60 protein-coding genes and 1 tRNA gene (2 of these 61 cut by a window edge) are annotated in these 56,850 nt (G+C 60.3%); 20 read left to right on the top strand and 41 right to left on the bottom strand.

Translation table 11 applies throughout. The features are described 5' to 3' along the window. The 5 genes in view from V473_RS13810 to V473_RS13790 are tightly spaced (at most 38 nt apart) and all read right to left on the bottom strand, a layout consistent with a single transcriptional unit that may run on beyond the window. On the bottom strand, window positions 1-1,641 hold the 5' portion of the coding sequence (locus V473_RS13810) for a hypothetical protein (protein WP_066606083.1). Its footprint begins 606 nt before the window's first position; 1,641 of the gene's 2,247 nt are visible here — the first part of the coding sequence; its start codon is at window positions 1,639-1,641; its stop codon lies off the left edge, out of view. Next, on the bottom strand, window positions 1,638-2,039 hold the full coding sequence (locus V473_RS13805) for a hypothetical protein (RefSeq protein ID WP_066606080.1): 402 nt from the start codon (window positions 2,037-2,039) through the stop codon (window positions 1,638-1,640). Before V473_RS13805 ends, V473_RS13810 begins: the two co-directional genes overlap by 4 nt. A gap of 38 nt (window positions 2,040-2,077) precedes the next feature. Beyond that, entirely contained in the window at window positions 2,078-4,813 is a 2,736-nt protein-coding gene (locus tag V473_RS13800) for a phage tail protein (protein ID WP_066606077.1), read from the bottom strand. Next, complete coding sequence (locus V473_RS13795; RefSeq protein ID WP_066606075.1) at window positions 4,813-5,226, bottom strand: DUF6950 family protein; 414 nt, start codon at window positions 5,224-5,226, stop codon at window positions 4,813-4,815. Before V473_RS13795 ends, V473_RS13800 begins: the two co-directional genes overlap by 1 nt. Window position 5,227: 1 nt before the next feature. After that, the gene (locus V473_RS13790) at window positions 5,228-5,881 is read right to left on the bottom strand and encodes a hypothetical protein (RefSeq protein WP_066606072.1); all 654 of its coding nucleotides are present in this window, start codon (window positions 5,879-5,881) and stop codon (window positions 5,228-5,230) included. Window positions 5,882-5,967: 86 nt separating this feature from the next. Between V473_RS13790 and V473_RS13785 the strand changes: the two genes are divergently transcribed. Beyond that, window positions 5,968-6,186 (top strand): hypothetical protein, encoded by a 219-nt coding sequence (locus tag V473_RS13785; protein WP_066606069.1) that lies wholly within the window; start codon window positions 5,968-5,970, stop codon window positions 6,184-6,186. A gap of 122 nt (window positions 6,187-6,308) precedes the next feature. On the opposite strand, the gene V473_RS13780 is transcribed toward V473_RS13785, so the two are convergent. Continuing rightward, complete coding sequence (locus V473_RS13780; RefSeq protein WP_066606066.1) at window positions 6,309-6,908, bottom strand: hypothetical protein; 600 nt, start codon at window positions 6,906-6,908, stop codon at window positions 6,309-6,311. A gap of 3 nt (window positions 6,909-6,911) precedes the next feature. After that, on the bottom strand, window positions 6,912-10,139 hold the full coding sequence (locus V473_RS13775) for a phage tail tape measure protein (protein ID WP_066606064.1): 3,228 nt from the start codon (window positions 10,137-10,139) through the stop codon (window positions 6,912-6,914). A gap of 32 nt (window positions 10,140-10,171) precedes the next feature. On the opposite strand from V473_RS13775, the gene V473_RS23630 reads away from it, so the two are divergent. Continuing rightward, on the top strand, window positions 10,172-10,504 hold the full coding sequence (locus tag V473_RS23630) for a hypothetical protein (RefSeq protein WP_148648411.1): 333 nt from the start codon (window positions 10,172-10,174) through the stop codon (window positions 10,502-10,504). 295 nt (window positions 10,505-10,799) lie between these two features. Here the strand turns inward: V473_RS23630 and V473_RS13770 are convergent, their stop codons facing one another. The 7 genes from V473_RS13770 to V473_RS13745 are packed head-to-tail and all read right to left on the bottom strand — an operon-like array spanning window position 10,800 to window position 13,658. Beyond that, window positions 10,800-11,177: a hypothetical protein gene (locus V473_RS13770; RefSeq protein ID WP_066606062.1), complete on the bottom strand. Its 378-nt coding sequence runs from the start codon at window positions 11,175-11,177 to the stop codon at window positions 10,800-10,802. Next, complete coding sequence (locus V473_RS13765; RefSeq protein ID WP_066606060.1) at window positions 11,170-11,607, bottom strand: phage tail protein; 438 nt, start codon at window positions 11,605-11,607, stop codon at window positions 11,170-11,172. The genes V473_RS13770 and V473_RS13765 overlap by 8 nt, the downstream gene beginning before the upstream one ends. Window positions 11,608-11,621: 14 nt before the next feature. Next, window positions 11,622-12,032 (bottom strand): DUF3168 domain-containing protein, encoded by a 411-nt coding sequence (locus V473_RS13760; protein WP_066606058.1) that lies wholly within the window; start codon window positions 12,030-12,032, stop codon window positions 11,622-11,624. Between the two features lie 2 nt (window positions 12,033-12,034). Further along, window positions 12,035-12,433, bottom strand: a complete 399-nt coding sequence (locus V473_RS13755) for an HK97-gp10 family putative phage morphogenesis protein (RefSeq protein ID WP_066606055.1) — start codon at window positions 12,431-12,433, stop codon at window positions 12,035-12,037. Next, window positions 12,430-12,804 (bottom strand): phage head completion protein, encoded by a 375-nt coding sequence (locus tag V473_RS22980; RefSeq protein WP_169793946.1) that lies wholly within the window; start codon window positions 12,802-12,804, stop codon window positions 12,430-12,432. Before V473_RS22980 ends, V473_RS13755 begins: the two co-directional genes overlap by 4 nt. Then, window positions 12,804-13,328 carry a head-tail connector protein gene (locus V473_RS13750; RefSeq protein ID WP_066606047.1) on the bottom strand — a complete coding sequence of 175 codons (525 nt, stop codon included), beginning with the start codon at window positions 13,326-13,328 and terminating at the stop codon, window positions 12,804-12,806. Before V473_RS13750 ends, V473_RS22980 begins: the two co-directional genes overlap by 1 nt. 12 nt (window positions 13,329-13,340) lie before the next feature. After that, window positions 13,341-13,658: a hypothetical protein gene (locus V473_RS13745; protein WP_066606043.1), complete on the bottom strand. Its 318-nt coding sequence runs from the start codon at window positions 13,656-13,658 to the stop codon at window positions 13,341-13,343. Window positions 13,659-13,802: 144 nt separating this feature from the next. Between V473_RS13745 and V473_RS13740 the strand changes: the two genes are divergently transcribed. After that, window positions 13,803-15,173, top strand: coding sequence for an IS1380 family transposase (locus V473_RS13740; protein ID WP_019052503.1), 1,371 nt, complete (start codon window positions 13,803-13,805; stop codon window positions 15,171-15,173). Between the two features lie 343 nt (window positions 15,174-15,516). On the opposite strand, the gene V473_RS13735 is transcribed toward V473_RS13740, so the two are convergent. The 18 genes from V473_RS13735 to V473_RS13655 form a co-directional block, all read right to left on the bottom strand. Further along, window positions 15,517-16,905 (bottom strand): phage major capsid protein, encoded by a 1,389-nt coding sequence (locus V473_RS13735; protein WP_082679144.1) that lies wholly within the window; start codon window positions 16,903-16,905, stop codon window positions 15,517-15,519. A gap of 13 nt (window positions 16,906-16,918) precedes the next feature. Further along, window positions 16,919-17,917 carry a head maturation protease, ClpP-related gene (locus tag V473_RS13730; protein WP_082679143.1) on the bottom strand — a complete coding sequence of 333 codons (999 nt, stop codon included), beginning with the start codon at window positions 17,915-17,917 and terminating at the stop codon, window positions 16,919-16,921. Then, on the bottom strand, window positions 17,910-19,160 hold the full coding sequence (locus V473_RS13725) for a phage portal protein (RefSeq protein ID WP_216628556.1): 1,251 nt from the start codon (window positions 19,158-19,160) through the stop codon (window positions 17,910-17,912). Before V473_RS13725 ends, V473_RS13730 begins: the two co-directional genes overlap by 8 nt. A 66-nt stretch (window positions 19,161-19,226) precedes the next feature. After that, a complete protein-coding gene (locus tag V473_RS13720) occupies window positions 19,227-20,981 on the bottom strand; it encodes a terminase large subunit (RefSeq protein ID WP_066606038.1) in 1,755 nt (584 codons plus the stop codon). Between the two features lie 5 nt (window positions 20,982-20,986). After that, on the bottom strand, window positions 20,987-21,469 hold the full coding sequence (locus V473_RS13715) for a hypothetical protein (RefSeq protein WP_082679165.1): 483 nt from the start codon (window positions 21,467-21,469) through the stop codon (window positions 20,987-20,989). A gap of 50 nt (window positions 21,470-21,519) precedes the next feature. Then, window positions 21,520-21,816 (bottom strand): HNH endonuclease signature motif containing protein, encoded by a 297-nt coding sequence (locus V473_RS13710; protein WP_148648410.1) that lies wholly within the window; start codon window positions 21,814-21,816, stop codon window positions 21,520-21,522. A gap of 361 nt (window positions 21,817-22,177) precedes the next feature. Beyond that, complete coding sequence (locus V473_RS13705) at window positions 22,178-22,630, bottom strand: DUF6362 family protein (RefSeq protein WP_066606033.1); 453 nt, start codon at window positions 22,628-22,630, stop codon at window positions 22,178-22,180. A gap of 260 nt (window positions 22,631-22,890) precedes the next feature. Then, entirely contained in the window at window positions 22,891-25,914 is a 3,024-nt protein-coding gene (locus tag V473_RS13700; protein WP_148648409.1) for a phage/plasmid primase, P4 family, read from the bottom strand. A 94-nt stretch (window positions 25,915-26,008) separates the two neighbouring features. Continuing rightward, the gene (ssb, locus tag V473_RS13695; protein ID WP_066606029.1) at window positions 26,009-26,443 is read right to left on the bottom strand and encodes a single-stranded DNA-binding protein; all 435 of its coding nucleotides are present in this window, start codon (window positions 26,441-26,443) and stop codon (window positions 26,009-26,011) included. Continuing rightward, a complete protein-coding gene (locus tag V473_RS13690) occupies window positions 26,440-26,802 on the bottom strand; it encodes a hypothetical protein (protein WP_066606027.1) in 363 nt (120 codons plus the stop codon). The genes ssb and V473_RS13690 overlap by 4 nt, the downstream gene beginning before the upstream one ends. Continuing rightward, entirely contained in the window at window positions 26,799-26,999 is a 201-nt protein-coding gene (locus V473_RS23625) for a hypothetical protein (protein ID WP_148648408.1), read from the bottom strand. The genes V473_RS13690 and V473_RS23625 overlap by 4 nt, the downstream gene beginning before the upstream one ends. Beyond that, window positions 26,996-27,691 carry a DNA-methyltransferase gene (locus V473_RS13685; RefSeq protein ID WP_066606024.1) on the bottom strand — a complete coding sequence of 232 codons (696 nt, stop codon included), beginning with the start codon at window positions 27,689-27,691 and terminating at the stop codon, window positions 26,996-26,998. Before V473_RS13685 ends, V473_RS23625 begins: the two co-directional genes overlap by 4 nt. Then, the gene (locus V473_RS13680) at window positions 27,688-28,659 is read right to left on the bottom strand and encodes a phage Gp37/Gp68 family protein (RefSeq protein ID WP_066606021.1); all 972 of its coding nucleotides are present in this window, start codon (window positions 28,657-28,659) and stop codon (window positions 27,688-27,690) included. The genes V473_RS13685 and V473_RS13680 overlap by 4 nt, the downstream gene beginning before the upstream one ends. Beyond that, complete coding sequence (locus V473_RS13675; protein WP_066606013.1) at window positions 28,656-29,237, bottom strand: hypothetical protein; 582 nt, start codon at window positions 29,235-29,237, stop codon at window positions 28,656-28,658. The genes V473_RS13680 and V473_RS13675 overlap by 4 nt, the downstream gene beginning before the upstream one ends. Continuing rightward, window positions 29,234-29,686 (bottom strand): hypothetical protein, encoded by a 453-nt coding sequence (locus V473_RS13670; RefSeq protein ID WP_066606010.1) that lies wholly within the window; start codon window positions 29,684-29,686, stop codon window positions 29,234-29,236. The genes V473_RS13675 and V473_RS13670 overlap by 4 nt, the downstream gene beginning before the upstream one ends. Next, complete coding sequence (locus V473_RS13665) at window positions 29,683-30,360, bottom strand: hypothetical protein (RefSeq protein ID WP_066606008.1); 678 nt, start codon at window positions 30,358-30,360, stop codon at window positions 29,683-29,685. The genes V473_RS13670 and V473_RS13665 overlap by 4 nt, the downstream gene beginning before the upstream one ends. Further along, on the bottom strand, window positions 30,357-30,863 hold the full coding sequence (locus tag V473_RS13660; RefSeq protein WP_148648407.1) for a phage regulatory CII family protein: 507 nt from the start codon (window positions 30,861-30,863) through the stop codon (window positions 30,357-30,359). The genes V473_RS13665 and V473_RS13660 overlap by 4 nt, the downstream gene beginning before the upstream one ends. Then, window positions 30,860-31,141, bottom strand: coding sequence for a hypothetical protein (locus V473_RS13655; protein WP_066606004.1), 282 nt, complete (start codon window positions 31,139-31,141; stop codon window positions 30,860-30,862). Before V473_RS13655 ends, V473_RS13660 begins: the two co-directional genes overlap by 4 nt. Before the next feature lie 11 nt (window positions 31,142-31,152). On the opposite strand from V473_RS13655, the gene V473_RS13650 reads away from it, so the two are divergent. The 11 genes from V473_RS13650 (at window position 31,153) to V473_RS13610 (ending at window position 37,631) form a co-directional block, all read left to right on the top strand. Continuing rightward, window positions 31,153-31,926, top strand: coding sequence for an XRE family transcriptional regulator (locus V473_RS13650; protein ID WP_148648406.1), 774 nt, complete (start codon window positions 31,153-31,155; stop codon window positions 31,924-31,926). A 12-nt stretch (window positions 31,927-31,938) separates the two neighbouring features. After that, on the top strand, window positions 31,939-32,571 hold the full coding sequence (locus V473_RS23620; protein ID WP_148648405.1) for a hypothetical protein: 633 nt from the start codon (window positions 31,939-31,941) through the stop codon (window positions 32,569-32,571). Between the two features lie 7 nt (window positions 32,572-32,578). Beyond that, window positions 32,579-32,983, top strand: a complete 405-nt coding sequence (locus V473_RS13645; protein ID WP_148648404.1) for an HIRAN domain-containing protein — start codon at window positions 32,579-32,581, stop codon at window positions 32,981-32,983. Between the two features lie 71 nt (window positions 32,984-33,054). Next, entirely contained in the window at window positions 33,055-33,201 is a 147-nt protein-coding gene (locus tag V473_RS24125) for a hypothetical protein (protein WP_169793945.1), read from the top strand. Further along, entirely contained in the window at window positions 33,198-33,422 is a 225-nt protein-coding gene (locus tag V473_RS13640; RefSeq protein ID WP_066605998.1) for a hypothetical protein, read from the top strand. Before V473_RS24125 ends, V473_RS13640 begins: the two co-directional genes overlap by 4 nt. Further along, entirely contained in the window at window positions 33,419-33,814 is a 396-nt protein-coding gene (locus V473_RS13635; RefSeq protein WP_066605996.1) for a hypothetical protein, read from the top strand. Before V473_RS13640 ends, V473_RS13635 begins: the two co-directional genes overlap by 4 nt. Continuing rightward, entirely contained in the window at window positions 33,811-35,547 is a 1,737-nt protein-coding gene (locus tag V473_RS13630) for a DNA cytosine methyltransferase (RefSeq protein ID WP_066605994.1), read from the top strand. The genes V473_RS13635 and V473_RS13630 overlap by 4 nt, the downstream gene beginning before the upstream one ends. After that, entirely contained in the window at window positions 35,544-35,828 is a 285-nt protein-coding gene (locus V473_RS13625) for a hypothetical protein (RefSeq protein ID WP_148648403.1), read from the top strand. The genes V473_RS13630 and V473_RS13625 overlap by 4 nt, the downstream gene beginning before the upstream one ends. Beyond that, entirely contained in the window at window positions 35,825-36,334 is a 510-nt protein-coding gene (locus V473_RS13620) for a hypothetical protein (protein ID WP_066605988.1), read from the top strand. The genes V473_RS13625 and V473_RS13620 overlap by 4 nt, the downstream gene beginning before the upstream one ends. After that, window positions 36,331-36,549: a hypothetical protein gene (locus V473_RS23615; protein WP_066605986.1), complete on the top strand. Its 219-nt coding sequence runs from the start codon at window positions 36,331-36,333 to the stop codon at window positions 36,547-36,549. The genes V473_RS13620 and V473_RS23615 overlap by 4 nt, the downstream gene beginning before the upstream one ends. After that, complete coding sequence (locus V473_RS13610; protein WP_082679140.1) at window positions 36,522-37,631, top strand: site-specific integrase; 1,110 nt, start codon at window positions 36,522-36,524, stop codon at window positions 37,629-37,631. Before V473_RS23615 ends, V473_RS13610 begins: the two co-directional genes overlap by 28 nt. Before the next feature lie 465 nt (window positions 37,632-38,096). Here the strand turns inward: V473_RS13610 and V473_RS23610 are convergent, their stop codons facing one another. Together V473_RS23610 and V473_RS22975 are read right to left on the bottom strand one after the other, a co-directional pair. Further along, on the bottom strand, window positions 38,097-38,612 hold the full coding sequence (locus V473_RS23610; RefSeq protein ID WP_148648402.1) for a hypothetical protein: 516 nt from the start codon (window positions 38,610-38,612) through the stop codon (window positions 38,097-38,099). Beyond that, on the bottom strand, window positions 38,605-39,402 hold the full coding sequence (locus V473_RS22975) for a TIGR04255 family protein (RefSeq protein WP_082679139.1): 798 nt from the start codon (window positions 39,400-39,402) through the stop codon (window positions 38,605-38,607). The genes V473_RS23610 and V473_RS22975 overlap by 8 nt, the downstream gene beginning before the upstream one ends. Before the next feature lie 216 nt (window positions 39,403-39,618). On the opposite strand from V473_RS22975, the gene V473_RS13600 reads away from it, so the two are divergent. Both V473_RS13600 and V473_RS23605 read left to right on the top strand, forming a co-directional pair. Continuing rightward, a tRNA-Gly gene (locus V473_RS13600) sits at window positions 39,619-39,692 on the top strand. A 140-nt stretch (window positions 39,693-39,832) separates the two neighbouring features. After that, entirely contained in the window at window positions 39,833-41,380 is a 1,548-nt protein-coding gene (locus tag V473_RS23605) for a site-specific integrase (RefSeq protein WP_330219423.1), read from the top strand. Window positions 41,381-41,572: 192 nt separating this feature from the next. Here V473_RS23605 and V473_RS23600 read toward each other — a convergent pair whose 3' ends face one another. The 3 genes from V473_RS23600 to V473_RS13595 form a co-directional block, all read right to left on the bottom strand. After that, on the bottom strand, window positions 41,573-42,406 hold the full coding sequence (locus tag V473_RS23600) for a hypothetical protein (protein ID WP_148648400.1): 834 nt from the start codon (window positions 42,404-42,406) through the stop codon (window positions 41,573-41,575). Further along, window positions 42,403-44,127 (bottom strand): zinc ribbon domain-containing protein, encoded by a 1,725-nt coding sequence (locus V473_RS23595; protein WP_148648399.1) that lies wholly within the window; start codon window positions 44,125-44,127, stop codon window positions 42,403-42,405. Before V473_RS23595 ends, V473_RS23600 begins: the two co-directional genes overlap by 4 nt. An 852-nt stretch (window positions 44,128-44,979) precedes the next feature. Next, window positions 44,980-45,540 (bottom strand): recombinase family protein, encoded by a 561-nt coding sequence (locus tag V473_RS13595; RefSeq protein WP_066605950.1) that lies wholly within the window; start codon window positions 45,538-45,540, stop codon window positions 44,980-44,982. A 226-nt stretch (window positions 45,541-45,766) separates the two neighbouring features. Between V473_RS13595 and V473_RS13590 the strand changes: the two genes are divergently transcribed. The 4 genes from V473_RS13590 to V473_RS13580 all read left to right on the top strand — a co-directional run bounded on the left by V473_RS13590 (window position 45,767) and on the right by V473_RS13580 (window position 51,897). Continuing rightward, on the top strand, window positions 45,767-46,054 hold the full coding sequence (locus V473_RS13590; RefSeq protein WP_066605953.1) for a hypothetical protein: 288 nt from the start codon (window positions 45,767-45,769) through the stop codon (window positions 46,052-46,054). A gap of 16 nt (window positions 46,055-46,070) precedes the next feature. Then, window positions 46,071-46,223 carry a hypothetical protein gene (locus tag V473_RS24120; RefSeq protein WP_216628555.1) on the top strand — a complete coding sequence of 51 codons (153 nt, stop codon included), beginning with the start codon at window positions 46,071-46,073 and terminating at the stop codon, window positions 46,221-46,223. Window positions 46,224-47,236: 1,013 nt separating this feature from the next. Next, window positions 47,237-49,033 (top strand): DUF5131 family protein, encoded by a 1,797-nt coding sequence (locus V473_RS13585; protein ID WP_082679138.1) that lies wholly within the window; start codon window positions 47,237-47,239, stop codon window positions 49,031-49,033. Window positions 49,034-49,119: 86 nt separating this feature from the next. Then, on the top strand, window positions 49,120-51,897 hold the full coding sequence (locus tag V473_RS13580; RefSeq protein WP_066605978.1) for a hypothetical protein: 2,778 nt from the start codon (window positions 49,120-49,122) through the stop codon (window positions 51,895-51,897). Here V473_RS13580 and V473_RS13575 read toward each other — a convergent pair. The 4 genes in view from V473_RS13575 to V473_RS13560 are tightly spaced (each overlapping or abutting the next) and all read right to left on the bottom strand, a layout consistent with a single transcriptional unit that may run on beyond the window. Next, window positions 51,894-53,093, bottom strand: coding sequence for a GIY-YIG nuclease family protein (locus tag V473_RS13575; protein WP_066605976.1), 1,200 nt, complete (start codon window positions 53,091-53,093; stop codon window positions 51,894-51,896). The two genes, V473_RS13580 and V473_RS13575, sit on opposite strands and share 4 nt — an antisense overlap. Then, entirely contained in the window at window positions 53,086-55,158 is a 2,073-nt protein-coding gene (locus tag V473_RS13570; protein WP_066605973.1) for a DEAD/DEAH box helicase family protein, read from the bottom strand. Before V473_RS13570 ends, V473_RS13575 begins: the two co-directional genes overlap by 8 nt. Continuing rightward, window positions 55,155-56,465, bottom strand: a complete 1,311-nt coding sequence (locus V473_RS13565) for a PDDEXK-like family protein (protein WP_066605970.1) — start codon at window positions 56,463-56,465, stop codon at window positions 55,155-55,157. Before V473_RS13565 ends, V473_RS13570 begins: the two co-directional genes overlap by 4 nt. Continuing rightward, window positions 56,462-56,850: the final stretch of a class I SAM-dependent DNA methyltransferase gene (locus tag V473_RS13560; protein ID WP_066605967.1), read on the bottom strand. It continues 2,353 nt past the right edge of the window; only the last 389 of its 2,742 coding nucleotides appear in the window; the start codon falls outside the window, past its right edge; it ends in the stop codon at window positions 56,462-56,464. The genes V473_RS13565 and V473_RS13560 overlap by 4 nt, the downstream gene beginning before the upstream one ends.

Below are 56,850 nucleotides of genomic sequence, written 5' to 3'. Positions count from 1 at the left end.
CGTGGAGGCCGGCTGGGCTGCGACGATTGGGATCGGCACCGTCTGACCAGTGATTGTCAGAAGCTGATCGACCGAGTTACGAAGGATGCCAAGCCGGGCAGCATATGTCGCCTTGGTATCATTGTCGTTTGACTCGCCTTGGTTCCAGATGAAACCGGCGACGATGGGGGTAAGCCCCTGAGCCTGAGCCAAAGACACTGCGGAGGCGACCATCGCCTTGATATCAGTCCAAGGCTGCGCATCAGCACCAGCCGATGTCCTCACCAGCGCATTGAAGGTCGAACCCGAAAAGCTGTTATTGATGAGCAGAACCTTGGCACCGCTCGCCATGGCGAAGACCTCGGCAGCGCCCAGCCCTTGCCCCTCGCGTTCGCCAACCTTCATGTCGATGAAGCTGGTGAAACCTGCCGGATCGGCCGGGGTCGCGACGTCGCCTGAGCCGCCTGCCGTCTGATGCGGGTGCGGCCCATTGTTGAAGGTTAGGCATTGGCCGGGCATCGACGGAACCAACGTGAATTTCGTGTTGGGCGAAGATCCATCTGACGCGCCGTCATAGCCCCCAGCGTTGGACTGACCATGCTTGATGATGATGTAGAGGATAGTTGAAGCGAGCATCTGCTCTCGCCAGCCAATGATGCCGATCGGATAGTCGGGGTCCGGCCCCTTCACGCGCATCAGGCCCGGAGACAGCGCGCCCAGCGGGGTGAAGTCGCCCTGCTGCGACAGGGTGACGATCCGGCGAGTCGGCCACAGCGTGCCGGGATCGACGTCGAAGACGGCGAGCTGCTTGCAGTTGAACATGGTTTCGCCCGCAGGATCGGCTGCCGCCTGCGCCGCCGCGCCCGGGTCATAGGGGACGCCATCGAACTGGCCGCGCAGCACTTCGCCGTCCGGCGTCTGCTCGGTCGGCAGGATGCCGTTGCTGATCGGGGTGCGCAGCGTTGGCTCCGACGTCATCGCGCCCAGCACGAACTTGCCGGCTGCGTCCACCGCCAGCGGCGATGCCTTGTCCTGATCGATCATCACCGGCGCGCGGCCGAACGTGACGGGCGTGCGCTGCGATCCAGGGCGGGCGAACCGGCCGTCAATCCCCTCGGCCGTCAGGGTCAGGTCGGCAAGGCCCTTTTCATCCGCTTGCAGTGCCAGGCGGCCATAGGTGACCGGGTAGCGTGCGCCCTCGATCAGATCGCGATCCAGATCGGCCTGCTGCTCTGCCGTGTATGCGCGAACCTCCAAACCGGTCGCCCGGCCATCGAGCGCGGCGGTCTGTTCTGCCAGCGCGGCGGTTTCGTCGGCGCGGATCGATGCTTCCGCCGCGACGCTGTCAGCAAGCGCGGCCTCCGCGTCCGAAGCGCGCTGGACCTCATCGGAGATATCGGCGCTGAGAGCACTCACCGCACCCGCGCGCGTCGCGGCCTCCGCATCGATGTCGCCGGCAAGAGCATTCTCTGCGCCCTGTGCGCGGGTGACCTCGCCGGACAGGCCGTCTTCGACGTCGTCCACCCTGCCGCCCAGCGCGGTGACCGATGACGCCGAAGCCTTGCTGCCGACAGCGGCGGCAAGCGCGTCTTCAGCGGCCAAAGCGCGGGTGCGCTCGGCGGCGATCTGGGCGCTGTACGGGTAGAGCCGGATATACTTCATAGGACGGTCACTCCGGGCGAGACGGTAAAGGTGCCCGCCATGGCGAGCGGTTCGAGCGGGGAAGGGCGGTCAATCAGCAGGTCGTAGACGAAGACGTCGGGCTGGTTCGGCTCTGTCCCGTTCGCAGGTCCGCCGGGCAGCGCCGTCAGATCGGCCTTGGGGATGAAGATACGAATGAGGCCGTTCGCGGCGTCGGTCACACGGATGCCAAGAATGTCGCTGGTCACCTGGGGCAGGCTGATGAGCGCAGCGCCGGGCTGCGCGCCATATAGCCGCACCTCCATCTTGAGCGTGCAGCCGGTCAGGTTGAGCGGGCCGTCATCCTCGTCCAGAAATCCATAGTCTTCGCGCAGATCAAGGTTGCGCGCCGCGGTGAGCGGCACGGTGGGCGTGTCCATCAGGCTTCCTTTGCTGTGATGATCGAAGGCTGGCGCCCTCAGACCTTTTCCACCTTGCGGATAATCGCGCGGCTCAGATTGGTCGGCACGGTGGCGTTGCCGCCGCTGACGGTAGTGGCGACGTCCTGGGTAGAGCCGTCGTCAAAGGTATAGCGGACCGTGATCGCGCCATCAGGGACGTTGCGCGATGCCCAGGACAGGACAAGCGCATCAGCCGCCCGCGTGGCGACGGTGCCACTCGTCTTGATAGGCGAGGTCGCCTTGCTGCCCAACTCGCGCTGGAGCAGGGCGATCCGGAGCGTGAAGTTGATGGCCGCACCGATCGCCGACCAGTTGTAGCGCATAACCTGCCGCGCCGAGGTGGACGTGAGCGTGCGGGTGTTAGTGTAGCGGCTCAACGTCGAGGTCAAACCGGATAGAAGGGTTCCGCCTGCTTCACTACCTGCGCGCAGCTGGATGTTGGCCACATTGGAGAAGGAGCCAGCGATCAGGGCAAGGTAGAGGCTGTTCGTCCATGTCTGACCTGCGCTGGCCGCTGAGCCAGCATTATCAGGGCGAAGGGTTAGCACCGACGTGGCTGTTGCGGTGCCGGAAAACTGAATGTCGATGACGTCGAAGCCTGCGATCGTGGTGATGGCCTTCACTTCAACCGTGACGCCAGCACCGCCCTCCGGCATCGTCCAGCCGGTCGGAAGCGCGCCGCCCGATCCGATGACGCCGACAACCGCGCCGGAAGTGCCGTTATTCGTTACCTCGTTAGAAGCCGATGGTTCGACCGACACGCCCAGCACCGCGTGAGTGGTCGGGTGATATTCGATGGCCGCCGTGTCCACGGCCACGCTCTGGAGCGAACCGCTGGAGTTGATCCGGTTCTTGGTCGACGCGCGGGCGATGGTTGCGCCGCTGGGCAGGCTGGCAGAGCCGAAGTCGAAGCCGCCGACATTTACGGCCAGCGGGCCAGTAGGATCGGAGCCTATGCCATCCGCCGTATAAGCCACCGCCCAATAGAAGCGCGGCCCGGCAACCATGTCGATCTCTTGCACCTGGCGGACTGCGCCGGGCGCGTCCACGATCTGGGGCGTGATCGGCACGGCGTCGGCAAAGTTGGCGGTATTGGCCGCGAAGAAGACCATATATTGGAACAGGTCGGTGGTCGGCGCGCGCGCGGAAATGGTCGCAGTCGTGGTCGTGGTCGCAACCAGCGTCAGCAGCGTTGGCTGTTCCATGCTGAAAGGCGCGGGCGAAGTGCTGTCCGTCATGGGCGCAGGCGTCCCGACGCGGGTGAGCGCCCATTCATGCTTCGTCGGCGTCTCGGTCCTAAGGGTCAGCGTGACAGTGCATGTCGACGGGTCGATCTGGCGCTTGAGGACAATGACGTCCTTGCCAGCAATATTGCCGAACGCCGGGTGATCCTCGATCGTCAGGCAGTCGCCGGCCCGGTAGCCAAGGAACCGCAGCTTGAGCGGCAAGACGATCGGTCCAGCCTCGCGCGCATTGGCGATATCATAGCCCGCGAGCTGGGCGACCTGATCCGGGGTTTCGCCGGCCTCGCACTGGACCATGGGATAGGCGACCATCTTGGTACGCTCGCGCCCGTCGGTCGCCCGATAGTCGGTATTGATGACGGTGCCAGCAGGCACTTGCTCCCAGAAATGATCCTCGCTGGTGTAGCGGGGCGTGATGCCGTTGACGCGGTCGCGGATGGACTGTGCCGTGGCGATCGACGCCTGCCCGATGACGTCTTCTATCCCGATGGTGCCGATCGACACGCGGGGCGAATTGACGAAGCATGACAGGATCGCGCCGTAGCGTATCGGCTCGCCGCCGCCCGCCTGGGCGAGCGACTTCATCACCTCCCACTTGTCGTCTGCGGTCGTGACCCGGCCGCCCGACTTCCACGCATTGGCGTCCGCGACATTGGCCGCTTCGACAAAGGCCGGGACGTCGATCGCGCCGATATCCATGCCGACGCCGCCGACGCGGATATTGTTCGGCCCCTGATACCAGCCGATGGCGAAGGTCAGGGCCTGTATCCAGCCGCATTCGCTGTAAACCCACGTTGCCGGGTTATTCCAACGGCAGGCGCCGGAGCCGCCCGGATACGTGCTGTCCTGACGCGGATCATAGCAAAGGACGCCCTCGCCCAGCCAGTTGAAGCGCGGCGTGCTGGTAAGCGTGTGATCGCCCGCCGCGTCATACTCGAAGGTATTGAGGACGGCGGCATAGCCCGACAGCTTGTGCGCCGTCGTCCATGCGGGCGGGGTGCCAACCAACGGGGCCAGATAGCTCGCTTCAGGACAGGCGCCCAACTGCACGCGCTGCCAGATGCGGTCGTGCCCGTCGATCTGGTGGACGCCGGTCAACCCGCCAGAGAAGGAGATCGGCTCCTTTTCCATGTAAGTCTGGCTGATGGCGTGGATCGGCCCGCAACCCGACAGGACGCTGACGATCGTGTCCCACTTGTTCTTGTTGCCATGCTGCTTGCGATAGCGAATGTCGCCGCTCATCAGCGTGCGGCCGAAGACGATCGGAATCGCCGCGTCTGGATCAGCGGACCAACTCGTCTGGACGCCCGACACCTTGGGCTTCTTGGCCGTCATCGCGATAGCGACGTTGAGGCCGAGCGCCAGTCCGCCGGCAATGGCGCTCGCAGCCGCTGCGGTCGCCGCGATGCCGGTCGACATGAGTCCGGCCCCCAGCAGCGATGTACCCCCAGAGGGGATCGCGGCGGCGATGGCAACCACGACGGCGGCGATTTTCAGCACCTTCGCCATCAGACCCTCCAGGCCGCCAGGTATTCAACCGGCTGGATGATGGCTGCGCCGTCGGCATCTTCATGATAGGCCAGCACGCGCCCGTTTCCCACGCAGACGCCAAACGCGCCGAACGGCTCTTCGCCGGGCATCTCGACCACGTCGCCAATGATCGCCTGCGCCGGAATGATGCGAGCATGGGGCATCCATGCGTCCAGACATGCCGCGCCGTTGCCGCCATGGCGGCGCAGGAATCTTTGGAGGCCGATCGCCGTCTTCCAGCTGCCGCCGGGACCAAGCACCGGGCGGCGACCCATTAGCCGCAGGTGCGCAATGACCATCTTGCCGCAGTCATATTCGCCCCATGCGAAAGGGAAGCCTGCGAACCGCTCCACGGTTTTGCGGGTGGCGTCGCGCCGCGCTGACAGGTCCATGTCAGAGGCGGGCGTTCTGGCGATTTTCGATCGCCTGCCGAATAACCGCGACACTGCGCGACGTCTGGATGCCGCCGCTGGGCGGGTTCTGCCCCCAATAGCCGTTGTCCGTCACGCCGGTGCAGTGATCCATGCCAAGCTCCCCCGGCCAGACACGATGATGGAACGCGGGAGACATGACCCGGTCCTCATCATTGAACATGAGCAGTTCCATCTCGCTCACGACGTCCAGTTCGACGGTCGTTTCGCGCAAGCCAAAGCCATGGATCGGCACGTCAATCACGCCCCGGATCGCCACATAGGGATCGCCTATGCACAAGCCCGTCTCATCGTCACGCGCGCCCACCATGACGGTGATCGGCGAATATTGATTATCCGGGTCGGAGATCAGGGCTGTCGCCGCGTCGTCCTGCGGAAAGATCGTGATCGTGGTGCCGGGCGCTTCATCGCCGAAGCCGTCTTCGATTTCCTCGATCGATTCCCATGTGCCGAAGCCTTCCGTCGAACCGGCATAATCCTCGCCGCCCAGGGTGATTTCGGCGGAGCCGTCGAGCAGACGGGCCGTGATGGTGGGCAATTCGACCTTGAGCGCGCCGAACATGGTGACGCGCGCGCCAGCCAGCGCCGCGTCGAGAGCGGGGGACAGGACGGTCATGCTCGGTTCCTAATATGGCGGCGGACAGGCTCGACTCAGCGGCCCGTCCGCCTATCCTCCGGCCTGCGACAACAGGAGGGAATCAAATGGAAGAATTGATCGACCAGATCGAATGCGTGGATCCTGACGGCGGTCACGTAACGGTTTATGTTTATCAGGAAATCATTCCTGCGGGCCATTGGAAGGATCCGAACGCCACCATCAAAGGCATGAAACGTGCGCAGTTAGGGAATGGTCAGCCGGTCAACTATAGAGGTCCAGACAGCTTTGAGACGCTGGATAGGGTTCGGCTTGAGCGGCGATAGCCTCATTTGCTCATATTCCCGCCATCCCGACCGGTGATGGCGGGAGACGATAGCGCGGTCAGGGCGATCAGGGTCGCCCATGATCAACCAGTCACGTTTTACCAACTGATGCTTTTCGTAAGTCATGCGCGCTCCACCACGTCAAACTGGAGGCCGGTCGTGCGCTGCATGCTGATCGGCCAACTGAAATTGTCGCCCTCGATCCAGCCTTCAATGACCGGCTTGGCCAGGTTCACCGCTTCAGTCCCCAACAGCTTCGTGCGCAAGGGCCGCGTCAATTCGACCTGCCCCGCGCCCGATCCGTTCAACACCACCTGCGCGGCAGTGAAATAGAGATAGCGGTGGCCGTTGCGGGTGATGTTGAGCGCCTGGCCCATGCGGACGGCGTAACGCGGCGTCGCGCCAGTGATTTGGACATAGCGCCCACCGGCGACAGCGCTGGCAACGGTGATGGCGAGGCCAGGCGTACCCACCTTGAAATCGACCTGCGGCACTTCCAGAATAACGCCATAGCGCTTCGCCATCTGGCACCGTGCCACAAGACGCCGGCCATCCGGCTCCATCGCCTTTGGCGGCACGGTATATGACAGCACATGACCGCCGCCGAGACGGTCCACTTTGTTGATCGAACCGCCCAACACCGGCTTTTGCAGGACGCCGAAGTCCTGCATGCCAGGCTCTGCCAACTGACATTCGACGTCGGTCAGATCGATGAAGGCCATGGGTCAGCGGCCCATCCGGCGGCGGCTGCGGCGCGCTGCGCGCCTTTCGGTCGTGCCGACAGCCTGCGCAGACGCCATCCCATCCATTGCCTGGATTTGCGCCCACATCTCGGGCGTCAAGACGTTGCCGGTGATGTGGTAGATGTTGCCACCACCATCATTGTCGTTGTTTCCGCGCCTGATGTCGACGGTTTCTCCCGCCGTGCCCCAGAATTGAACGAGGTTGGTGTCGATGCCCGGCGCGCCACCAATCTCAAAGCTGCCGCCTGTGGCGAAGCCGGGCAGGTTTTTCGGCACAGCGAGACTGGCCGACAGCCCGTTAAGGTAGGACTGCGAACTTGTACTGACCCCGCCGAGGCCGCCGCTGGAAGTGGTGCGTACACCGCCAATCGCGCCGATCCCGTTCATGATGGCGCCGAATATGCCGCCACCACCCCCGCCGCTGGCACCTCCAGCCTGACCCATAGCCTGACGAAACATATTGAACAGCATATCGGTCAGGCTGTTGAGCGCCTCTTCCAGGCCACGCGAAACCTGATCCTTCCACCAGTTTTTCACGAATCCGCCAAGATCGCCGTCGAGTGCGGCGCGCATCGCGCCTTTGAAGGTGTCACGCCACTGGCCTTGCTGGCGAGCACGTTCTTCCTCATCCAGTTCGCGGTTCGCACGATCGCGAGCATCTTCCTCTGTAACCTTGCCTTCGCCGTCGCGATAATATTGCTCGGTACGCCGGGCGGCCTCCGCTTCGCGCGCGGCGGCACGCTGCTTGGCCGCGCTGTCGCCGCGGATGCGGGACAATTCGGCCTCGCGCTCCAATGCCTGCTGGGTGGCGACCTTGGCGGCGGCATCGGCGCGGGCGATATCAACCTGCACCAAATCTTCCGCAGCGCGCTTCTGCGCCTGGAGGATGGTCAGGCCCTTGCCCTGCCAGAAGGTCGTGCGCTCTTCGAGATAGGCCTTGTCAGCGGCGTAGCGGGCCATCTGCTCATCGCCGCGAATTTCCGCCAGCTGCTGGTCAAGCGCATTCTCCGCCTGGGCGATCTCGCGCGCATCGAACTCGGCTTCAGCGGCCTTGATCTCCGCGATGTCCTTCGCCGCGGCGGTGCGCGCGGCAGCCACCGACAGTCCAGCGTCTTCATAGTCACGCTGGCGCTGAAGGATGTCGAGCTTATCCTGGATTCGGCGCATCTCGTCCTTGTCATCGCGGGCGCGGGCGACGGCCATCTGCTGTTCAAGCTTCATCTGCTCGCGGCGGTTGGCGAGCTCTTGCGCGGATGGGCCGGATCCCTTTGCCGTCTTGCCGGCATCAGCCTTGTCGAAGTTCAGATCGACGGTGCCAAATTCCGGGCTGTTGATGTTGCGGGTGTAATCCTCAACGGATTTAACACGGGTATTGAGGGCTTCCGCGAGTTTCGTAACGGTCGCCTCTTGCTCCTGCACTGCCCGCATAGCCGGAGCAATTTGCGTGTTACCGACCGCCCCCGCCGAACCCGGATTAGGGATGGTTGATTTCGCCAGTGCCAAGTTGGCGCGCGCGCGGGCGAGCGCTTTTAGAGCAGCAACGCCGTCAGCGCGGGCCGCCTCCATGGCTTGGAGCGCTGCCGCCCGATCAACCTTCATCTTCTCGATGATGGCCTTGCGCGCTTCACCGGTTGCGGAAACGAGCTTCAACGCTTCTTGTTGCTGTCGCGCGTAGGCATCGCTCGCGGCCTGCGCCGCCTGGGTCGCAGCACTACTGGCGGTCGCCGTGCGGCTGACCCACAGGACTAACAAGGTGAGAGCTGTCACGGCGAGGCCGATCCCGCCCGCCCAGATCGACATGGTATAGCCGAGCGTCATCAAGGCAGCATTCGTACCCGACAGTGCAAAAATCAGCCGCCCGAGCACAGCGACGACGGCGCCAAGCGGGTTCAGAAGCACACCAAGGATCGCGCCGAACGTCCCGAACGCTCCGGTAAGAAGGACGATCGGAGCAATCACCTTAACGATACCCATCAACGCCAGGATCATTGGCCCGGCCGCTGCCGCTACGCCCCAGATCGCGACAACGACAGTGCGGAACCAGAGCGGCAGCTCAGCCAAAGTACGAACCATCGAGGAAAGCGCGTTCTGCACAGCTGTGAAAGCAGCAAGGATGCCGGTTTCGCCGAGCGCGATCTTCAGCTCATCGAAAGAGTTGCTTAGATCCTGCGAAGATGCCTCGACACCCTGCAACTGGATCGCCAGCTTTTCACCGGCATCGGTTTGCCCAATTGTCCTTTGCAAATCCTCGAAGGATTGGCCGCCCAGACGCATGAGGCCGATTGCGGTGCGCATAGCGTCGCTTCCGAAAATCGTGGAAAGAACGTCAGTGCGAGAGCGATCGGAGAGGTTTCCTAGCTTCTCACTCAACTGGTCTGCGATGTCAGCCATCGGCCTCATTTTTCCAGTCGCGGTGTCATAGAACTCCAAGCCTAGCCGTTTGATCATCTCCTTCGCTTCTTTGGAATTGCCATTCAGCGCCGAAATAAATGTCTTGAAACTAGTACCCGCGTCCGAACCGCTCCCGAACAATGCGGCGGTGCCGGCAAGTGAAGTGTTGAAATCTTCGAAGGTGACGCCTGCGGCACCAGCTACCCCGCCGCCCTGCGCGATGGCGTCTTTGAAGTCGTTGAACCCCAACTTCGATGCGTCAAGCGCGCCAGTGATATTGTTAACCACCCGCTCCAGATCGCCAGACGTTTTGTTGAATTGCGCCATCACATCCGTCACTACGGCGGCGGACTGGCCTAGATCTGCGGCATTGGCGGCAGCTAAACGCAATGTCTGCGAAAGACCGCCATTCAATATGTCGGTCGCATTCATGCCGGCCAGTCCTAGCGTTTCGATCCCGTCAGCCGCCTCGGCAGCGCTGCGGCCGACTTCTGGTCCGAGCCGTCGCGCCGCATCGGACAGCGCTACCAGTTGATCTCCGCTGATCCCGCGCAGGGCAGCATGAACATTGTTCATTGATTTCTCGAAGGCGCCCGCACCGCGCTTCGTCACGATAGCCATGCCCGCAAATGGAACGCTGATCGCGGCAGACATGCCTAATGCGACATTGCGAATGGACCCTTCCAGATCCTTAAACTGTGACATGACCTCTTTGGCGAAGTCCGCGAGTGCTTCGCGGGCATCCTCGAAGCCATCGAACCATCCGCGCACGTCTAGGCCCAATTCGCCGTGCAAGCCGCCGATTTTCATGTCATCCATCGATGTTTCCGATTCTAGCTGGAGCGGTGGTGATGGCACAAGGACTGAAACTGATGCCGGCGCTCGCCTTGATTTGCGCGTGCGGTCCGGTGCAGGAAACGCCCACTTTCAATGAATTCAACGCTGCTGAAGAGCGTGAATTTCAGCGAAAGAGAGCGGCCGGAGAAGACGAGGAATACAACAAGATTTTGGCCGCGCGCGCTCCTGCCGCCCAGTCTGGCAATGCTAGGCGCAGAGAAATGTATGGCAGAGCAAAAGCCGCATGTGAAAACCTTGCAAAATCTGGTGTATCTCGCCCTCAGTGCCCGCCGAAGCCGCCGATTTGCTACAGCGAAGACGGATCTCTAAAAGAGGTGCCGTGCTAAGCTACTTTCCGGATATTGATCGGCGCACCCGCCGCCTTCATCTCCTGAAACGCCGCCAGCATCGCATCGGTCGACTGCTTCTTTTCCGGCACGGCCGGTTTCAACAGCGTGTCCAACGTGGGCAAGGGCTTGTTCTTCGGATAGCGCGAGAGGTTGGCCGCCAGCCGTGCATGATAGGTGAGGGCCTCGATCTCCGCCCGGCGGCCGGCTCTGTAGCCGTCCAGCGTCGCCTTTAGAGTGCGAGGCGTCTGTCGCCAGAACGCATCCGGGTCATGCCCAGCCTGCGTCCATAGCGTCAGGAGTTTGATCCAGTCCCACCCCTTTTGCGAGCCGGCTTGACCTTTCCCTCCGCACTCGCCGTGTCGTCCGACGGCGCGGGCATGGCGGCTTTGAGCGCGCGGGCAAGGGCGTCCTTCATCACGTCCAGACCGGCGTCGGACATGATCTCGCCGGCTTCCACGATCGACGTCTGCGGATGGTGAGCCTGAAGGCCCGCGCAGAAGATCGAGCGCAGCAGCTTGAAGCTGGGCTTGTCCTGAATCTGCTCTACCAGATCCGCGACGCCCAGGCCCGTTTCATCCTCCAGTTCGCAGAAGGTGTTGATATCGAACACCAGCGTGAACTCGGAGGCGCCCGCCTTGAAGGACGCCTGGCCACGAAGCGGATTAGGCACCGGCAGCCTCCGTTTCTTCGCTCGCCCACTTCACGCGTAGCGTGCCGGTGCGGCGGTCCAGCATCGGGTTCGAGCGCACATAGTTGCGGACAATAAGCTGGCCGGAGATTTCCCAGGTGCCATCACCATTCACCAACACGATCTTGTATTCGAGCGGCCGGCCATAGGCCTTCGCCTTCCGGCAAAGCTGGTCGGTGACCGAGCCGGGGATGTAGTTCATCACTAGGTCGGCCTCTTCGCCATCCTTCAGCGGAGCGTTGATGTAGCTCTTATAGCCAATGGTCTTCATGTGGCTGGTTTCGACCAGATCGGCCGTACCCTCGGGCAGGGGCACCTCAGTCAGTTCGCCCAGCTCTACAAGCGTGCTGCTGCCCGAGGTCGGGTCTTTGAGCCAGAACTCACTCAGATGGCCGGTTTCAACGTCGCTCATGACAAAAGCCTCCTTCAGGCTGGTGAATAGCGGACACGAATGTCCGTTGAGGTGCGATAGATCGGACCGTTGACGCCTGGTTCGCTAAGATCTCGGCGGCCAAGTACGGACGCCGGACGGAAGTAGAAGCCTTGGTCGCGATAACGAGGAACCATGGTGGCGATGGCCTTGTCACGCAGTTGCTGAGCGACGATGACCGACGGGGCATAGGTGTCCAGTTGAAGGCGCATGAACTGAAGCGATTGCAGCCCCCTCATATGCTCATCCATTGGCGCGGACACGGTTGTCAGGACGATCGCCGGCATTGCCGAGCCTTGCGGTCGCAGCACCCAGAATACCGCCTTTGACGTTTCATAGTCTGCCAGCATCTCTGCGACCGGATCAGCTTCGATCAGCCGTAGGCGTAGCGCGTCTTCGATATCCATGATCAGGCAGCTTTCTTAACATCTGCCCAGAGCGAACTGCCCATAGCGCGGCGGACCTCTTCCCGCGTGTTGTCCAGCGCCGGGCGCATGAATGGATGGGCCGGTGAATGCGACGTGCCCAACTCGACCATATGGCCGTAGAAGCCTTGATCCTTCGACGGCCCGACATAGATCGCCGAGAAAAAACGACTTTGTTTGACAGCAGCAAAGTTCAAACCAGCATCAAAACTTATGATGATGCTTTCGCGCAGGTTGCCGGTCAGCACCGGCACTAACCGCTGCGCTTCCGCTTGAATGATGACAGCACCTGCCATCAACGATCTTTCACGAGAGGCTGGCGATACCGCGTCACGGATCGCCAGCAACTTGCGATCCATCGCAGCCAAGCCCACAAATTTCATGTAGGCGCAGACTCTACCGTGACCCGAAAGCCTTCATTTTTTCCAAGCGGAACAATGCCACGAATATCCCAAGCCGGCCATTTGTCTGGGTCAGTGTCGCTGACGGGATAGTACAGTCGGTGTTTAACACTGAGCAAACGAGTCACGCTGTTGGAGAGGACGTCAAAAGACGCCTTTTGTGTCGCGCCGTCTTGGGCCGACGCGCGCTGTTCATCGCCACTTCCAAAATATGCTGATGCCCAGTATTTATTGCCGAGAACCACCCATTGTTCCCCGACAGTCGAATGACCACGACCGTCGACGCTCGACTGTCTCGTTTTAAATGCGATCCGCTTATCCCGGCGCGAGGGCCGCAAGCTGTCGATGGCCATCAAACGGTCCATGTCTTCAGTGGGCGGCAAAGATCTCTGGCGGCGTCCTCTACCGCACCGGCAAGGCCACCAGTCTCGCGGTCATGATAGAACCCAGCAAGCAGCTGGCGCATAGCCTGCATTAGCACCGGCTCGAACTCATTGATTGCAGCTGCATCTGCAAAGCCTGCCTGCATTTCGACAGTTACCCGGCTATTCAGCAGATATCGTGGCCAACTAGACGCCAGCAGCCGGGCGGGGCGAGAGCTCGCGTCCAGCATATATAGATCCGCATCTAGGGTGTGGGCAGCCCGCCAAGGATCGAAGTAGCTGACGCTGGTGATCGAAACGACGGGCCATGCGCGCAAGCGATAGCCGAAGGCCGGCAGTGCTTCCCGGATAGCCCGGCGCGTCAGCACCAACCCGGTGTAACGCTCCACCCATCCCCGCGCTGAGACGATGGCGTCACGGATCACCTGGTCCTCATCATCGCCATCGACACGCAACTGCGCCTTGGCCTGTTCGAGAGCGATCGGTTCCGCCATCGTCTTCGCTTTTTACTTAGCCTGATCGGCGAGCTGCTCGGCGACGATTTGATGCCCCGGCTTGGTCGGGTCGTTAAAGTCGATCCGGTTCTGCAACTCGGTCGTGCCGGCGCGCGGATCATTGTCGACGGCCGGATGATTAGGGTCGACGTCCGGCACGACCTGCAACGGCGCGCCCGACGGGTCGAAGGCGTCGGCCGCCGGAATGTTTGCCGGGCCGGAGGTGTCGAGCTGGGCGGCAATGGCGGGCGGATTTGCGCTCGCCTGAGTGAAGCCCTGCGCGCGATCAGCCTCCGCCGCCGTAATGGCCGCCGCCAGCGCATCCAGCACGCCGCTGCGCTTCTTGCCCGCTTCTTCGGCGGCCTTAACCCGTCTTATTCAGCGGTGGGGCTTTGAGGGTTGGCGGGAGTGGCGTAAGCCTTTGGCTTGCTGTAGGAAATTGGATGTCTAGACCAACCTGCAGCGAGGCAAAAAATGCCACAGGCCACACCCGCCGAGAGCCACGATAGCGCGGCGGTGATTTCGTTTCCAGCGGTGTTGCGCAAGAAGGTGACGGGCGCCTTCGACGGAGGGCGACTGACCTCGGACGGTGGTGTAGTGCTGCTGGCCCAGGCCGAGCGGGAGATGGGTATCTGCAAGCGCCTTGCCGCCTGCATCGCCGACCCGCGCGACCCTGCGCGGGTGATCCATAGAGTGGATGATATCCTGCGGGCGCGGGTTCTGGCGATCGCCTGCGGCTACGAGGACGCCGACGACCTCGACGCCCTGCGTGACGATCCGGGGTTTCGCCTGGCGCTGGGTAAGTCGCCGGAGGCAGGGGTCGGTCTGGCGAGCCAGCCGACGATGAGCCGGTGGGAGAACGCCCCGACCACGCGCGAACTGGCACGGATGATGATTGCGATGGTCGGCATCTACTGCGCCAGCTATTCCAAACCGCCCAAAGCGGTGACGCTGGATATCGATGACACCTGCGACGTCGTGCACGGCTACCAGCAACTTTCGTTCTGGAACGGTCACCATGGCGAGCGATGCTTTCTGCCGATCCACGTGTACGATACGGCGACGGGCCGCCCCGTCGCCATGCTGCTGCGCACCGGCAAGACGCCCTCGGGTGCGGAGGCCGCCGGGCACATCCGGCGCCTCGTGCGGCATATCCGCCAGCATTGGCCCGCTACGCACATCACCGTCCGTGGCGACGGGCATTATGGCAGGCCCGAGGTCATGGCCTTCTGCGAGGCACATGGCATCGACTATGTCTTCGGCCTTCCCACCAACGCCGCCCTGCGTGCCAATCCCGACATCGTGGCCGCCGCCGATGCCTGTGCCGTCCAGCGTGCCGAGGAAAACCGGGTGGTGCTGCGCAGCTATGCCGAAATCCGTTATGGGGCGAAAAGCTGGAAGTGTCAGCGCCGCGTCGTCGCCCGGATCGAAGCCAGCACCTTGGGCATGGACATCCGCTACGTCGTCACTTCCCTGGCAGAAGGCTCGGCCGAGCACATCTACGACAGCCTTTACTGCGCCCGTGGTCAGGCCGAAAACCTGATCAAGCGGCACAAGAGCCAGCTCAGCAGCGATCGAACTTCATGCCGATCGGCCAACGCAAACCAGATGCGGCTGATCCTGCATACCGCCGCCTATTGGCTGATGTGGCGCATCCAGCAGGCGATACCCAAGACAAGCGCGCTCGCCGCCGCCGAGTTCGCCACGCTGCGCCTGCGGCTCCTCAAGGTCGCCGCCCGCGTGATCGAAACCGCAACCCGCATCCGCATCGCCTTCGCGTCAGCCTGTCCCGAGGCCAGCACCTTCCGGGCCATTGCGGCCGCCTTCAGGCCTGCCCCGACATAGCCGCCCCGGCCGCACGTCAGAACCGCTCCCTCCAACTCGCAAGCCTATCAAATATCCGCGGTGAAATAGACGCAGCGAAATCCCTCGTCCTGATCACATACAGGCTGGCACCGAAAAACGCGGACCGCCGAAGCGAACAACGTCACGAATAATCCGGGTTAAGCTTCAGCAGATCGTCATGGGACAGGTCGGCGAGGCCGCCCTTCACATCGTCAACGCTGCCGTCCAGCAGCTTGGTCACATCGTTCATGGAAAGTCTCCTTGGCTTGTCGAAACCCCGCCCCGCTCGCGGCGCTTCGAAAAGCCGGGCCGGCGTGAACCGGCCCGGTCAGGCTAGCGAGGATCAGGCGCCGATCTTCATGACCTTCATGGAATCCGGGTTCTTCACGCCCCCGCCGACACGCTTCGTGCAGTAAAAGCAGATGTACGGCTTGTTGGTGTAGGGGTCGCGCAGGACGCGGAAGCCGATACGGTCGATAACGAGGTACGTTTCGCGCATGTCGCCGAACGCCAGCGAGAGCGCGTCTGCGGCGATGTTCGGCATGTCAGGCATGTCGACAACGGGATAGCCTGCCAGCGTCGACGGCTGCCCGGCGACAAAGGTCGGCTGCCAGAGATAATTGTTCTGGCCATCCTTCAGCTTCCGGACGGCGCCGAGCGACGACCGGTTGGTGAAGAACTTCGCATTGGGCGTATAGACCGCCGGCAGCTTGTAGACGATGTCCACCACCTTGTCGGCGGTGATGGCGGTGGCGTTGCCACTGGTCACCACCTCGATCGCACCCCAGGGGTGGCGGGCCGCAGCCGCGCCGCCGGTGGCATAGGTCAGGAAGCCATAGGGCTTGTTGGTCCCGTCGCCGCCGACGAAGGCGATGCCCTCCTGCCGGGAGAACTCGGTTTCGATTTCACCGGTCAGCCAGTTTTCCAGATCGATTTCGGCATCGTCCAGCACATCCTGCGACGCCGCGGCGTTCGCATAGAGCTGACCAAGTCCGAAGGGCAGGGCGGTGAACTGCGGCGTGGCGGTCGCAGGGCGCGACGCCGTTTCGCCCACCCAGCCGCTGCCGACCGTGCGATCGGTGAACAGCTTGGTGAAGCCAGCCTTCGAGATCGAGATAACCGTCGATTCCTGGCGCATCGGCGTGATGAGCTTCAGGCGACCGGAGATGGTGCGATCCCACTCGATCGGCGTCAGCAGGCCGCCATCGGCGGGCACGCCTTCCGACATAGCGGCGCGGGGACCGACCTTCTGCGCAGCCATCAGCTTGCGATGATCTTCGGCGCTCTCCGTGCGCATAAACGACGCAAAGGCGTTCGAATATTCCGGGTCGGCAGGCGCCACCTTCTGGCCGCTGGGGTTCATGGACGCCGCTGCGATCTTCAACGCATGTTCGTTGAGGGTCGTTTCCAGGGCGTTCATGGTGCCGTTGAGCTTGTTCAGCTTTTCCGTGACCTCTGCGCCATCGGCCTTCGCGCCGATGTTCGCCTCAATCGTGTCGCGGAACTCCTTATGCGCCGCCTGAAGCTGCTCGATCATGGCCTTCGGATCGGTGGTCACGTCTGCGCGCACCGTCGCGCCGATAAGCGCGCGGGGCAGCACCGGCAGTTCGCGAGGGGCGAGCGTAGGCGCGGTCAGGGTCAGTTCGCCCTTGCGGGCGGCGAACATCGTGCGGAAGGGATGGGCGAGCAGGGTCGCCACCGCCGATAGGGCGGCCTTGGAATGATACTTCATCTTACACTCCTGGTTACTTGCGGATCTCGGCAAGGAAGGACTGCGCAGCAGCCATCCAGCCGGTTTCGTTGCCTTCAGCGCCAGGCGTGTCGGCGGGGTCAGGGGCAGCGCCGGGCGTGCCCTTGAGACTTTTGATGCGGGCGCGCGCCTGGGTGCGCGTCATCCCGCTGGAAATCAGCGCCATTTCCATGGCGCGGACGTCATTGACATCGCGATCGGATGCCTTGGCCTTTTCATCGACCTTGGTCTGGTCGGCGGCCAGCAACTCGTCCGCAAATCCGCGATCGATGGCGACCGACCCTGACATATAGGTTTCGGCGTCCATCCACTTCGCGCAATCGGCAACCTTTTGGCCGCTGCGCTGGGCATAGACGTCGGCCATCGCCTGATCGAAGGGCGCCAGATAGTCAGCAACCTCCATCATGTCGTTGCGATTGCCGGCGGCATAAACCCAGCAATTATGGATCATGAGGAATGATGCCGCCCCGATCTGGACGGTGTCGCCCGCCATAGCGATGACGGAGGCGGCCGATGCCGCCATGCCCATGACCTTGATGGTCACGTCCTGCGGATGCTCGCGCAACACGTTATAGATGGCGAGTCCCTCGAACATATCGCCGCCGGGGCTATTGATCTGGACTTCCACCGGCCGGTCGCCGATCGCGCGCAGCTGCGACGCAACCTTTTTCGCGGTGACGCCGCCGCCGGTCCACCAATCCTCGCCGATGATATCGAACATCGTGATGACATTGTCCCCGGCCTCCAGCGCTGCCGGGCGGATGCCGGCGGCATCGGCGTTCCAGCGATCAAGGACAGTGGCGGGCGAAAAGGCGCTGACTTCACGGCTCGCCGGAATCGGGAGCGCGCCGGGCCGATTGCGACCCTGCACCTTGCCCAGGATCGAAGCGGGGCGGCCAGGCGCAGGCTGCACCGGCTTGGCGCCGGGGGCCGGGCGAACCCCCACCGTCTTTACGGCGGCAGGCTTTGCGCCCGGCTGCTTGGGATCACTCATCGTCCTTTTCCTTCGATGGTGGCGTAGATTTTGAGGGTTGCGGCAATTCATCGCCGCCATCGATCGGATTGAGATCGAACGCGCCGCGAACTTCGTTGGCTGTCCGATAGGGGTTGGTCTGCCCTAGGGCTTTTGCGAAGAACTCCGCCTGATCTTTCAGCGAGCCGCGCAGCAGCGCGCCCTCGTTGAACTTGACGTACAATTCGTCGGCGTCCTGCTCTTCAACTGTCAGGCATGACCGTTCGATCGCCTGCTCCCACGCGACGAACCAGAGCATCAGGCAATAAGTGACAAAGAACAGTCCCAGTTGTTCAATGCCACTGCCCCAGCTCGTTTCATCGAACATCAGCAGCGGGCGAGGAACGCCCGTAATACGCGAAACCTCTTCAGCCTGGCGCTTGCGCATCTCGTCATATTGCGCGTCTTTGGCGGACGTTATGAAAGGCCTGGCTTTCAGCCCTTCTTCCAGGATCATCCATTCCCCGGCGCTTTCCGCGCCCGAATGGTCTTCACGCAGGCTGTCGCGCAACTGTTCAATCGCTTCAGTGCCAAGCTGCTTTTCAGTCTCCAGTGCGCCGCCGGCCATCACCCCGCCGCTAAGCAGCTTGCCCGCTGCCTTTTCCGCCTGACTGGCGATGCCGATCGCGTTCGCCGCTATATCGACCAGATCGAGACCGCGCAGGCCGTCGCATGTCACCGGGTGACGGAAATGGAACACATCCGACTGTTGCAGTGTGACAGTGCCACCCTTGGGACGACGATATTCGAACGTCAGCTTCCAGTCGTCGGACAGCTTCGGCGTCACGCTCTTGCGCGGAAGCGGGATTAGCGCAATCACCTGATTGGCCTTGCCGCGCACGATGCCGCGTATGATCAGCGCATAAGCATTGCCGTCCAGCAGAGCCAGCGTCTGCATATAGCTCTTGAATTCGAAGGCAGTCTGATACTGGTTCGGGCGCTTATGCAGGATACGGAAGAGCGCGTGATCACGCGCCTTCTCGATCTTCTCTCGCCCGTTCACTATCGACCGGCGCATCAGATGGGTCGGCAACATGCCAATGCTGCCGGCGATGAGGTTGACTGCACGGAAGAAGGTGCTGTTACGCAGCGCCATCTTTTCGGTCACCGGCACGCCGGCCGAGCTGGTTCGTCCGCCGCGCACGAATTCCTGAAGCACCGGGCTGTCGAAATCCATTGCAGTGAATGCCTGCACCGTCGGACGTACTGTGCGGTCGACGCGCACGGCTCCGCCATGCGACCGCCGGTAGCCGGCGGCAGCGCGGTAGTCGTCAGGCGATGGCATATGCGATCAGACCCGAACGATGCCGCGCGAGCGATAGACTGATACGGGCTTCGCCGCTGGGTTCATTTCCAGCAATTTGGTCGCATTTAGAGCGGCGATCACCGGGTCGATCTTGGCCTTGCCGGAGATCTGTTTCGTGATCACAACTGCGTTACCCTTCTGTTCGATTTTCGCATTGCTCACCGACCAGTTGATCAGGCCAGACCCGCAATGCACGGCGCGGCTGCGCTTCAATTTTCGCTCAAGCGACCAAACGGCCGATGCCAGTCGATATCCCTGTGACACGGATACCAGTTGCGGAAAGACAATCCCAATCTCCGCCAGCGCGTCGACCAGCGCGCCTACGCCTTCGGGATCTAGGCCGACGCCGCTCTTTTCGGGCAGCAGACCACGATCCTTCACCTGTTCGACAATGGCGACGATCTCGCGCACGTCCCGCTCATCATCCAGCAGGTCGGCGGGTGGTACGTCGTCTTCATCCTCTTCGATATCGTCGAGGGGCGGGCCACCATTATGGCCCATGATGACCAGGTCACCATCCCGTTCGAAGTCGCGCAGGCGCGGCGCAATTTCCGACCGCAACTTCAGCACGCCCTCATCGACCCAGGCGCGAACCCAATAAAGCCAGCGCTTGGTACCGCGTTCGCGACCAGCAACGCAGATCGCGTAGAGGTCGTCCAGTCCTCCACCGTCTACGCCGACCACCGCGACTTCGCAGCGATCCAGCAGACTAGCGAGCGTCAGCGTCCTATCTGCCGCCGCCTCCCAATAGTCCGCACCTCGCCACCGATCCCGGCTAAGGCGAAGACCGATCTCGACATTCAGGTGCTTCGCCAGGAACACTTGCAACGCACCGCCATCGCCGCGTTGGGCCTCCGCTAGCTTCTCGGTCAGCCAGATCGGATCAACCGACCGCCCGATATTCGGGTTGGTGACATAGAAGTTTGCCGGTTCGAGATAAGCCTGATCCTCGATCATCGACGCCGGATATTCGTACAATATTCCCAGCTTGCGGGGATCGGAAATCACGCCGTCTCGGACATCCCGAAAAAGCTGAAGCTTCTCTTTGAACACGCCCGCCGGAGACTCGTCGCTATGCGTCGAGAGATACACGACGAAACCTTCCGGCCGCGACACCATGCCGCCCGTCGCTTCCATCAACATCGCGTCCGCGTTCGCTCTTTTGCCGAACAGCCATAGCTCTTCGACCAGTACGAACGCGGCCTTCTTGCCCGACACGATATCCGTGTCAGCCGCCACCACCTTAAGTTCTGCTTCGGTTACCCGATGCTTGATGATGCGCTGATGCTCGACAACATGGAGCAGCGCGGCCAATTCCGGATCGTTGCGCACCATGCCGGCCGCCGGCACGAAAACGTTGTTCGCCACCTCTTTCGTCGGCGCCAGCACGAGCAACTCGGCTGAATGCCGCCAGTTGCGGATTAGCGCCGTCACCATGATCCCGGCCGCGATCGTCGACTTGGCATTCTTCTTGCTGATCAGCAGCAAGAACTCGGTAATTAGGCGACGCGCCTGCCCATGGTCATAGGCGCCAAAGATCGCAGCGACGAAATCAAATACGAACGGTTCGCACGCCTCGCCGAAGGTTGGCATTCCGGGCACGTCGACAATACGCAGCGACTTGAACACCGCCAGCGCTGCCGCCGCCTCATCGGGGAACAGTGGATCGAACGGGATTAGTGACCGCCGTTCAACTATCCGCGCCTCCCAGTCGAGGCAGGCGGTCGACCAGACCGGCACCCCGACTAGTTGATCAGCCTGGGAGCGGCGGGCGGCGCGAACTTGCCGCCAACTTGCCCTGCCGCATCCTTCGCCGCCGCCTTCTTGCCCAGCTTTTCAGACGTGGACTTGACCGGACCATGGTCACGGTGGGCGACACGATCGGACAACTCAGCCAGCGCGGCTTTGTCGAGCCGCTTCATCAATTCTTTCTCGGCCGCGACGTTGCCCCCCTGCGCCGCCGAATTTAGGCGGGCCAGCTGGGTCATCTCCATCCGCAGGCGGGCAGCTGATCGCTTCGCGACCTCGGCAAAATAATGTTTGCGCAGCGTCGGGACCGACATCCCGATTGCCGTTGCCGCCTCCTTGACGCTCAGGCCTTTGGCGAAGGCCAGCAGCACCTTGTTCGAGTTTTCGAGTGACCAGCCATGTTCCGGTCGCCCACGGCCTTCCTGTCGCGGAATGATCGGGTCACCGAACAGATCGACCCCCGAAAATTCCTCAGCCACAAAAAAAATCTCCAAATGAGAGAGGCGGCGGTGATGGCGCCGCCAGCCTTCTAGACTTTTGACCCACCCCCCCACGTCTCGCCCCGCGCCCTCGCGGCCCGCGCCCGCGCCGTCTTCGCCTGATGCTCCGAGTTGGTGAGCCATTCGGTGTTGGCCGGATCGAGGTCCGCGCCGCCATCCTTGCGCTCGACCTTATGATCGAGGATCAGCCGTTCGCCCGGCTTGGCCCGCCGTTTCGCGGCGGCATAGTCGGCATCACGTTTGCGATCCCGAACCAGCTCGCGCCAGCCCGGCGATGAATAGAAGCCTTCTGCCACCTTGGGCGCGGCACGCACTCTCGCAGGCATCGAACCAAGCCGAGAGCCGAGGGCTGTCAATCGTCCCATGTCCTGGCTCCGGTTCAGTTCACAAAGTTCATAATGACGATGACGGCATGAACCGCCGACCGTCGCACCTCGCCCCACCGCACTAGGGGCAGGGCCGGGTAAGGACCCGTTCGGGGGGAGGGGTGGCCACCGGTTGCCCGTCACCGCCCATGCCCGCCGGTCAGCATCCCTCGAAAACGACAGTGCCCGCCGGGCAAGGACCAGGCGGGCACTGTAGGTTAGGAGAGGATCGCCGCGTTCAGCCATAGGCCGTTCCCAAGCGTAGATATCTATAGGCTGAAACAGGCCTCAATCCGAACAAACATAATTGTAAGGCCGAAACTTATACCGTTTGACATAGCAAAGCCTTTGAAATCGCTGCATTTGCTGCCTTCGTGACCTTGTGCATGGCGCGTCCGTAGCGCATCCGCAGCCCGTCAGCGCCCAGCTTCACGCCCATCGGCTTGCGCAATTGCATCCATGGCACCTGCTTCACGCCTCGCGACAGGGCGGTGATGGCCAGCCCGATCAGCTTCCGCTCTTCCGGCTTGACCGCCATCACCCACCCGAACGCCTCTTCCATGTCGGCGATGTCACGGCGCGAAGCCGGCAGCGGCCGCAATGGCGCCGGCCCCATGTCACCGCCCCGCGCATCATAGTCGCCGGCATTGCGCTCGCGCACGATATCCGGCCAGCACGCCTTGACCCGCAACCAGCCCGCTTCCCGGTCCGACATGCGCCGCATGACAAGCATCGCCTCGACCAATCGCTCTTCGACATCGGCAAAACTATACATCCTCCCTTCCTCCCTCTCTTGGGAGGGAGATATGGGAGGAAGAGAGTTATAGTTATCAATGGGATAGTCGTCGTGTGGGAGCATGGGAGGATAATCCTAAGAAGTTCGCGCGCGCCTGCGCGCATGTGTCACGCGCGTGTGCCCGCGCATCCGTGGGGTTTGGTCATTTTCCCTCCCAAGCTCCCCGAAGCTCCCAAAGCCCCGGAAATCTGCGAAGTACGGGCCAAACCCATCCTCCCAGCGGAGGGAGTGAGGGAGGATCAAGGCGGCAAATCATCGTCGTCGAATGTCATCGGCGGCAACGGCGAGGGGGGAACGGGGGGCGTGTCAGCCACCGGCTGTGACGCAGGCGCACCCAGCGGCGCTCCGGCCGACGGCATGTCCGGGTGCCGGGGAGGCGGCAAATCGCGCTCGACCGGCTTGCCATTGTCGATGAAGTCGATCGGATCATATCGCAGCACGATGTCCTGCCACTTCATCGTGCTGGACTTGTTGATCTTGAAGCTCTTGCGCTCCATTTCGGCGCGCAGCTTCTTGGCCGACCATGGCTTGCCCGTCTGGGGCAGGTTTTCCGACCAGGTCTGCCAGGCGACGAACAGTTCGTGCAGGGCGGTCGATCCGACCGTGTTGCCCGGCTCCCGGGCGACGCACTTGGCCAGGAACTGGCCGAGCAGATCGTTATCCTCATGATAGGCCTGCGTCGCCTCGACCATAGCGTCGGGCATGGTCAGCCCGTCCGTCAGATAGGCGAGCGCGCCCTCGATCATCCGATTGAGGATGCCCGACATCTCCGACCGCAACTTGGCCTTTAGCAGCGGGTCCTGATCCTCCTTGGCGATGATAATCGTCCAGGGGACCACCTGCATACGCCGTCGGATGCCAAAGTCGGTGCCGATGCGGGGCAGGTTGTTCGCCATCACCGTATTGGTGAAGGTGATCAGCAATTCGAACGCGGGGCCATAGAGCTCGCGCACGCCGCCGATCGGCTCGTCGGATGTCAGCGACTTGACCAGCCCATCTGAGAATTTGGAATTATCCTCCGGCTCGTTCGCATAGACCATGCGCCGACCGGCCAGCGCTGCCAGGTGCGGCGAAGGGCCGCCGCCATTGCGCTTGAAGCCAGAGTCCATGAAGGTTTCGATGCCGGTCGCCCAGGCATAGTCGCCGAGGATATGGGCATGGGTCTGCACCCACACGCCCTTGCCGTTCGATCCCTCGCCGTAGAACAGCGCCATCACCTGCGCATCGGCGATGCCCAGCGCATTATAGCCCGACCAGCGCATCAGCCAGTCGCGCATGTCGGCCGGAGGCTGCACCTGCGCCAGAAAGCCGTCAAATTGCGGGCAGAGCGCATCGGGCTGATAGGCCGCCCGCGCGATCTTCGTGATCTTGTCCTCGCGCCGATGCTCGCGCAGCTCCACGCGCGCAGTACGGCCGCCATCGGGCCGATGGAACACCAGCGTGCCGTTCTGGACGTTCAGCGCCAGCGGATCGGCATCAAACTCTTCCGGTCGCGCCGACAGGCGGGGAGGGGCCAGCTTGCGCAGACACTCGATATGCCCGCTGCTCTCCGACGTGCGCCCCCATGCCGCCAGCTTGTCGGAATATAGAACGATATCGCCGTTGCTCTTGACCTGCACGATATAGTCATGACGCGGCCCGTCATGGCGAGTCTGACGTGCCAAAGTGCGCTGATAATGCCACACAGCCGACTTGAACTTGCGCTTTTTATCTTTCGCCTTCTTGTACCACAGCGGATCGTCTTCATCCTCTACTTCGTCTTTTTCCTGATCTTTGTAGAACGGACCTTCAAGACGGGGATCGTCATCATGCTCAATTTCGATATCGCCCTCTTCCGGCGGGAAGGGAACGCCGCTGGCCCGAACATAATCGGCCTCTTCCTGAATGCTCCGCACCATCCGCTGCGCCGCAATGCCGAACAGCGCGTCGGCCATGCTCCTGTTCCAGCGAGTGCCATCCCATGCGATATAGCCGGGCGACGAACTGCTTTCGGCCCACGCCGCCACGCACAGGAAATCGCGGCCCGAACGCGCCATGAAGCGCTCCAGATTGCCCAGGTCCGTCATCGGGTAACGCGCGCATTCCAGCGTCAGGACGGCATCTGGGACCGCCCCCGCCCCCTTTTCATGGGCTTCGCGGCCTTCCCCTCCCTCTTGGGAGCTTGGCTCGCCATAATCAGTCGAAGGGGGAGGGGCGGAGGCGGACGAGCGGGAGGAACGATGCGGACGCTCCGCGCGCTGGCGCGCGCGCGTCGCGACGTCCGTTAGATTGCGGGGAGTAGCCTCCCCGGCGGTCCAGCCGCTGGTGATGGTGGCGTCGATTTGCCGATCGTCGTCGTCGCCGGGATTGTCCCGCGCCGCCGCTTCGATCGCCAGGCGGGCGAAGCGCGCGTCCACCGCCGGATAAGGCGTGCTGGCGACCAGCGTGGCAATATTGAACGCGCTTTCGTTCAACTGGTTCTGGCGCAGGCCTGACTTGGCCGACCGGATCAGCTGGCATTCCTTCTCCAGCGCGGAAAGCCCATATTTGCGGATCGCATCATATTCGGCCTGGTTGGCATCGGCGGGCCGTCCCGCCGGCGCATCGCTTGCCGCCACGGCCGCGCGCGGCCGATCGACGTCGGCACGCGCCTTCTTGCCCTTCGACCGCAAAATCTCGACCAACGCCGGCGGCGCCTCGACCGGATCGTCATGCCGGTTCGACAGCCAGCTATAGCGCCCCTCGCTTCCATCCTCGCGATAGAGGATCGACGGCGGCGCGATCACATAACCGCCCAGCCCGCGCACGTCGACATGCCGGGGCAGGTTTCCACGGTTGCGGATCGGCTCGCCGCCATCCTTGGGCTGGAGCAGATAGACATGGACGCCATCGCTCTGCGTCATGGCGGACAGGCTGCGGGGCAGGTCGCACCCCATCTGCTCGACCAGCGCGGCCTTCAGCGTGTCGAGCGTGAAGACCTCGCCCGTATCCTCGTCGGTGCGAGGGTCGAAATCGAGCGCGAACAGGCCGTTATGGCCCATCGCCAGCCCGATCATCGCATCGGGCCAGCGCTTCCACCACCCCTTGATGACCTCTTCGTCGCGGGTCGCATCCTTGACGCCATTGCCGCCATAGGGGGCCTTGGCCTTCAGGACTCGTTCCTTGCCGCCATGCAGCGTGATCGTTTCGTCGCGCTCGCGGCACGGAAACACAGGCCAGCCCCGCCGGGCATAGCTGAGGGCAGCCTGGCCCAGCGGTGACAACATCGGCGCGGATTGGCTCACAGTCAGAAATTCCCCCCGGCGGCCGCGCAAGGCGCCCCGGTCAATCAGTCATCGGTGCTGGCGTCAGAGTCGGGCGCGGGCGCCCGATCGGGCGTCAGAAAGGCACTTCATCGTCCAGATCGGACCGCTCGCCGGCGGCACGATTGCGACCGCTGACTTCCTGCCGCGCCGCATCGTCCTGGCGCTTGTCCATCAGCTTCAGGTCGCCGCCGAATTTCGGCACGACGATCTCGGACGCCGTCCGCTCGATCTGGTCGCGACCGGTATATTTGCGGTATCGCAGCGGCCCTTCGACATAGACGGCGCTGCCTTTGCGCAGATAGGACATCGCCCGCTTGCCCAGCGCCTCGTTGTAGATCACGACGCTATGCCACTCGGTCGCCTGCTTGCGCTCGCCACCGGCGGCGGTCCAATGCTCGGTCGTCGCGACGCGCAGGCGCACGACGGTGCCGCCGCCCTGCATGTCCGCACTTTTCGGGTCTTCGCCGAGGAAGCCCAGCACGGAAACCTTGTTGATGCAGGCGGTCATTGGGCGCTCCCTGAATGTTTCGCATGAAGGCAGCCACGGCTCCAGTCCGCATCGCGGGCAGGGGTCGGGCTTAACGTGATGGCCGATGCTGGATCGGCTGCGATGCTGTCGAAAGCGGCCGCCTCATAGTCGAAGCGACCGTCCGGACTGACGATCGCGCGCGGGGCCTCTTCCGGCACCGTGTAACGGGTGACGACGGGCCATCCGCAATGGCAACAATTGTCGCCCAAAATCCATGGATTAGGCGGATTGGCCGGATCGTTGGCGATGCCGTCGAACATAGCCTTGTTCCAGCTATCGATGCCGGCTTCGCAGCATCGCGGGCATTGCCAGCGCGTAAACTGGTCGAACTGGCTCACCACACTCTCCCCTTGCCGCCATTCCAGTGCGCGATGGCCGCAGCCTCATTGCGCGCGCTATCGATCGTCTCGGCCCCGGCGCGCTGGCATCCGGGGCACTCCACCCATGTCGCTACATCGTCATCCTCGACCACGCGGCTGCGCATGACCGGATTACGCCCGCATCCGCACCGGGCAGGCCGCTCGATCGCGCTCACGCCGCCACCGCCAGCGCCGACGTGACTTCCCGAATCCGACCGACAGCCGTGTCGAAATGCGCCGGATTATTCTCGATCCCGATGAAGCGCCTCCCGGCCTTCAGCGCCGCAACGCCGGTCGATCCTGTACCCATGAACGGATCGCAGATCGTTCCAGGCGCGACGTTGCGGATGATCTTGTCCATCACCGCATCAGGCTTGACGGTGGCGTGCCCGAATTTCGCTTCGCCCCGAGGCGACATGGCAACGATCATGCGATCGAGTTCGTCCAGCGTCCCATGCGGGTGATGGCCCCGATTCCACGCATGGACATAGAATTCCATCACCGGGCGATAATGTTTGTTCGCCACCGGTTGCGGGTTTTTCTTCCGCCAGATGCAAACGGCCTGCCGCTCAAAACTGCCATCGAGATAGGGCAGGATCTTGGGCAGCTGGTCATTATGGCAGAAAACCACGACCGATCCGCACAGCAGGGGATTGATGATGCTGTGATCGAAACCGTCAGACAGACCCTCATCAAGGATCTGATCCATGCTTTTCCGCTCAGCCCGATACATGCCGCCACCTTCAGCGCGGAACTCATAGGGTGGATCAGTAACGATCGCATCGACCCATCCCAGCGTTGGCAGCACCTTGTAGCTGTCGGCGAGGATCAGGCGCGCATTTCCTATCACGATGTCGCGCTCGATCATGCTGCGATCCTCGGCATGTCGTTATGTTCGCAGCCGTCAAGAAGACGGCCCGTGATGCCCTTGGTGGCGTAGAGAGACGTGCCGCAAAGAGGCGCCCAGCGCCGGCCGCTCGTCTGAACCTGACCCGCCGGCAGGTAATTGCCCCATTGTTTAAAGAGGAAGGGCACTTGAGCTTGACGACACTGATCACGAAGGCTGCGAGCCGCCTTCAACGACATCGGACGCGCACCGCGCCCGCTTTCACCCCCGGCAACGACCCAATGGATCTTTGGCAGCGAGCTTTGCGGACCGGGGACGGGATAGTCGAAGCCACCCCAACCAGTCAGCGCGCTGACTGTGAAGCCATTATAAACAACGCGATCCTCAATTTGCGTGAGGTCGATCGGTGCGAGCAGAGGCTCGCAGGATAGCCATCGGACAGCGGCAGGGGTGTTCAGTAAGTGGGGCACCCGTTCTTCGGCGCGCTCCTGATCCTCGATTGATGTTCCAAGCCAGATGTTCTGGCGCGGTTGATACAACTGGACGGTTTCAGGCAGATCATAGAAGGCGTTGACGCTCGACGGCAGCGCCCAGCGCGCCCGGATATAGGCCGCCATCCGCTCAGGCCGCTTGGTCAGCACCTGATGCACATGATGCCGGGTCGCCTCCATTTCGTCGAAACAGCGGTCGATCCATTCCACCGGCACCGAAGGATGGAACATGTCGCCATGCGCATTCCAGAAGATCATGCGCGACTTGCGCCAGCGCCGGGGCAGCGACAGGGCCGGCTCATGCAGCCGCACTACGCCATTCCACACCGGCCCGGCCTTGCTAGGCTGCGTCAGGCCCTCACGCGAAGGATGGCTGCGCAGCCGGGTACCCGCCAGACGCATCGCATAACAGTTGGTGCAGCCTGGCGAGACGACGGTGCAGCCGTTGATGGCGTTGACCGTGGCATCGGTCCACTCGATCTTGGTGCCATCGCTCACGCCGCCAGCACCTTCGCCATATCGACGCCCGCGCTATGCTTCAGCGCGTCGACCACCACGGCCCACAGGTCGTCCGCATCCAGCTGGAACCGGTCGAAGCCCTGGTCGAATGCCCGCCCATGCTCGATCAGCGACGACGCATGCACCGCGCCCTCGCGCAGCTTTTCCATCAGCGTCACGACGATGCCGTCATTGGGCGTGTCATGATATTCCAGCGGCTGCATGATATAGCTGGCGCCGGGGCCATGCTGCTCGATCGCGCCGGGCCATACGTTGACGCGCTCGGCGACATAGGACTGCCGCCCGCCTGTCTCGCTGCGCGGCCCGTCATGGGACACCCGATCATGGCTGCCATCCTCGGCCGCCGCCACGATGCAGCGACGGTTGGCCTGACACCCGATCAGCACGGTCGAGCGGAAGGCGAAGCGATGATTATGGATCGCCGACCAGGCGTAGCAGCTGCGGCGCGGCAGATCGGGATGCCACACATGCAGCCGGCGACTGGCGGGCAGCTTCACCTGAATGAAGCCGAGGCCATGCAGGCTGATCTGTTCGGCCGTGGGGGTGAAGTCTTTCACGCCGCCAGCCTTTCCATGACGACGCGCACCGGCTGCGCGCTATACAGGCCCAGCTCGCGCGCGATCGTCTCGGCGCTGCGGCGCCCGCCCTCGGCAAGGATCGACCGGACATGCGGCGCAATATCGCGCGCGACCGATGCGCACGCGCCGGTGCGCTTGTCCTGCGGCTTGTGCGCGGGCAGCGGACGAACCCCAACGACCTTGCGCGATCCGTCCGCTGCCGGCAGCGCCTTGCCCGTCCGCCGCACGATGAACCGGAAATTCTCATCCCCCGGCCCATGCGCCCGCCGTTGCTGGCACAATACGACATGCCCGGTTTCGGCCAGGGCGCGCACCCGTGCGGCGACGGGCGACTTCACCGACAGCGCCGTCGCCCGCGCATAGACCAATGTCTCGCCCTGTTTCGCTATGGCCAGCCAGGCCGTCAGCACCTTGTCCTGCACGATCATGCGGCGGCCCTCCGCTCGCGGGCGGCGCCACGCAGATAACCAATGCCGACGGACAGCGCGTCGCGCATCGCGGTGGCGGTGCTTTCGTCCAGACTGATTGCGATGCCGCACCCGGTCAGCACGAAGCCGTTGGGCATCCGCGCGTCCGCAATCGGGTGGAACAGTGGCCCCGCTGGCAGCGCGCCGCCCAGCACGCCCAGCGGAGGAAGATCGCCGATAATCGAAGGCGCCGAAGCCGGGGCAGGGGTGAGTAAACCCGGCTCCGACGCCTTCCCTTCCGCGCCGGCAGTCAGGGGGGAAGTCCCCGACGCGGAAGATCCTGTATCACTGGGCAGGCCGAACATCTCGGGCAGCACCGCGCCCTCGGTAGCCTCGGCCAGCGCCAGCGCGAATTCCTCTTCGGGCAGGATATCGCCCGCAAGGATGCGCTCCATCGTCGTCCCGCTGTTCAGCGGATGACAGCCCGGCACCGGCTTTTCGAGGAAGTCGGCCTTGGCGATCAGCCAGTCGGCCAGCGCCACCGCGCCCTTGCTCGACGGCCGCGCCTCGACAAAGCCCAGATGCTTCAACTGGCACGCGATGATCAGTTGCGCCCCGGAATAGAGGCCGCCGCCCATGATCGCGTCCTTGAACGCGGTCAAACGGAACGGTCGATAACCGCTCAGATCGTTCATTTCGGCTCTCCCTTCATCTTGGACATCAGTTTCAGGCGCAGCTGCGCCGATGTGCGATCGAGGCCATCCAGCTCGGCCAGCGCGGCAGCAGCCTCGGCGGCGGTGACATCGCGCCCGCCATCGCCCGACGCGCACACCGCGTCGGAAATGGCCCGCGACACATCGCCCAGCTCTCCGGCCAGTTCGGCGACGGTCACCATCATGCCGTCGGCATCGTCTTCACCGTGCGGCAGCGGCACGAACACGCCGCCGCGCCGATGGCACAGCCAGTTGGTGACGTGAGGCCAGCCCGGCAGGCCGACCGTGCGATCCTCCAGCGTGTCGATCAGGTCGAGCGTGGGGAACTCCGCGACATTGGACAGGCCCATGTCGCTGATTTTCTGTTGCCGCACGCCGGTTTCGCCGGCGGCCGCTTCCTGCCCGCCGAACGCCCGCACCAACGCCTTGAAGCTGGCGCAGCCAGACTGCTGTTCGGGGGAAAGGGTGACGGAGCGTCCCATCACGCCGCCTCGCTTTGCTGCGCTGCGGTAAGCTCTTCCGATTTACCGGGCGACACCTCGTCATCGGCGGCGGTATCGCCATCGACATGACCAGCGAGGCCATAAAAATCATTGGGCACGACCGCGCCGCCAGTTTCGCGAACAATGGCGGCCATCGTTTCACGATCGGGGATGCGTTCGCCACTGGCATAGCGGCGCACCGCCTCGGCCGTCCGGGAAATCCGTCCGCCAAACTGGCCATTGCTCAGGCCGTTTTCGCTCAACCAGTCTTGAAGCAACATGCAAATCCTCCGTGCGACACCGATATGGTGCTAACAACACCATTCTGTCAACACCAATTTGGAGTATGGGCGTGCGGCACCAATTTGGTGCAAGAGAAAGCATGACAATTGCCAACAACATTGCGGCGTTTCGGGAAGCCAAGGGCTGGGCGCGGCCCGAGTTGGCCAAGCGCATGGGCACGACGCCGCAGCAGGTCGAACGCCTGGAGAAAGGCCAGCGCGGCCTGTCGTCAGAATGGATCGAAAAGGCCGCGCGCGCTTTGAGCGTCACTGTGGGCGATATCATTACACCAGGCGCAGCGAACGGCGCGCCAGCACATCATGTCGAACCGGATCGACTGCCGACGCGGAACGCTTCAGCCGAAGACGGCACGGTCGATATCATTTCGCTCGACCTGTCCGTCTCCATGGGACCGGGGACGCTGATCGAGGATATGATCGAGGAAGAACCGGTCAAATGGGATATCGGTCATCTGCGCATCCTGACCCGATCACCATTCCACCAGTTGCGGCAAATTCGCGGGATCGGCGACAGCATGGAGCCGACCTTACGCACCGGTGATCGCGTGTTGATCGACACGGCAGAGCGGACGCTGAACCGCATCCATGGCATCTACTGGATTGACCATTTCGGTGCCCATGGGCTGAAGCGGCTGCGTGCGGCAGGGCATGGCAGAATTCTCATTGCATCGGAAAACAAGGTCGCTGGCGGACCTGACTTCGAAGTGGACGCCGATGACTTGCGCATCCATGGGCGCGCTATCTGGTTTGGTCGAGAACTCTAGGAGGAAGCATCAGTGAGGGGGGTATTGCTTTTTTTGGCTGCGACAGTCGGGATCGCAACGCCAAGCCATGCTGAACAAAAAATTCCCAAGGCGATGCAAAAATGGCTGTCGATGACGCCAGATGATTTTCAAGGATGCATCAATGTCGCTGACGACAGCCTTGATGTGACGGCGAAACTTAGTTCTGAGTCATGCTTCAAAGAGACGCAAGGATTATTGAAAATAGTTTGGAATGATAATTTCATCCGAGCTTTTGTCGATAAGAAGACTGGCAAGGCCACATATCAAGTTTACCAATACATATCATACCAGTCGCCTTGGAGATTCTACACAACGGTTAACTACGAAACCCCGGATGGCCCCAAGAGCGAACTCGTTACGGAAATTGCTCGCAACGTCGTATCATGCTCTGGAGGTGCGTTTTCAAGTGGATGCACTCTGAGCGAACATGTCGCGTTCAACGCAGATGAAGCATTATTAAAGACGATAGCATTAAAGTTCTCTCCCGGTCAGGTCGCTGGCTGGCGCTTCAAGTTCGGGTCCAAGGCTGGGGGTGATTGGCAGGATGGAATTAGCGCTGGCGAAGTCGGCGGAATTCTAAAGGCCGTAGACCGGTACCGGTTGAACCATAACCTTCCAAGGTAAAGGACAGATGCGCAGGCTGAGCCTCGCCGTCGTCGGTGCCGATCATCCCAACAAATCCGGGCCAGCGCGTCGGTTCGAAATCGCCATGTGCGTGGCCGGGGAGCCAATTTATTTGGTGCCTGAGCCTAAGAACCCGGTCGATCCCCGCGCGATAGCCGTCTACTCCGCCCGCCACATCCAGATCGGCTATGTGCGCGCCGAGCGTGCGCAATTTATCGGCACCGCGCTCAGTCGCGGTGGCCTGCTCGCTATTTTTCAGGAACCTGCCCGATGGGGAGCGACCATCCGGGTACATCTCGACGGCACCACACCGGTGTTGCCCGAAGCGCAGGATGGTCGGGCCTATGACTGGCCTCCACCGGGTTCAGACGACGCCGATTGGTGGCCGGACGAAACATACGACGACGAATAACACCATATCGGTGTTGACATGTGACACCGATATGGTGTTTAAGCGCTCCCGTCACCAAACGGGAGGCACCAATGCCCTATTCCGATTTCTCGCCCGAACAGCAGGCGGCCATGGACCGGTCGCTGCAAGCTGAGTTCAACGCCTATCTCTACATGCTCGTCTCGATCGCCGCCCTCGTCGGCTCGATCGCGCTCTTCTGCTGGGCGATCTGGGCGTGAGTGCGCACCTGTCCTCGCTCGGCCTCGCCGGCCTGCACCTCGAAATGGTGTCGGGCCATGTCGCCAGCCTCGCCGCCCGCACCGCTGCGGACACGACCATCGTCGGCCAATATGAGGGTGAACTGGAAAACCAGTCCATCGCCCGCGACGCCTTCCGCGCCGAACTGGAGCGCGTCACCGGCCTGCCCGCCGACCTGATCGAACGGAGGCTGTCACTATGAACAGCTTCGAACAATCGGTCGCCGACGCCGTTGAGGGCGCGCGCTATGCACTCGACCATAAGGTCGGTCTCGGCTCCATTCGTCAGATCGAGCGGGATGACCTCGCGATGCTGATCGAAGCGGCCGTCGGGCCTGGCGTGGAAGCGCGTTCCAAGGCGAGCATGGCAGCCACCCGCGCGAGTGAAGCGGTCTACGAACTGTTGAAGTTCGCCCGTGAAGGCAACCAGATGGCAACCACTGCCTTTGCTATCTCCGTCGCCGAAAATCTGGCCGACGCCATCCGCCTGTCGATCGACGCGCAGGGCGGGCCAGAGGACGAAGACGAAGCCCAATTCTACGCCGCCGTCACGCGATATCTCGACGGACCAACCGATACGGAGGTGCAGCCATGAAGCACGCCCTCCTGCTCGACCTCGATCGCGCCGCGCCTGCGCGCGACTGGAACGACGGCGTCATCGTCGACAACTTCGCCGGCGGTGGCGGTGCTTCGACCGGCATTGAACTGGCGCTGCGCCGACAGGTCGACGTCGCCGTCAACCATGATCCCGAAGCGGTGGCGATGCACGCCGCCAATCATCCGACGACGCGGCACCTATGCCAGAGCGTCTGGGCCGTCGATCCGCTGGAGGCGGTCAGCTTCGCCAACGACAATGGCGAGCTGCGCCCGCGTCCGGTGCGGCTCGCCTGGTTCTCGCCCGACTGCAAGCATTTCAGCAAGGCGAAGGGCGGCAAGCCCGTCGAAAAGAATATCCGCGACCTTGCATGGGTCGTGCATCACTGGATCGACCGCCTCGGCCCGGCGCTGCGCCCCGCGATCATCATGCTGGAAAATGTCGAGGAATTCCGGACATGGGGTCCGCTGGCCGATGACGGCCGCCCCTGCCCGAAGGCGAAGGGCAAGACGTTCGACCAGTGGGTGGCGAAGCTGCGCCGCGCCGGGTACCGCGTCGAATGGAAGGAACTGCGCGCCTGCGACTATGGCGCGCCGACCTCGCGCAAGCGCCTCTTCATGATCGCCCGCTGCGACGGCCAGAAGATCGTCTGGCCCCGGCCGAGCCATGGCAAGCCCGGCACCCCGGCCGTGGACGCGGGCCAGCTTCTGCCATGGCGCACGGCGGCCGAGATCATCGACTGGACGATACCATGCCCGTCGATCTTCACCCGCGCTCGGCCGCTGAAGGATGCCACCTGCCGTCGCATCGCCGCCGGCATCATGCGCTATGTCATCAATGCGCCGCACCCCTTCATCGTGCCCGTCTGCAATGGTACATGGGGGGCGGGGCGGGTCTATAGCGGCGAGGAACCGCTGCGGACCATCACCACGGCCAAGGGCGGAGAGTTCGCCGTCGTCACGCCGTTCCTGTCGCCATATTATGGCCAAGGCGCCGGGGGTGAATTTCGCGGGCATCGCGTCGAGGATCCTCTGCCGACGCAAACGACGGAAAACCGATTTGCGGTCATAGCCCCGCACATCATGACGATGCGGAACAGCGGCAAGCCCCATACCGATGCAGGCGAGCCGACCCACACCATCACCGCCGGCGGCGCGCATCAATATCTGGTCGCCGCCTTCATGGCCCAGCACAACACGATGCCGCGTGGCGGCCTGCACGCCGGGCACAGTGCGGAAACGCCGGTCAGCACCATCACGGCGCGCGGGACGCAGCAAGGCGTCGTGGCCAGCCATCTGGTCAAGCTGCGCAACAACTGCGTGGGACAGGGCAACGACGCCCCGATCGGCACCCTGACGAGCGGCGGCGGCCACTTTGGCGAGGTCCGCGCCTTCCTGGTCAAATATTACGGCGCGGCCCAGCATGGCCAGACGATGGGCGAGCCGCTCCACGCGGTGACGTCAAAGGCGCGCTTCGGCCTGGTCGTGGTGACGATCGGCGGCGAAGACTATGTCATCGTAGACATCGGCATGCGGATGCTGACGCCGCGCGAACTGTTCGCCGCGCAGGGCTTCCCGCCCGATTACATCATCGACCTCATGGTCAACGGCCGCCCGCTGACGAAGACGGCGCAGGTCCGCATGTGCGGCAACAGCGTGTCGCCCGTCATGTCCGAAGCGCTGGCCCGCGCCAACGTCGCCAACGACGACGGCGCGGAAAGGATCGCGGCATGACAGATCGCAACGTGCCGGTTGAATGCGGTTGCGCAGCCTGCGCAGCATCAGGCGAAGCAGTGATGCAAGCGATCGCTTGTCAAATGGGCACAGGTCACTGCTCACACAGCATTTTGGATGGCGCAATACGCGCGATAGCGGACAGCGCGGCCATCCTCGTTAAGCCGGGGTCGGAGGAAAAGGTTCGGGACTACTTGGCAGCGCTCTTCGCCGCTCGCTTCGATCGGACAGTGATTCTCAATGCGGAGATAGAGCGGAAAAAAGCCGGAGCGGCATCATGACATTCCTCGATCGCTTCGCCCCGCTCGCCAACGAAGCCGCCGCCGCCGTCCAGCGCCGCGAGGCCCAATATCCTACGCTGATTGAGGCGGGCAAGCTCCCGGCCGATCAGGCCGCGCAGGAAATCCGCGTCTGGCATGCCATCGCAGCGGACTGGCGCTGGGTCGTGACGCTGGAGCGCATCGAGGCCGCGCCGGCGACGCTGGCCGAAAAGGTCGAGGCGCTGGAGGAAAGCACCCGCCGGGCCGAGCGCGCGATGCGCCGCGCCTTCGCCGCCTCGGACAGCAGCGTGCAGGACGCATGGGCGCAGGATATGCCGATGGCGGAAATGGCGACCCGCTATGGCGAAGCCACCACGCGCTTCTTCGCCGAATGGGAACGCTACTGGTGCTTCGCCGACCTGCTCGCCTGGTACCGCCGCGATCTGCCCGACAGCGAGCAACCCGGCATCGCCCATTATGTCGAAGCTGAGACGCGCCGTAGCTGCGCGGGAAGGGCGGCAGCATGAACGCACACACGCCCCGCCGCCGCGACAAGGCGGTATACCCCGGCAAGGTTGCCATCCGCCATGCGAAGGAAGCGGCGGTAGAAATGGGGATTGACCCCGGCGGCCTGGAGATATGTCCTGACGGGACGATCCGGATTTTCGATCGCGCAGCGATTCCCACAGCCGCGCCCAAGGATGAATTTGACGAATGGCTAATGAGCGGAAAACTGGGGTAGAGGGCGTCCACATCGTGACGTCGCGCAAGGCGGGGAAGCCGGTTCGCCATTACATCTACGCCTGGCGCGGCGGCCCGCGCATTCGCACGGTTGAGGGCGGACCCAAGCCCACGATCACCAAGGCCGATATCATCGCGATCGGCGCTGCGCTGGAAGCGGCGAAGCCTGTCCCGAAGGACACGGTCGCCGGCCTCGCTACGTCATACCGTGCCAGCCCCGAATGGAAGGCGCTGGAGGCATCGACTCGGGATACATGGGGCAGGGCGCTTGACAAGATCGAAGCGAAGTGGGGAGAGGTGCCGCTACGCCTGTGGTGCAACCCGCGCATGGTGACCCAGATTGTGAAGTGGCGCGACAGTATGGCGGAAACGCCGCGCGCGGCCGATATCGCCATCGCTCAGCTGACACGCCTGCTCGAATTCGCCCGCCTGCGCGGACAGGTCACTGTCAATATCGCCAGCGGCATCCCGACGCTGTACCGCAACGCCCAGCGGGCGGAGATCATCTGGACGGACGAAGATTTCGCAACATGGAACAGCCATGACAAGGTCGTGCAGTCGCTTCGCGATGTGGCGGCGCTGGCGGCCCAGACCGGCCTGCGCCGCGCCGACCTGATCGGCCTGACATGGTCGGAGATCGGCGACGTCGCCATCACCCGCATCGCCCGCAAGAAAAGCCGGGGCAAACGCCGCCGCGTCGTGATGCCGATCCTGCCGACCCTTCAGCTGTTGCTGGACGATCTGAAAACCCGGCCCCGCAAGTCCGGCGTCGAAACCGTGCTGGTTACCAGCCACGGCACGCCATGGTCAGGCAATGGCCTGTCGGGATCGTTCGGCAAGGCCGTTCGCGAAACAGATCTGCATCACGTCGACAGCGACGGCGAAAAGCGGTGGAAGCATCTGCACGACATTCGCGGCACCTATGCCACGAAGCTGATGACCGCGCCGGGCCTCAACCTGACCGACAAGGAAATTGGCAATCTGATGGGTTGGTCGCCCGAACAGGTTGCAGAAATTCGCGCACACTATGTTGACGACGCGGCCATTGTAGTCGCTTTGGGAAGACGGCTTTTGGGAGCTTAAGATTGCGCAGCGATGCGGATCACCTTGCAGCTCTCGCTCAAGCCGCGGCTCGCTTTCTTCCGAGCTGAACTACCCAAATCGCCCAAAATGATTTCGCCGTGATACGGATTGGCCTCTGCCGCAGTTCCCTTCAGCTCAGGTTCCGCTGGCTTCGGCGTCCAGGCAGCCCCCTTGGCGACAGCGCGCGCGTCAGCAGCAGTTACCACGCCCACAGCTAACGTATCCCTCAGCGTGCCAAATCTCGCATCAGGAGCTAGCCCAGCTGCCGCTAACAAGCACTCAAGATCGATTGAAACCCCAGCATGCTCCTTCCGAGTGACGAAGGCTTGGGAAGAAATTCGGACCCCGTTTATGGGGCAAGGTACTACATGCATCGGAGTTACAAGATGACGGACAAGCAAATGCGGTCCAAGTATGCCGGAGTCGTCGATCCGCTGGTCCGAATGGTAGTCTTGTGCAGTCGGCTCACACATGCAGGAGTGAGCGCGCCACTGTAGAAAACATTGTCAATGCATCGAGACCTGATTGCTCACGTTCAACGCCTCCGACGCGCAACCAAGCCGTAGGTACGTTATCGTCGTCAACGACCAGTCCGAAAGATGCTTCCCTGAAATGCCACTCGGCTTGAAGCGAGCCGTCTGCCGCAGGAGCGATAGAGCCGGGGCCACTACTTGCTGGTAGTAGCTTTGTGAGCAGGCTTTTCATCTGGTTCACTACCGAAGCCGGTATAGGCTCCGCACCATAACCGTCCCAGTTGAAATCAAGTTTGGAAACTGCATCCAACGAAGCTGTGAACCATGCCTTGTGATCCGTGTTCGAGCGGTCGCTCGCCGTATTGCTGAAGCCTCCGACGAGAGAGGATCGTGTTGCTTTGTCCCCGATCAGCGAGGTCGCATTAATAGCCGCCGGGAAGGCGCCATTACAGATGCCAAACGACATGGTGCGATTCGCCACAAGAGGCATCATCATCGCGCTATTCACCGATCCACTCCTTCTTGACCTCATCAGTCAGCATATAGAGGAATCTATGTGTAATTGCTGAATGTGCAAGGTCATAAAATTCGAAGGCATCCTCCCATCCAGAGACTAGTGCCCCCGCTATGAAAGTGACTTGGAAGTATGCACGGTCTGGATGCGGATCAACGTCCGCCGGCATTATATGGTTCAGCGTGACGTTCATCGTTCCACGCGCTTCGCCCACCGGCTCAAGCCAAGAAAGATTAAAAGCAGCTGTGGAAAATGCGCCGCTTGGATCGCTATTCCAGAACGAAAAAACGTCACCTAATCTTTTTGGACGCTCAATGCAGACGGTATCCACGTAAAGAAGTTCAGATGCGGTAGGACTAGCAGACGGCATTCCATTATCCGCATGCCATTGCCTCAGTGCCTCGGCATGTCGCCGGGCGCGGTCTCTCAACTCAGCATAACCTGGATAGACGGAATGCTCTTCCAAGAAGGGATTTCGACGCCAGTTGAAAGACCAAAAACGCTCTTGCGCTTGGAGCACCTGCTCACCTTGTGACGTTTTGAACCACCAACGTGGACTCGCTCCAAGATCGGTCCCAAGCAGAGCAGGCGGCGCTCCCATCAACGCGGCTACGCCCAAGCCTTGAGTCGGTGCAACTCGTTCAATTTCTGGAAATTCTGCTCGAAAGGCGTCGTGAGCGCCTTTGACATCATAGGGTTGCACGATTTCCGGCAACGCTGTCGAAATTGAAAAACCAACTTCTGTAACAGGAGGAGTTTTAAACGTGATCTCGTCCGCTGCCATTATGCACCCCTTACATCGCCCGCGTTATGAGACTTTCTTTCCGTTGGCAACTAGGGTCAATGGTTAACGTCGGCTCACCTCCTTCAGAGACCAATTTTTCGCTGTTGGCGCGGTTGACGTAAGTCGCGGATTCATGGCAAAGGCCTGCCATCGGCAGACGCTTCTGTAAATCACGCTGTAAAACGTCTGACGTAGATGGCACTAAGTCGTTGAAATGCGGGTATAGCTCAATGGTAGAGCACTAGCCTTCCAAGCTTGTGATGCGGGTTCGATCCCCGCTACCCGCTCCAGCCGCTGCCAAACCCCTGAAAATCAACGAAAACCTGCCAAAAAGTGGGTCACTTCGCGTGTTTGGGACACAGAGGTGGGTCACAATGACCCATCGAAAATCAACCTAACACCATCAAAACAAACAGAATATCCCATTCCAATGTGGGTCACAAAGGTGGGGCACAAACGATGGCCGCGCGGACTGTCGCTACGAGGATCGACCTTTCAATATCGGGTGCGCGTTCCGGTCGATCTGAGGAAGGATTTCGGGTGCAGCCATGTGAAGCGATCGCTTGGCACGGACAGTCCCTCGCTGGCCGTGAGATTGGGCAGGAGGATGGCTGTAGAGATTGACGCGCTTTTTGAGGAGAGGCGTCGCGTGGTCGGGCTGGCATATGAAACGAGGCTTCTTGCGTCGAATGACAATATCGACACTGTGTCGAAGTCTAGACCTTCGTCCGTCGCGATCGGCGACAGCGATGGGATAATGTCGCCATCGAGAGAGACCGAAAGTCAGCCTGCTGCGCCTACACTTTCGGCCATCTATCAGCGCTATCTTGATGATCCGACCCGCCGGAGGTGTGCGCGAACGATGCTGGCCCATGCAACAACGCGCCGGGTCGTCGAGGACATTATCGGTAGTGCGACGCCGATCGCCGAAATCACGCGCGAGACGTGCCGCGATTTATTCGAGGTGCTCCGATGGCTCCCGGTCAACTATAACAAGAAATACGGCGATCTTTCCGCACGGGATGCAGCAGCCATGGGGAAATCTGACCCGCAAGTCAGGACAATCAACCCGACGAATCTAAATGCGTATATGGCCCGCTTCGGAAGCCTCTTGAACTGGGCTGTGGCCGAGGAATACATCGTCCGTAATCCATCGCGCGGTTTGCAACTTGCAGAGACAGTTCATCCGCAGGATCGGCGACGACCATTTGCTGTCCAGCAACTCCAAAGAATTTTCTCCGCCCCGGTGTATTCCGGCTGCAAGGATGAGCAGGCCGGTTATGCCGTGCCCGGTTCGACCATCGCGACCGGCGCACGATATTGGGTAGCGCTGCTGGGCCTGCTATCCGGCGCGCGTTTGAATGAAATATGCCAACTCGATGTAGCTGATATCAGGCTGATTGAAGGTGTGGCGTGTCTGGTGATTTCAGAAGACAGCGCCACGGGCGGACGGGACAAATCGCTAAAAAATAAGGCAAGCGCCCGCATCGTGCCGGTGCATCCGGTCCTGCTTCAACTCGGCTTTATGGATTTCGTCGATCGAAAGAAGAGAGACGGCGCATTCAAACTTTTTGATGACCTCCCCGCAGGTGCAAAAGGGTTTCGTTCCGTGGCTTTTTCGAGGTGGTTCGCACGATTCCTCGTCCGTTCGTCTGCAAGCGCGCCGCAAACTTGCTACCATTCGTTTCGTCACGGGTTTCGCGATGCTGCCCGGAATGCCCGCATAGATCGGGATATTGTGCTTCGACTGGGCGGCTGGACCACTGGGGGAGGGCAAAGCGAGGCGGCGGATAACTATGGAAATGGCTATCATCCTCGCGTGCTATTCGAAGCGATATCAAAAATTGAGTATTCGGGTTTGAATTTGACCCACCTTGTGCAATATCGACTACCTACGGCGGGAAGTGAAATCCGCAACGCGCCAATTGCTACCGTTGCGCTCAAATCCTTTTTCGTTCCAAATCTGCCATTGCCGTGACAAAGACTAACTGCATCTTTGGTAAGGCTGAAGTCGTGAGTTTAATCCCCATCGGTAGCACCATTTCTTCCTTTTATCCCCGTAGGTGATTGGCGATGGAAGGCTCTATGTTTTGAGGGCATTTTTGCGGGGAGGACTGGGATAGGACATACGAACATGTGCGGCGTCATCTAGCGACTAAGGACACCTGCATCAATCCAGCGCGTATTGAGCTATCAAGGCTGCACGCAAGGCACTTGTCCCCATCTCTCCATCTATCGCCACGGTGGAGTTGTATGCCCGATCAACGAACAGGTCCAGTATCGCTCGGAGAAGATCATTTGCGTCTGACGGGTTCCAATCCGCACGCCCCCTCCATTCTACCGCCCACCGACGGCACATCTGACTGAACAATTCACGGTTGATCAAAGTCACCAAGTTCGAAAGAATCAATAAACATTCTTGAAGTTTTGATTGATCAATGCAAACGCGCAATGCGGAATTGCTCCGAGATATATCTAATTTTACAGCATTTCTTCCGGGCAAGATACCGTCAGAATGAACTATAGCGTGACGTAAATGCGTAATAACTTCAAAATAACGCAATAATTCTCCAAATGTTGATTCATTTAATTCGAAATTCAAATAATCCTTAAATACGCTTTTAAGCTCTTTCGCATCAGCGAATGATTTATGCTCAAAAGCGCTGAGACTAAAGTTACCATATTGGCCGTGCCAGATAGCGCCGCCCAAATTTACATTTTTATCAGATGCCCGCCCCTGTGAGATAGGGCACATGAGTAAAGCCCCGGATAGAATGCCACGGCAATAGTTCTCAAATGCCGACACTGCACCTAATATCAATAGACGCCCAATAATTGGATTAGCTGTAATCAAAGAATCTTGACCTGCTAAAACGATTTCTGTTCGGCTGCGCAAAAAAAGTTCAATTGGTGACTTTCTTTCGATCGCCTGAACATAGATTGATGCGTTCGGCAAGTTTGCCGTCCCCGGTATGGCTTGAACAAAGTTCCTGATATCATTCATGCAACATATTCTTCTGCGTAACGAAATATGCGTTCAGCCCACTTCGGCCCGATTTGCGGAACGCCTCTTAGTTCCTGCTTCGTGCTATCCAGCAATATGTCCTTCACTGTTCGGATCGCAGAGTGCTTTTTTATTTTAGCGGCGCGGCGCGGGGTAATGGGTAACGCAACGATATCTTGGCCCACCAGCGAGTGATAGACCGATGCGGTAGTAAGAGGGCTTCCGCAGTTCACACAGAATTTTGCGCCTTCACTGGGTCGCTCCGATCCGCATTGTTGGCAGGGTGGCAAGGCGAGCACGAATTGAGAGCTTTGGCCGTCGAATGCTTCCAGCTTGTCAGGATTGATCCGAGGCCATGCTTGATGACGCCCTCCTCCGAGTACACCCACAAATTGCTTCAGACTTTTGGTCCGCCGTCCAACAATGGCATTCTCGGTTACTAGATCGGCGAAATGCACGAAATAGATGTCAAATACGCCCTTGTCACCGCGACTGTTTTCACCGCTCGGCATAATCAAGCCAGCGTATTGGTAAAATCCGATTAATTTACCAAGTTCTGAAGATACTGGACGACGTATTGCTACCTCGACACCTTGGTTATCCAAAGATTTTTGGCGATTAAAATCTTTTATAAGAGATATGATTTGCGTATATATATCGTCTCCCCTAGATATAAACTTTTTATACATAGGAAGTTTAAATATAAGAGAATCAAAAACTGCATGGGCATCCTGCCTACTTTGTTTTGCGGCCTCTATTATTTTTCGTCTATCTATACTGCTCTTTCCTGAATTAATAATCGATTCCATGTTCCGGATCATATTCAAAAAAGCGCGCGGTATCCCAAACGCTGAATAAGCTAGAAATGGAATTATATCCGGGTCGCTGGCCAACTGTGAGGGGATTGAACCTCCAAAGCGACTTGCCGCCACGCCGCGCATGAAGTCAATATAGCCGTCGCTGTCTGGTCTGATCCAAACATCGATTTGCTCAGCGTCATGTCCAACGTGAAAACTTGGAGATAAGTTTGTTATGCCGGGGTATATAGCCGCTTTTGGAGCAATCCTTTGACCCTTGATTCGCCGGAAGAAGTCGAAAAAATCTTCCTGCTGCTTCGGCGAGAAAGCGTGTGCTGCGTCGTCAAGTAAAAGAACGCAGCGACTGTATTTGAAAATTGAGAGAGTTTCCTCGATTATTTCAGAAAGCTCGTTAGAGTGGTATTCAATTGATTGGTTGAATGCGGATGGATCACCTGCTTCAATAATCAGCAATGCACTGCTCACTTCGTCTAAAGCAGGTAGCGGACTAGCTTCTGAATCATGTCCAGCTAACGAAATAGCAGAGTGAAGAGCTTCATATATTTTCAATATAAGCCAAGTTCTGAACCAAAATGTTGCATTGGGAGTAGTTTGATACAGAGGTTCAAGTTTGAGAGATAATTTAAAGTTAACATATACAGGTAATGTTTTTAATTGTCGCTCACGAGCCATTTTATGATACGCACGTAACATCAATGTTGTTTTGCCGCAGCCTCTAGGGCCGACGAGCAATTTTGCCCCACCCGATGCAAGTTTACGAACAATTTCTGCCTCATAAGGATGGTCGATGGTGAGTGCATCGAAAGCGTCTGGGGGCAAATATTCCGCTTGTTCGATATATTTTGAAAGGTCGATGCCGTCGTCTAGCTCCAGACTATCCGTCGCAAAAAGATCGTCGCTCATTTTAGTTAAGACCAATTCAGCTGTTATAATAAGTTGGTGCTACAGCTTGAGCCAAGAGCCGGTCAATGCGCGACCGATAAATTAGACCCATTTTCATTCCCAAACACGCGGGTCAAGACTCTATTTCCTACCCCAGTCCCATCTTCCGGTGATGACGCTACCCACATTCTTGATGGCTACAATGGGATATTCACTACCATCTCGATCTGTGGGCTCTGCACCCGAAATCCTTCCTCAGATCGACCGGAACGCGCACCCGATATTGAAAGGTCGATCCTCGTAGCGACAGTCCGCGCGGCCATCGTTTGTGCCCCACCTTTGTGACCCACATTGGAATGGGATATTCTGTTTGTTTTGATGGTGTTAGGTTGATTTTCGATGGGTCATTGTGACCCACCTCTGTGTCCCAAACACGCGAAGTGACCCACTTTTTGGCAGGTTTTCGTTGATTTTCAGGGGTTTGGCAGCGGCTGGAGCGGGTAGCGGGGGACTGACGGGTGGCTTTGGCGTGCTTCGGTGAACCAGCGTCCATACCCATCATTTCCACCCCATCGTCCCCAGCTTCGCCTTCGATATCCATGATGATCCCGGCAACGCTCTCTCCCTGATCATGGGAAGGAGCATGGGCGGCAGACGCTGCCTCCGGCTTCTTCGAGCGTGATTTCATGCTGGTCTCCATGATGTGGATCGACGGTCGCCCAGAGCATGAGCGTCGATAGTCGGTGGATGACGATGCGGCCGCGACGATACCGGGCCGACGATCGGGCGAGATGATCTCGGCGCGATGCTGGTGATGACCGTGGGCGGTGAAGGTGGGGTTCCGATTGGACGCCTATCTGGTCGACGAGATGATCAGGCGGCGAGAAGCCGGTAGACGCTGGCGCGGCCGATTTTGAGCGTGCGGGCGATCTGGGTAGGTCCCAGTCCCTGATCCCGAAGCTCCCGGATACGGTCCGGATCGATGGTAGGGCGGCGGCCGATATAGGCACCGTCATTCTTGAGCTTGCGGGCATCTATTCCGCGCCGAATCCGGGCAGAAATGAAGTGCTTCTCGATGCGACCGACGAGTCCGAAGACGGTCAGGAGGACTTCCCCCATGAGATCGCTGCCGTCGATCGTGATCGCGGGATCGTGGATGCGCAGGATCGCCTTCTTCTCGATGATGCGCTTGGCGACGGCGAGGAGGTCGGAGGTATCTCGTGCGATCCTATCCGGGTGAAGGCAAAGAAGTTGGTCCCCACAATCGAGAAGTCGAAGTGCAGCCTCAAGCTGGTCCCGACCGGTCAGGCTCATGCCGCTCCCGACATCGCAGAACACGACCACGGCACCGAGCGATTCCAGCTTGGCCTTCTGGGAGGCGATGTCCTGCCCCTGATCAGTCGAGATGCGTGCGTAACCGAGAACCTTGCCCATGTTGTCTCCAATCGCCCCATATGGGTCTAGAGGTTGGCATCCGACTGTCTTGTAAGCCGATATTGGCCCCATACAGCACGCCGATCGCGTATCGCCGATCGTATTGCCACCCCTTACCCATGTGGGGCAGATTCTCATGAAGTCGGATCATAGGCAAGCTGTTGAACAACTTCGACAAAATTCCGATCTGGGCATATGATCGACCGGCAACGATGGGAGCCCAACGATGGACCTCTACGATCTCCGCCTCGGCGACTACGTCATTAAAGAGGACCAGCTCGACGGTCGCCTGATCGGCGAGGTCCTGCACATCCGTGCGAGGATCAGCTATTTGAACGCTGGCTTCCAATGCCGTGATTGGGTCGATATCACCACCGGCACCGCATATCCCTATCGCATCGACGCCTCCGACAAGCCGACCATATATAAGGCCAGCCCCGAGGACATCCAGATGTATGGTCTGGAGGATCGTCCCCGGCGAACCTTGCCCGCGATCAATGGTGGTCAGCCATAGTTGGGCGAGATCGTCGGTGGAAATCGTCAGCCCGGAGATCATCGACGGCATCGTGCCGGGAGATCGTCTGGGGATGATCGGGGAAAGCTGGGGATCGTCCAGCCTGATGATCAATGAAGTGACGGGCGCGACCGTCGTGGAATCAGGGCTGTGGGAGCACCGTATATAAGAAGTGTCGGCGGCCGATCGTGATGGCGGGATCGTGTGGTCAAAATCGCGGACAGGAATGTCGGTGATGCTGATCAATGAGGTGGAAGGGACGACCGGTCATCCGATGGCGTGATCTTGTCGGCGAGGACGCCCGGCGGCGTCACTCGGACTGCCTGCCGATCACCCCGCTGCTCCCGCCGGGACCAGCTCCTCGATCGTTGTCAGTTGATCTCAATGCACATCAACGGGAAGCAGGCCGAGTCCGGCTGATACTGGACCGCCCGCGCGCGCCCGCTGCGCTACCCCCCAGCCGTTGGCTCCCCCCCCACTCTCGCGGGGGGGTATTATCGGTATTGGGCTATATTATTAGGAAAACCAGTTAGCCCCCCCCTCTGGGGGGCAATCAGCCATTCAAAGCACTTGATCAGGGACGGATGGACGCGGCGCGTAGCAGAGCGGATGATCCGTCCTTGATCACGAGCGACGCGAAGGCGGCCGAGCCGAGAGCGTCCTCGCAGACATCCATCAGTCGAAATCATCAGCGACGTATCAGCCGGACTGACCTCTTGTCTCGATGATCCACGCGATCGCCCCTGCGCCGGTAACTATATCATAGCACCCGCCACTGGTGTGAATAGCGCGTGGGCGGCTCCTGCTCGAACGTCAGTATTCTGGCCATTTATAGCCTGATCAATCCGAGGCGATACGATTTCCCCTCACCTCGCTTTGAATCTTGAGATCAATCGTTCGACCCTGAAAAACGGTGCATGTAAGACGCTTCTTGTCACGATGCTGGCCAGCGCGAGACCGGTTCGATGTCCACGGGCATCAGCCGTTCCATCCCTTCGGCGTAGGGAGATCAGGGTAGCCACGGCTCCTTGATCGAGCGCCATCTTGGTGCCCTCACGGGGGCTTCCCAAGGTTTTCTAAAAAAATGTCCGCTCCGGCGGGCTGGATCGTCGCGCCCTCAAGCGCCCGGTCCGGGAGGTCGACCTCTTATTACGCACACTGGCAAGCACAAGGAAACGGAACATGAACTTGAAAGAACGAATAGACGCTGGACGAGACAGCGACGTCGCCCAGAGCTTCAGGGCAGCGACAGAAATGATCAACAAGGTCGAGAGTGGCGAAATGCCCGTCGCTTGGATAAGTGGCCCCGGCGGCTGCGGTAAGACTCACGCTGCGTTGGAGGCGATCAAGTCCTTCACCGATCGCGGTCTCCCTCCGATCTATTGCAATCCTTCCAGCTATCGGGACGTGGTGCAGTCGCTTAAGCAAGCGAAAGTGCACAATAGCGGCAGGCCAAAAGAACGGCGGCTCGTCGTGATGGAAGAGGCCGATGTCATTTTTCGAAGTGACAAGTGCCTCAACCTGCTCAAGATTGCTACGGATCGTGCCGGAACCGGCATGTATGATGGCATGGATGTGCGCGTGCCGATGGTTGTCACGACCAACACTCCGCTCGATGAAATTGCCGCAACCGACAAGGTTCGCGGCGAGCATCTCCGTGCCCTATTCAATCGTGTTCCGCCGGTGACCATCAGCTATGACCGCCGCGCCAATTATGATTATGCGGTGTCCGTTGCGCTGACCACGGACCTTTTGCGGTTCACGCCTGCCAAGCAGCAGATCAGCCGGGAAACGGTAGTCCGAACCCTCGAATGGTTCACCAGCGAGTTCAACCGGATCGAACTGCTGACAGCGCGCACACTGGTCAATATCGCGGAATATCATACGTCATTTTCGCCCGATACGGCCCGCACCATGCTTGACCGCCTGCTTCTTCCCAATGGGAACCATCGTAGGCTGCCAGCGCCGCCCACGAGTAATTGGACCGCTGTCGTGGATGAGGCAGTTGATCGGAAGCGTGCGTTGCGTAACGGATTAGCATGGGAGTCTAGGCTGAACACAGCTACATCGTTCCGCCGCGTGCCCGCCGCATCGATATTGCCCACTGTTCACAATACGCCCGCACCGCTGAATTCGGTTGAGTTCAGCGAGATCGAACCACTGTTCAAATGGGCAAACAAGATCGGTTGGACGGGCCACACTCTCAACTGCATTGCCGGTTGTTCGAAGGTCAGCCGGGCATGCAAGCATTGCTATGCAACCGCACTTATCGCGCGCGGCATGCACAACCTGCACAAAGGCTTGGCATATTGGGACCGTGGCAAAGCGCTGTGGACGGGCGAGGTTCGATATGATCGGCGTGTCCTGACGGAACGGCCGAAAACGTGGGGTAAGAAGCCGAGTCTCGTTTTCTTCACCTCGCTCTCCGACCCATTCCACGAGACGCTGCCGGTCGAAATCATTCAGGAGATGCTTGATGGGTGCGCCGCATTCCCCCAGCACATTTTTCAATGGCTGACCAAACGTCCGGAAAGGGCCGCTGCTCTGGCCGATACCCTGCGCTGGCCGGAGAACATTTGGATCGGTGCAACCATCGAAGAGGACAAGGAAGTTTGGCGCGCTGATGAATTGCGCAAGATACCGGTCGCAACCAAGTTCATAAGTGCCGAGCCTCTGGCAGTCGATGGTATGCCGTCGCTTGATCTTACTGACATATCTTGGTTGATCGTCGGTGGCGAAAGCGGGAACGGAGCGGAGCCAATGCACATCGACTGGGCACGAAGCCTCCGAGATCGCGCGGTGGGTGCGGGCACGGCGTTTTTCTTTAAGCAATGGGGCGCTCATGGACCGGATGGCAAAAAGCATGAGCGGAAGGCGGGAGATAATGACGTCCTTCTCGACGGTCGCATCTGGCATCAGTTCCCGCGTGTCGCGCTGGACCACGGTCTGAAATTTCAACGCTTTGGCATGAAGCGCTGAGGTCAACATTGCCGGACTTGGCCAATGCCCGTCCGGCACTTTTCCGCCCAGCAGCCAATTGCCCGGCGGGTATTTTCGATGGATGAATGATGGGTAAGGATTCGAAAGACCACGATCGGCAGCAGATCGATCTGGCAATCTCCCAAGTGGTGGAAAAATGGCCGCAGGGACCGCGCGCGTTGTTCGTCAACGCAATCAATCGACGTGAGGAATCGGCGCTGGAACGATTGCTGCGCGAAAACGCGGTCGCCCAAGATGGCTCCTATATCTGCCATGCATGGGACCTTTTTCTACCAGCGCGAGCCGACGTAAACGCCCACAAGATTGCGAAGGGCAAAGCCAAGCCGTCTGACTATGTCCTGTTTTCCGGGTCCTATTCAACGGGAGAGGCAGCGCCAAAAGATCGGCTTTCCTTTGGCCCGTATCAGATTTTCACCTTCGAATATGACCGCGCAAACGATCCTCATTTTTTCATGCAGCAGGTTTCTTGGGCGCTACCCATCAAGGAGCCGGAAAAATCGCGATACGGCAGAATCCATACACAGCTCAAAAATGAGTTCGCAGATTTCGTCCTGTTGTCGGTCGTGTGGTCGGGGAACAAGTCGTTCCACATCCATATCGTTTTTGAAGTGGCGACATATCGCGATCGCCATGGCGAACCTGATGTCGCGTCCCGGCACGCCGGATATCGCGCACACTGGGAAGTGCTTCGCTCGATCGTAGAATCCAACCTTGAGCCCAGTGAAGGTGCTGGCCCTGATAGCGATGTCGGGTGGCAAACGGCATATCGGCGCACACCTGATGCAACCCGCGTGATCGAGAAGCCCGGCCACCCTCTTGGGTTCGCGATTGGCTCCCAAGTCCGTCAGCTGGTGGTGTGGGAGCAGGCATCGAAACGCAAGAAATCCAACGTGATGTCGTTGTTCTTGTCGCCGACCCGCTATCCCGTCACGCCGCCTACATCTCCGGGCAGCGTCCCAATTTCGTTTCGGCGCTCGCCTTTGTCCGAGGAGCAAGTTCGACATATTGAGGCGCATCTCACGGCGCATTTTTCTGCGCCTCATTGCCCGGTGCAATTTTCCCATCTGGACTATGTCAGTGGGGCATATCGGGCGATGCTCCGGAATGGGCCGGGCGATCGGACGCCAGCTTCATATATCCATGAGGATTATGTCACGCCCCGGATAGTAGGGTCGAATTCCATCGATCCCGCCATGATCCCGCCACTGGCGCTGCCACTCGGACAGATGATGACCATCTGGTGTTCCGAGCTTGACCAGACCAAGGGCTTTGACCCTGAAGGACTCAAGGCCGCCTACGCTCGTCTGGATCGAGACCTGCCACGCTATCTGTTGGTGGACGGCGCGGTGATGCTCCACGCACCCGAAGGCATACGGAAATCGTCATCGATTATGCGGCTGATCCACCTGTCGACCATCAAGGGTGAGCGCGGTCGGCCGTCGATTTTCGCCTGTTCTTCCTATGCCAATGCCGATTCAAAGGCCCGCGAGTTCAACTTCCCCGACCGCGATAGTCCGGCAGCGAAGCGGCAGGACGGTTTCGTCGGCATTTTCTGGCGATCGGCCACACAACTCTACGGCGACACGGCGGACCGGCTCCAGCTTCCACGCCTGACCGTTTCCGACATTGCCGCTGCAAAACATAAGAATTTCTGGTCGATGGTGGAGCAGGTGCAGCCAGAGGTGATCAGGGAGATGCAGCGGTGGCACCGCGCGACCATGGACGAAATAGGAGACCGCAACCCCGTTCTCTTTACTCATCACGAAGTCGCGTTCCGGTGGCGCGACAATGGTGTGACGCGACAGCTATTCTCGCCCGACTATTTCGACGCCGATTTCGATCGAAGCGCTGCCCATGAGAGAAGTCGCCCCAACTGGTTGATAGTTGACGAGGTATCGTCTCCCATGTTCGTCGACATGTTCAGTCCTGCCCAAATGGATTGGCTGGTCAAGCTTCGGGATCATTCGCCCAAGATATGGACTGGTGGCGCATTGGATCGCCAGCTTGACCAATTCGACAGACAAGAAAGGGTGATGAAAGGGAATGCGGGTATCGATATCTTCGTTGCCCGGCGTGCCCTCTCGGCAGGGCTTGAGAATTTCACCTCATTTGAGGTGCGGGACAGCAAGGAATACCCGCCGCGCGGCGACGATGCTGAAGACGCGTCGCACGGAAGGCCGATCTATCGACCATATGCTTGTGACGGTGATATCTACTTTCGTCGCACGCGGGATTGGTGGCAGGATGGGGAGTATCCGACCGCAGCTACTGTGATCATGACCACCACTGAAGCTGTTCCGGCGGCCGTAGCGCGCGAGGTGATGCCCGATTTGGTATACTACGCCCCAGACCTGCGACTCGGCCGCGATACCGTGGATGTCTACGCGTCCCGCAAGATCATCACGGATAATATCCCGGCCATCACGGCAGAATATCAGGGCAAGCCCGACACCCACATCATCAGCAACAAGCTGGGCGAAATTAACAACGCCACCAGCCATTTCGAGGCACGGGGGGCCAACGATCTGGCAGACCAGAACATCGTTCAGGTCGTCACGATGTTCCCGCCTTCGCAATATGGGCAACTGCGGGCTATCGGAACGTGGCTAGGTCGGGATGATCTGGTCCGACTTGCCCACATTGACCAGATCAACCAGTCATGTGGGCGAAATCGCGGTCCGCGCAATCGGGGAGCGGACCATGTGATGCTGATCAGCCTGAATTTGTATCGCATCCTCAATGCCTGTCCGGCCGCAATGAAGGAATTGCGCTATGCGTTTCGGACAAATGTGGATTCGACCCAACGCGCGAATGCGAAGAAAGGCAGCAAAATCCAAGACTAAGCCTCAACTAGGGCCGCATGAGCCGGGTCGTATCGGTAATTTACGATCGAACCATCCCTGATCTTTTCAACCGCTGCGTCGATCACGGCTAGCGGCACTAAGAACCATTCTCGCGGCCTCACCGGATTGCCGAACCGATCGCGGATTGTCAGATCGACCTGAGCAGGGGCGAAGACCCGGTGGATCAGTGCCTCCAGCTTCGCACGGTTGATATTGAAAAGATTGTAGCTGGCGACGATCTCCACTCCTGCAAGAAGATAAGTCGCATCCTTCGAAGCGTTGGCAATCCGAGCTTCGATCGAACCGCCGGTTACGCCGATTTTGTGGATTAGGTCTCGATGCTCGGCGATGGTGGCGTGGTCCGAATTGCTGCGCAACACATAGATTGTGCCGCTTTCCAGATCGCCATCTTCTGATGTTGCTGCGAAAAGTGGACCGGCGTCCGGCTCAGTGATCCGCCGACCGGCATCATCCTTGTATAGCGCGCGCTGCAAGGAGCGCAGCAGCAGGTTGCTCTCCGTGGCATTCGAGTAGACGACCTTCAGGCGGGCGTCCGTTTCGCCGTTTGGCGCACGGATGGGTTCGCCCACTTCAGCGACATAGGCGATCTGCCCGCCAAGGATGAAGAACTGACCTTTGGTGATGTCGGCCTTGAGGAATCCGGCATCCTTCACGAAGGGGCGCGTGACTCGCACGCCGCTGTCGAGGTCGCGCTCGACCTGCTCAAACAGAGGTTTGAATGCGGTGAAGTTCTCGCACTTCTCGCGGTTTGCAATTTCCTCAGCCGCACGGCGCTCGTCGGCGGATGGCACATGCCGCAACACGCGAATATCGTCAGCAGCAGGATCGACCGCGATCCCAAGCTCGGCGAGCAGGGCGTCGTCGTCGATGTTCTCTACGGGCATCGCTGCTTCCACATCAGCCATGCTCAACAGGCCATGGGTATCAAGCGGTGTGAGAAGCTCGCGGCACTCGTCGAGTTCGCGCAGCCGGTCAAGGCGAACGGCATAAAGGCGCTCGAAGATGTCGCGATCCTCGCCGTGCAGGGGGGCGCGCCCATGCTCGTCGTGGAAGCGCACGATATCCTCAAACCCCGCGATGATCCGCTCCTCGCGGGGCGTGTAGGTCCGGGCCTTGGGTTGTTCGATGGCTACGCCAAGTTCGGCAAGCAGTTCATCATCAGAAAGGTCAGCCATTCGCAGTAGCCTCTGCGCGGTAGCGAGCGAAGGCGGCAACCCCCTCAGCGAGCCGTTTCTCCCATGCGTCCTGCGCATTGATGTCGGGCAGGCGTCCGCGCTCCTTTTTGAACCGCAGGGCGCGCTCGGCAAGATCACGGGCTTCCTCTGCCGAGATTTTCACCTTCCGCGCCGAAATCACGGCCTGCACCTGCTTGAGGATGTTTGCATCCATGGACCGGGCGAGCACCGAATAAGCCGCTTCGAACGGGTTGATGCTGTCGATTAAATCGATGTCCAGATCGCGGACATCCATCGCAAATTTCCGCACGCCGTCGATCAACGCGGTATTGAGGGTGGGCTCTCCACCCTCGACATCTCCGCCCCCGGCGAGCTTCTTCGCGCGCTGTGTGAGGTTGAGCGCGGCGATGGCGTGCTGGCGAACAGCCTCCTGATCATCGGCGCTCAACTCGGGATAGCGATCGCGCACGATCTTTCCCATGCGTAGCTGGGTCAGTTCCTCCGGCACCACTTCCTCGTCGAACATGCCGCGCTCAAGGGCGGTCTTGTCCTGCACAAACTGGGTGATGACCTCGTTCAAATCCTCCTGACAGATGCGCACCGCCTCGTCGCTTTTGGGTTCGACAAGGCCATTGATCTCGAAGTGGAATTGACCGCGCTCCTCATTGAAGCCGACATTGGTCTGCCCCTCCTGATAGCCACCGGGCCCGTAGTCGAAGTCGTCGATCGGGCCGCGATCCTTAGGTGTGAAGGTAAAGCGCGGCGCGAGCACCTGCTCCATGAGAAGGCTGGCGGCAATGGCCTTGAGGGTGTCGTTGATTGCGCCAACCACTGCCGCCTCGGAGGCGTCGGGCTCGGCGATCAAGTTCGTAAAGGTGGAGGTTTCCTTCCCCGGCGCGTCACGTGTGGCGCGGCCTATGATTTGGATGATCTCGGTCAGGCTCGACCGATAGCCAACTGTCAATGCATGTTCACACCAAATCCAGTCGAATCCTTCTTTCGCCATCCCGAGGGCGATGATGATGTCCACATGATCGCGGTTATTCTTGTGGGTGGGGTCTTTCAGCGCAGCAAGCACCTTGGCTCGCTTCGCCGGATCGCTGTCATCGACAAGATCGGCGATCTTCAAAATCCGGCCATCCGGCAGCTTCACATGATGGAAGCCGGTCCGGGGATCGGCACCCTGCCATTCGCCTAGATATTCCATGATCTCCTCGACTTCCTTGATCTTGTCCTTCGTGCTCTCGCGCGAATTGACCGAGGGGATGTGGACGATCGTCTTCTTCGCCGGATCGAGAACAGCCTCAATCGCGTCGAGATAGCGCTCGGAGTAGAAAAAATAGCCGATGTTGAGGGCCTTGAGATGCTCATAGCCGTTCAACTGCTCATAATATGTGTAGGTGACCGGCTCGAACCGCGCCTCATCCTCGGGCATGAGGACCGGCACCGCGTCACCCCTGAAATAGCTGCCCGTCATCGCGACGATGTGCGCCTTGTCGCGACGGATGAAGTCGGCAAGCTGGCTCCCAAGGCGGTTGTCGGCACTGGCTGAGACATGGTGGAACTCGTCTACCGCGATCAGCCGGTCATCGAACGCCTCAACGCCAAGCTGCTCTACCGCGAAGCGGAAGGTCGCATGGGTGCAGACCAGCACGCGGTCGTCGCTGGCGAGGAACTGGCCGACCGCGCGGACCTTTGAGGGATCGACGCGCTCCTCATCCGGCCCCGGCGCGTTGCAAAGATTCCACTGCGGCTTGACCGTCCAATCGGCCCAGAAGCCGAATTTGGAGAGCGGCTCATCAGAGAAGCTGCCGCCGATCGACTTCTCAGGCACGACGATGATCGCCTGTTTCAGCCCCTGATTGTGGAGCTTGTCGAGCGCGATGAACATCAACGCGCGCGACTTCCCCGAGGCGGGAGGCGACTTGATCAGCAGATACTGCTCACCCCGCTTGTTATAGGCGCGCTCCTGCATCTCGCGCATGCCCATCGCGTTGGGCTTGGCGGAGCTGCCGGTGCGGGCGGTCTGAAACGAGACGGCGGGTATGGGCTTAGCAGTGGTCACTGCGCACGCACTCCGTATTTCTGAAATTTCGGCAGCAGTTTACCCACAAGCTCAAACTCATCCTCAAACTTCTTGAGCAGCTTTTTCGCGCCAACCGCGATCTCATCCGCGTCCTGCACATCCCGGATGCCAAGGGAATTCTGCTTGAGAAACTTGGAAAACCGTTTGCCCTCCTCAGCCGCACCGCGATGGAAACGGACCTTGTCCGTGCCCGATTTGGCCGCAGCATCGATGATTTTCTCAATCAACGCCTGTCGGAACTCGTGTGACGATAGCGGCCCTACCTCTGCATAGAGGCGCAACTGCCCGCCGTTGCCATCGGCATCCGAAACAAGCTGGAGCCATGCCACCAGCGGATATCCCATCCACCAGTCCTCACACCCCTCCCAGTCATAGCGCTCCCCGCCAAGACCATCATACCACTGGGCGGGAAGGAAACTTGCCTTGTCGTTCTCGATCCAACCGAAATGATATGCCTTTCTATCGATAGTGACTGGCACCTCGCGGTCAGGGTCGTCCCCAGCAATAGAATGCATTGCTATGGCGAAGTCCGAATTTGCGCCATGCTCCATCACAAAATCGAGCACCTTCTTGTGCTCGCGATAGAGTTCGCGCGCGAGCTTCTCCATTTCGGTGCGCTGTTGGCTCACTCCCAATTCTTCCTCCAGAATTTCAATGTAATGGTTGAGGAAGGTCTTTGCCTCAACGGTGAGCGATTGCGCTTCTCGGGTGAGCACATCCGGCAGGATTTCGCAAATCATGTCGTAATTGATTGGCGCATACCGGGGATCGGCAGGTTCCTCGTCATGAAGCGTGAGAAAAATGCCCCTTACGGTCAATTCGCGCTCCTCATGCTGAATGAGCGTCTGCACCTTCTCGATGTATCGCGTTAGCTGGCCACTATGCTGCCTGCTGTCGAACTTGTTCTCGACGACAAATGCCCATCCTTCCTCGGGGAGGTGGATGAGGATGTCGATGTTTTGCCATTCGCGACGAATCTGCGCTTTTCGCAAGTCGGCGCGGACGACATCAAGTGCGGTGGGAAACCCGAGAGTGGCCTGCCCACGCAGTGCTTCACCGAGGAAAGCCTTCAAGAACTGGTCGCTTAGCCCGTGACTTTCTTGGGGGTTGAGCAGCCAAGCAAGGATAGCCGAATGCCGTATCTCCATCCGCTCCATCCGCATGACGCGGATCGGATTGAAGCGACTGAGATGCGCAGAAATCTGCGCCAACTTCCTATTGTTGACGAAGACCGCCTCAAAATCTGTCGACTCGATCTCCGGCTTTCCCGTTGCTACCTCGATCAAGCCGCTTTCCCCTTCGTCGCCATCTTGGTGTAAAGGTCGAACAGCTTTTCGAGTCGCTCGGTATCATTGCGGAAGCGGCGGCCGATATAGATGCGTTCGAGCACTTCATCGTTTTCCTCGTGAGCGTGACGCAGGTCGGCAGGCATGGCCTTTGGGTCGTAGAGGTCAGCGATGGTCGCCGGAAAATGAGCTTCGCGGGCGAGCAGAATGTGTTTAGCGCAGCGGGTAAGGTCTGCCTTGTTTTGTTCGGTGAGCTTTAGGAGCGGGAAGGTATTCCAGCCGAGAGTGCTCGAATAACGTAAGTCTGTTTTAATTTTGCCGCAGATTGTTGTAATCCAAGCCAAATGTAGCTTCGACAACAGAATTGATAAGATCCAAATAGGAG

It is taken from the genome of Sphingobium cupriresistens LL01, assembly GCF_001046645.1.
Classification (GTDB): Bacteria; Pseudomonadota; Alphaproteobacteria; order Sphingomonadales; family Sphingomonadaceae; genus Sphingobium; species Sphingobium cupriresistens.
This window is presented reverse-complemented; position numbering and strand designations above follow the sequence as displayed.

What these genes read in the sequence shown, in the direction of transcription:
- V473_RS13805 (WP_066606080.1), bottom strand. Translation starts at nt 2,039, where the DNA reads ATGGACACGCCCACCGTGCCGCTCACCGCGGCGCGCAACCTTGATCTG.
- V473_RS13800 (WP_066606077.1), bottom strand. Translation starts at nt 4,813, where the DNA reads ATGGCGAAGGTGCTGAAAATCGCCGCCGTCGTGGTTGCCATCGCCGCC.
- V473_RS13795 (WP_066606075.1), bottom strand. Translation starts at nt 5,226, where the DNA reads ATGGACCTGTCAGCGCGGCGCGACGCCACCCGCAAAACCGTGGAGCGG.
- V473_RS13790 (WP_066606072.1), bottom strand. Translation starts at nt 5,881, where the DNA reads ATGACCGTCCTGTCCCCCGCTCTCGACGCGGCGCTGGCTGGCGCGCGC.
- V473_RS13785 (WP_066606069.1), top strand. Translation starts at nt 5,968, where the DNA reads ATGGAAGAATTGATCGACCAGATCGAATGCGTGGATCCTGACGGCGGT.
- V473_RS13780 (WP_066606066.1), bottom strand. Translation starts at nt 6,908, where the DNA reads ATGGCCTTCATCGATCTGACCGACGTCGAATGTCAGTTGGCAGAGCCT.
- V473_RS13775 (WP_066606064.1), bottom strand. Translation starts at nt 10,139, where the DNA reads ATGGATGACATGAAAATCGGCGGCTTGCACGGCGAATTGGGCCTAGAC.
- V473_RS23630 (WP_148648411.1), top strand. Translation starts at nt 10,172, where the DNA reads ATGGCACAAGGACTGAAACTGATGCCGGCGCTCGCCTTGATTTGCGCG.
- V473_RS13765 (WP_066606060.1), bottom strand. Translation starts at nt 11,607, where the DNA reads ATGAGCGACGTTGAAACCGGCCATCTGAGTGAGTTCTGGCTCAAAGAC.
- V473_RS13760 (WP_066606058.1), bottom strand. Translation starts at nt 12,032, where the DNA reads ATGGATATCGAAGACGCGCTACGCCTACGGCTGATCGAAGCTGATCCG.
- V473_RS13755 (WP_066606055.1), bottom strand. Translation starts at nt 12,433, where the DNA reads ATGAAATTTGTGGGCTTGGCTGCGATGGATCGCAAGTTGCTGGCGATC.
- V473_RS22980 (WP_169793946.1), bottom strand. Translation starts at nt 12,804, where the DNA reads ATGGCCATCGACAGCTTGCGGCCCTCGCGCCGGGATAAGCGGATCGCA.
- V473_RS13750 (WP_066606047.1), bottom strand. Translation starts at nt 13,328, where the DNA reads ATGGCGGAACCGATCGCTCTCGAACAGGCCAAGGCGCAGTTGCGTGTC.
- V473_RS13740 (WP_019052503.1), top strand. Translation starts at nt 13,803, where the DNA reads ATGCCACAGGCCACACCCGCCGAGAGCCACGATAGCGCGGCGGTGATT.
- V473_RS13735 (WP_082679144.1), bottom strand. Translation starts at nt 16,905, where the DNA reads ATGAAGTATCATTCCAAGGCCGCCCTATCGGCGGTGGCGACCCTGCTC.
- V473_RS13730 (WP_082679143.1), bottom strand. Translation starts at nt 17,917, where the DNA reads ATGAGTGATCCCAAGCAGCCGGGCGCAAAGCCTGCCGCCGTAAAGACG.
- V473_RS13710 (WP_148648410.1), bottom strand. Translation starts at nt 21,816, where the DNA reads ATGCCTGCGAGAGTGCGTGCCGCGCCCAAGGTGGCAGAAGGCTTCTAT.
- V473_RS13705 (WP_066606033.1), bottom strand. Translation starts at nt 22,630, where the DNA reads ATGTATAGTTTTGCCGATGTCGAAGAGCGATTGGTCGAGGCGATGCTT.
- ssb (WP_066606029.1), bottom strand. Translation starts at nt 26,443, where the DNA reads ATGACCGCCTGCATCAACAAGGTTTCCGTGCTGGGCTTCCTCGGCGAA.
- V473_RS13685 (WP_066606024.1), bottom strand. Translation starts at nt 27,691, where the DNA reads ATGATCGAGCGCGACATCGTGATAGGAAATGCGCGCCTGATCCTCGCC.
- V473_RS13670 (WP_066606010.1), bottom strand. Translation starts at nt 29,686, where the DNA reads ATGATCGTGCAGGACAAGGTGCTGACGGCCTGGCTGGCCATAGCGAAA.
- V473_RS13665 (WP_066606008.1), bottom strand. Translation starts at nt 30,360, where the DNA reads ATGAACGATCTGAGCGGTTATCGACCGTTCCGTTTGACCGCGTTCAAG.
- V473_RS13655 (WP_066606004.1), bottom strand. Translation starts at nt 31,141, where the DNA reads ATGTTGCTTCAAGACTGGTTGAGCGAAAACGGCCTGAGCAATGGCCAG.
- V473_RS13645 (WP_148648404.1), top strand. Translation starts at nt 32,579, where the DNA reads ATGCGCAGGCTGAGCCTCGCCGTCGTCGGTGCCGATCATCCCAACAAA.
- V473_RS24125 (WP_169793945.1), top strand. Translation starts at nt 33,055, where the DNA reads ATGCCCTATTCCGATTTCTCGCCCGAACAGCAGGCGGCCATGGACCGG.
- V473_RS13635 (WP_066605996.1), top strand. Translation starts at nt 33,419, where the DNA reads ATGAACAGCTTCGAACAATCGGTCGCCGACGCCGTTGAGGGCGCGCGC.
- V473_RS13630 (WP_066605994.1), top strand. Translation starts at nt 33,811, where the DNA reads ATGAAGCACGCCCTCCTGCTCGACCTCGATCGCGCCGCGCCTGCGCGC.
- V473_RS13625 (WP_148648403.1), top strand. Translation starts at nt 35,544, where the DNA reads ATGACAGATCGCAACGTGCCGGTTGAATGCGGTTGCGCAGCCTGCGCA.
- V473_RS13620 (WP_066605988.1), top strand. Translation starts at nt 35,825, where the DNA reads ATGACATTCCTCGATCGCTTCGCCCCGCTCGCCAACGAAGCCGCCGCC.
- V473_RS23615 (WP_066605986.1), top strand. Translation starts at nt 36,331, where the DNA reads ATGAACGCACACACGCCCCGCCGCCGCGACAAGGCGGTATACCCCGGC.
- V473_RS13610 (WP_082679140.1), top strand. Translation starts at nt 36,522, where the DNA reads ATGGCTAATGAGCGGAAAACTGGGGTAGAGGGCGTCCACATCGTGACG.
- V473_RS22975 (WP_082679139.1), bottom strand. Translation starts at nt 39,402, where the DNA reads ATGGCAGCGGACGAGATCACGTTTAAAACTCCTCCTGTTACAGAAGTT.
- V473_RS23605 (WP_330219423.1), top strand. Translation starts at nt 39,833, where the DNA reads ATGTGGGTCACAAAGGTGGGGCACAAACGATGGCCGCGCGGACTGTCG.
- V473_RS23600 (WP_148648400.1), bottom strand. Translation starts at nt 42,406, where the DNA reads ATGAATGATATCAGGAACTTTGTTCAAGCCATACCGGGGACGGCAAAC.
- V473_RS23595 (WP_148648399.1), bottom strand. Translation starts at nt 44,127, where the DNA reads ATGAGCGACGATCTTTTTGCGACGGATAGTCTGGAGCTAGACGACGGC.
- V473_RS13595 (WP_066605950.1), bottom strand. Translation starts at nt 45,540, where the DNA reads ATGGGCAAGGTTCTCGGTTACGCACGCATCTCGACTGATCAGGGGCAG.
- V473_RS13590 (WP_066605953.1), top strand. Translation starts at nt 45,767, where the DNA reads ATGGACCTCTACGATCTCCGCCTCGGCGACTACGTCATTAAAGAGGAC.
- V473_RS13585 (WP_082679138.1), top strand. Translation starts at nt 47,237, where the DNA reads ATGAACTTGAAAGAACGAATAGACGCTGGACGAGACAGCGACGTCGCC.
- V473_RS13580 (WP_066605978.1), top strand. Translation starts at nt 49,120, where the DNA reads ATGATGGGTAAGGATTCGAAAGACCACGATCGGCAGCAGATCGATCTG.
- V473_RS13575 (WP_066605976.1), bottom strand. Translation starts at nt 53,093, where the DNA reads ATGGCTGACCTTTCTGATGATGAACTGCTTGCCGAACTTGGCGTAGCC.